The organism is Kitasatospora sp. NPDC059408 (assembly GCF_042751525.1).
In the GTDB taxonomy this organism is placed as follows: domain Bacteria; phylum Actinomycetota; class Actinomycetes; order Streptomycetales; family Streptomycetaceae; genus Kitasatospora.
In genome coordinates this window covers 14,770-66,686 of sequence record NZ_JBHYWI010000040.1, presented here as the reverse complement: position 1 = coordinate 66,686, position 51,917 = coordinate 14,770, and the positions used below count along the sequence as shown (strand labels likewise).

Here is a 51,917-nt window from a genome sequence, read left to right as displayed (position 1 = left end):
GGGTTGGCGGCGGGGGGGGGGGGGGGGGGGTGGGACCCCCCCCCCCACAACCCGGCGGGGGGGGGCTCCAAATCCCCCCCCCCCCCCCCCCCGGGGGGGGCCGGGGCCGCCCGCCGGCCCCCACCTCGGCGCACGCGCGCTCGTTCAGTGCGACAGCGACTGCTCCACGCAGTCCATCACCCGCTCCAGGTCCGGCAGGTAGACGTCCTCCAGGCGGGACGGCGGGTACGGGGTGTCGAAGCCGGTCACCCGCAGTGCGGGCGCCTGGAGGGAGTAGAAGCACGCCTCGGTGATGCGGCAGGCGAGCTCGGCGGCCACGCCCAGCTGGCCGGGCGCCTCGTGGACGGTGACCAGCCGCCCGGTCCGCACCACCGAGTCCCGGACGGTGGGCACGTCCAGCGGCGAGAGCGAGCGCAGGTCGACCACCTCCAGGCTGCGGCCCTCCGCGGCGGCGGCCCCGGCGGCCTCCAGGCAGAGCCGGACCGTCGGCCCGTACCCCACGAGGGTGAGGTCGGTGCCCGGGCGGACCACCTCGGCCGAGTGGAGCGGCAGCGGCGCGCCGGCCGCCGGGTCGACCTCGCCCTTGTCCCAGTAGCGGCGCTTGGGCTCGAAGAAGATCACCGGGTCGTCGCAGGCCACCGCCTGCTGGATCATCCAGTACGCGTCGGCGGGCCGGGCGCAGGTGACCACCCGCAGCCCCGCGGTGTGGGCGAAGTACGCCTCCGGCGACTCGCTGTGGTGCTCCACCGCGCCGATCCCGCCGCCGAACGGGATCCGCACGACGACCGGCATGGCCACCCGGCCGCCGGTGCGGGCGCGGAGCTTGGCGAGCTGGGCCACGATCTGGTCGTACGCGGGATAGACGAAGCCGTCGAACTGGATCTCGCAGACCGGCCGGTAGCCGCGGAAGGCGAGGCCGATGGCGGTGCCGACGATCCCCGACTCGGCGAGCGGGGTGTCGATCACGCGGTCGCCGCCGAAGTCCTTGTGCAGCCCGTCGGTGATCCGGAAGACGCCGCCGAGGCGGCCGACGTCCTCGCCGAGCAGGACCACCCTGCGGTCGGCCTCCATGGCCTTGCGGAGGCCGGCGTTGAGGGCCTTGGCGAGGGTCAGCTCCATGTGCGGGTCCCTTCCGGTCCGTCCGTGAACTGGTCGAGGAACTCGGTGAGGCGGGCGCGCCCGGCGTCGATCAGCGGGTGCGGTCCGGCGTAGACGTGGTCGAACACGGCCGTCGGCCCGGGGTCGGGCAGGGCGCGGCACTCGGTGCGCAGCCGGACGGCCAGCCGGTCGGCCTCCTCGTCGAGGGCGGTGAAGAACGCGGGGTCGGCGAACCGCTCGTGCTCCAGGTAGGCCCGCAGGCGGGTGATCGGGTCCCGTGCGGCCCACTCGGCGACCTCGTCGGGGGAGCGGTAGCGGGTGGCGTCGTCGGAGGTGGTGTGCGGGGCCATCCGGTAGGTGACGGCCTCGATCAGCACCGGTCCCGAGCCGGACCTGGCGTGCTCCAGGGCCGCGTCGGTCACCGCGAGCGTGGCGAGCACGTCGTTGCCGTCCACCCGGACGCCGGGGAAGCCGTATCCGTGGGCGCGCCGGTACAGCGGGACGCGGGTCTGCCGGGAGAGCGGCTCGGAGATCGCCCAGTGGTTGTTCTGGCAGTAGAAGACCACCGGGGCGTCGAACACGGCCGCGTAGGTGAAGGCCTCGTGGACGTCGCCCTGGCTGGTCGCGCCGTCGCCGAAGCAGACCAGCACCGCGCCGTCGGCGCCGTCGAGCCGCAGGCCCATGCCGTAGCCGACGCCGTGCAGGGCGTGGCCGCCCACCACCACCTGGTAGTTGGCCATGCCGGCCCGGTACGGGTCCCAACTGCCGTGGGCGGTGCCGCGCCAGAACCCGAGGAGGTCGATCGGGGGGATGCCCCGGCACCAGGCGACGCCGTGCTCGCGGTAGCTGGAGAACACGAAGTCCTGCGGGCGCAGTGCCCGTCCGGCGCCGATCTGGGCGGCCTCCTGGCCGAGGAGCGAGGCCCACAGGCCGAGTTCGCCCTGGCGCTGGAGGACGGTGGCCTCGGTGTCGATCCGGCGCACCAGCACCATGTCGCGGTAGAGCGCCCGGTACTCCTCGGGGGTGAGGTCGAGCTCGTGGTCGGGGTGGGCGACCCGGCGGCCGGCCGGGTCGAGGAGCTGCACCGGATCGGGGTCGTGGGCGGGGAAGCGGCTGGTGAGCACGTCAGGCCTCCTGGCCGGGGGTGGCGGCGGCGGGGGTGGCGGCGCCGGCGCGGTTGACGGCGCTCACGGCGGCGGCGAGCGAGGCGCGGACGATCCCGGTGGCGATGCCCACGCCCCACACCGTCCGGCCGTGCAGGGCGCACTCCACGTACGCGACGGCGCGGGCGTTGCTGCCGGCGGCGAGCGCGTGTTCGCGGAAGTCGAGCACGTGGAGGTCCACGCCGATCCCGGCGAGCGCGTCGGCGAAGGCGTCGATCGGCCCGTTGCCGGTGCCGTGCAGCCGGTGGATCGCGCCGTCGAGGCGGACGGCCGCGGTGAGCGTGTCGCGGCCGTCGTCGCCGGTGGCGGTGTCGTGGCTGAGCAGGGCCAGCGGTGCGCGCTCGGTGAGGTACTCGGCGCGGAAGAGCCGCCAGATCTCCTCGGGCGCGACCTCGCCGCCGAGGTCGTCGGTGCGGGCCTGGACGGCCTTGGCGAACTCGATCTGAAGGCGGCGCGGCAGGTCGAGCCCGTGCCCGGTCCGCAGCACGTAGGCGACCCCGCCCTTGCCGGACTGGGAGTTGACGCGGATCACGGCGTCGTAGCCGCGCCCGACGTCCCGGGGGTCGACGGGCAGGTAGGGCACGGCCCACGGGACCTCGTCCACCGGCCGGCCGAGCGCCTCGGCCTCGGCGGCCATCGCCTCGAAGCCCTTCTTGATGGCGTCCTGGTGGGAGCCGGAGAAGGAGGTGTAGACGAGGTCGCCCGCGTAGGGGTGGCGCGGGTGCACCTCCAACCGGGTGCAGTGCTCGGCGGTGCGGCGGACCGCGTCGATGTCGGAGAGGTCGACGCCGGGGTCGACGCCCTGGGTGTAGAGGTTCATGGCCAGGGTGACGAGGTCGACGTTGCCGGTGCGCTCGCCCTGGCCGAACAGGCAGCCCTCGACGCGGTCGGCGCCGGCCATGACGGCGAGCTCGGCGGCGGCGACGGCGGTGCCGCGGTCGTTGTGCGGGTGGACGGACAGGCAGATGTGCTGACGCCTCGTCAGGTTCCGGGACATCCACTCGATCCGGTCGGCGTAGTCGTTGGGCGTCGAACGCTCCACTGTCGCAGGGAGGTTGAGGATCAGCTCGCGCCCCTCGTCGGGCTGCCAGACGTCCGCCACCGCCTCGCAGACCTCCAGTGCGAACTCCGGCTCGGTGTCGGTGAAGATCTCCGGGCTGTACTCGTAGCCGAGTTCGGTCGCGTCGCCGAGCAGCTTTCCGGCGTGTTCGAGGACCAGACGGGTGCCCTGCTCGGCGATCGCCCGGCACTGGTCGCGGTCGACGCCGAAGACCACCCGGCGGAAGAGCGGCGCGGTCGCGTTGTAGAGGTGCACGGTCGCGCGCCGGGCGCCGGCCAGCGACTCGACGGTCCGCCCGATGAGGTCGTCCCGCGCCTGGGTGAGCACCGAGACGGTCACGTGGTCGGGGATGGCGTCCTGCTCGATGATCGAGCGGACGAAGTCGAAGTCGGCCTGCCCGGAGGCCGGGAAGCCGACCTCGATCTCCCGGTAGCCCAGCGCGACCAGGAGGTCGAACATCCGGCGCTTGCGGGCCGGTGACATCGGGTCGATCAGCGCCTGGTTGCCGTCGCGCAGATCGGTGGAGAGCCAGCGCGGCGCCCGGGTGATCCGGCGCGAGGGCCAGGTGCGGTCGGGCAGGTCCAGCGGGACGGCGGGCCGGTAGCGGCCGAGCGCGAGGGAGCGGCGGTAGCGGGATTCCATCGGTTCAGGCCCCCCAGGTGACCGCGACCGCGTTGCCCACGAGGGCGACCATGGCCAGCGCCGTCCGCAGGTGGTGCCAGTCCCGCCACAGCGGCCGCGGATCGCGCCAGCCCTCCGGCACGGCACCCGACTCGACCAGCTTGACCTGGCGGTTGATCGGCACGTTGCAGGCCCGGGAGACCACCGCCACGCCGGCCAGCGCGAGGCCGGCCAGAACGGTGAGCACCCGGATCCAGGCCCGGTCGGCCGTGCCGCCCAGCGCGAAGTCGGCCAGCCCCGCGGAGATCACGATGATCGGCATGGTGGGGTCGTAGTGGCGCCCCAGCAGCTTGTGGATCTCCACGTACCGGTCGACGGAGAGCGCCATGGCCGTGGGGATGACACTGATGGCCACGGCGAAGAAGACCCCGGAGACGATGCCGCTGCCCAGCAGGGCCACCAGCCCCAGACCGTGGTTGACCAGGTCGTTCACGTTCGTGCCTCCTCGCGGCTCGCGGGCTCTTGCCGCTCACCTTGGCAAGGCGCGCTCGGGCCGTCCTAGAAGGACCCTGAACGGTCCCGGCCGCTTCAGACGTGCTCGATGCACCGTGGAGGGCCACCGGCGACGATCCCTCCACGGATGGCTGTGCCGAGAGGAGCTGAGTGGTGTGTTGAGGGCGGGAGGCCGGGCCGGGCCGAGGTACGGCCGGATCATCGGGGTCGGCGACTACCGGCCGCGCCGGGTGGTGGACAACCGGGAGGTGTGCGAGGCGATCGACTCGACCGAGGAGTGGATCGAGTCGCGCTCCGGCATCCGGCTGCGCCGCTTCGCCGAACCGGAGGAGACGCTCGCGGTGATGGGCGCGGCGGCGGCCGCGAAGGCGATCGCCGCGGCCGGCGTGGACCCGCGCGACATCGGCCTCGTCATCGCGGCGAGCACGACCAACCTGGTCTCGCTGCCGCCGCTCGCGGTGGACGTCGCGACCCGGGCCGGCGCGGTCGGCGCGGCCGCCTTCGACCTCAACGCGGCCTGCGCCGGCTTCTGCTACGCGATCGAGACCGCCGCGGCGATGATCAGGACCGGCACCGCCGACCACGCCCTGGTGGTCGGCGTGGAGCGGCTGACCGACCTGGTCGACCCGGCGGACCGGCAGATCGCCTTCCTGCTGGCCGACGGGGCCGGCGCGGTCGTGCTCGGCCCGTCCGCCGAACCGGGCGTCGGCCCGGTGGTCTGGGGCGCCGACGGGCGGCAGCTGGACGCCGTCGTGATGAGCGGCTCCTGGGGCGACCGCCTGCGCGACCCGGCCGCGCCGGTGCCGGTCATGCGGATGGACGGCCGCCGGGTCTTCCGCTGGGTGGTGGACGAGATGGTGGCCGTCGCCCGCAGGGCGGTGGCCGAGGCCGGGATCACCTTCGCGGACCTGGCCGCCTTCGTCCCGCACCAGGCGAACATGCGGATCACCGACGTGCTGGTCGGCGAACTCGGGCTGCCCGGCCACGTGGTGGTGGCCGACGACATCGAGACGGCCGGCAACACCAGCTCGGCCTCCATCCCGCTGGCGATCGAGCGGCTGCTCACCACCGGCCGGGTCGAGTCCGGCTCGCTCGCGCTGCTGATCGGCTTCGGGGCCGGACTCACCTTCGCCGCGCAGGTGGTGAGACTGCCGTGACGGAACCCGCGTCCACCGGACCTGCGTCCACCGGACCTGCGTCCACCGGACCTGCGTCCACCGGACCCGCTTCCACCGGACCCGACGTCGCCGAACCGGTCCTCACCGAGTCCGGGCTGCCGGTCAAGCCCTGCTACGGCCCCGGGGACCTGCCCGGCGAGCGCGCCGCCGAGCTGCCGGGCCGGGCTCCGTTCACCCGTGGCACCCGGGCCGGGATGTACCGTGAACGGCCATGGGCGGTACGCCAGTTGGCCGGGTACAGCACCGCGGACCACACCAACCGGCGGCTGCGCATGCTGCTGGACTCCGGGGCCACCGCGGTCAACACCGTCTTCGACTTCCCGACCAACCGCGGCTACGACAGCGACGAGCCGATCGCGCGTGCGGACGCCGGCCAGGGCGGCGTCGCGATCGACGGGGTCGAGGACATGCTCGCCCTGTACGAGGGGATCCCGCTCGACCGGGTGAGCGTCTCGCTGGTGCTCTCGCACCCGGTCGCGGCCGGGGCGGTGCTCGCGTTCTACCTCGCCGCCGCCGAGCGGCGCGGGTACGCCTTCGCCGACCTGCGCGGCACGCTGCAGAACGACTTCATGATGGAGACGGTGGTGCTCACCGCGCCCAGCGTGCTGGAGCCTGCCTTCTCCTTCCGACTGTCCACCGACGTCGTGGAGTTCTGCCTCCGGCAGGTGCCGCGCTGGAACGCGATCAGCTACACCGGCTACAACTACCGCGAGGCCGGCGCCGACGCGGTGCACGAGGTCGCGCTGGTCGTGGCCCACGCCGTCGCGACGGCCGAGGAGATGGTCCGCCGGGGCCACCCCGTGGACTCCTTCGCCGGCCGGCTCACCGCCTTCTTCAGCGCGGACAGCGACTTCTTCGAGGAGGTCGCCAAGTACCGTGCCGCCCGCCGGGTCTACGCCCGGGTCTTCGAGGAGCGGCTGAAGGCGGCGGACCCCCGCAGCCTGATGCTCCGCTACCACGTCCAGACCGCAGGCTCCGCACTGACGGCACGTCAGCCGCTCAACAACATCACCCGGGCCGCGTACCAGGCCCTCGCGGCGGTGCTGGGCGGCGCGCAGTCGCTGCACGTCAGCGCCTACGACGAGGCGCTGTGCATCCCCTCGGAACAGGCGGCGCTCACCGCGCTGCACACGCAGTTGATCCTGCGCCACGAGACGGGCGTCGACCGGACCGCCGATCCGCTGGCGGGCAGCTACTACGTCGAGCACCTGACCGACGAGATCGAGCGCCGGGTGGGCGTCCTCCTGGACCGGATCGACGCGATGGGCGGCCTGGTCGCGGCCGTCGACCAGGGCTGGGTGCACAAGCAGCTGGCCGGCCGGGCGTACGACCGGCAGCTGGAGCTCGACGAGGGCAGCCGGACCGTCGTCGGCGTCAACCGGTTCCGGGACGACGAGGAGCCGCTGCGGATCGAACCGTTCCGGGTGCCGGCCACCATCGAGGCGCAGCGGCGCCGCCTGGCCCGCGTGCGGGCGGCCCGGGACGCGGCGCGGGTGCGCCTGGCGCTGGAGGAGGTGCGCGCGGCGGCCGTCGGCGGCCGCAACACCATGCCGGGCCTGCTCGACGCGGCGCGGGCCGGGGCGACGCTCGGCGAGTGCTGCGAGGTCTTCCGCAGCCTGCACGGCGGCTGGCACCAGCCGCTCATCTGACCGGACTTCGGCTCGACTCAAGAGGAGGAATCGTCGATGGAGCGCATCCGTGTGGTGATGGCCAAACCCGGCCTCGACTCGCATTTCCGCGGCGTCATGGTGGTCAGCCGCCACCTGGTGCAGCACGGGATGGAAGTGGTGTACCTCGGCAACCAGCTGCCGGAGCAGATCGTGCAGGCCGTGCTGGCGGAGGACGCCGACGTGCTCGGGCTGTCCAGCCTCTCCGGGAACCACCTCGCGCTGGTGCCACCGGTGCTGGAGGGGCTGTCCGAGCTGGGCCTGGAGGACGTGCTGGTGCTCCTGGGTGGGATCGTCCCGGCCGAGGACGCCGACGAGCTGCGGGCCCAGGGGGTGGGTGAGGTCTTCGGGCCCGGCACCGACCTGGCCTCGATCGTGCGGGTGATCCGCGAGCACGTCGCGGGCCGTGACGCTGCCTCCGTCGCGGGCCGTGACGCTGCGCTCGCCGTGGGGCGGAGGCCGTAGCGGCCCGGACCGACCCGTGGACGGGAACCGGCCGGCCGGGGCTCCGGCGGAGTGCCCTGGCCGGTCGCCGACCGCCGTCGGCCGATCAGCGCATCAACATGACGTTACGTCAGAAGGTCGGCTGCAAAGTGCTGTTGAGAATGTCCTGCTGGGCGCGCTGCATCGCCAGGCCGGGTTCGAGGCCCAGCTCGTCGCGCAGCCGCCGGCGGTAGGACTGGTACACGTCGAGCGCCTCGCCCTGCCGGGACGAGGAGTGGAGCGCCATCATGAGGCGGCTGTGGAACCACTCGTGCAGCGGGTGGGCCACCACGAGCGTCTTGAGCTCGGAGACCAGCTCGCGGTGCAGGCCGAGCCGCAGGTCCGCGTCTATCCGCATCTCCAGGGCGTTCATCCGTTCCTCCTCCAGGAAGGTCGCGTGGCACTGCAGGACCGGCCCGCACACGACGCCGCCGAAGACCGGCCCCTGCCACAGGTCGAGCGCCTGGTGGAGCACCTCGGACGCCCGCTCCGGCCGGTTCGTCTCCAGCGCGTGCCGGCCCTCGCGCACCAGGGCCTGGAAGCGCACCAGGTCGAGGTGGTCGGGATCGGCGGACAGGACGTAGCCGGAGGGCTCGGTCCGCGTCCGGATGATGCTCTCGCGGTCGCGGCCGTCGCTCCCGAACGACTTGCGGAGCTGGTAGATGTAGGTCTGCAGGGTGGCGGTCGCACTGGTCGGCGGATTGTCCTGCCAGAGTTCCTCGGCCAGCGTTTCGGCCAGCACCAGCTTGTTGGCTCTCAGCAGCAGGGTGGCCAACACCCTTCGGAGTTTCGGGGCACTGGGCGTCCGGTCGATTTCACCGTCCCGGGCGGCGAGGGTCCCGAGTACCGAATAATCCATTGCTCCCCCTGTTTTCATGTGGTGAGGGTTTTGGTTTTCCCGGGAAATCCGGGGACTCCGGGGGAATTCGGGGGAATCCCCTCGGAGCCGGGACCAGGACGCGTTTCAGTTCGGCGCGGTCCGGTCCAGCTGGTGGCCTTCCACCCAGATCCGGGCCGCGGCCCGGAGGGCGGCCTCGCGGTCGGCCCGCCCGTTCCGGGAGCCGTCGCCGCCGGGGCGGGCGGGAAGCAGGCCGACGGCCGCGCTGCGGCCGGCGGTCACGGCGGGGTGGCGCAGCGCGAGCGCGGTCAGGGCCTGGCCGGGGCCGGCCTCGACCAGCAGCAGGCGGTGGTCGGCGAGCAGGCGGTCCAGGGCCGGGCCGAAGAGCACCGGATCCGACATCTGCCGGGCCCAGAAGCGCGGACGGAGCGCCTCGTGGGGGCGGACCGGGGCGGCGGTCGCGGAGGAGTACACCGGCAGCTCGGGCGGCCGCAGGGCGACCGCGGCGAAGGCCGGTTCGAAGAGCTCGGCGGCGGGCACGGCGTGCGGGGTGTGGAAGGGCTGGCGGATCCTCGTCCGGCGGGCCACGAAGCCGGCCAGCCGCAGGTCGCGCTCCAGTGCCGCCAGTGCCGCCGTCGGGGCGCCGAGGGCGGTCTGGCGGGGGCCGTTGACGACCGCGACGCTCACGTCGCCCACGGCGAACGGGGCGAGCTCGCGCGCCGAGGCGGCGACCGTGACCAGCCCGCCGGGGACCACCGGCGCGTACGTGTGGGAGCGGGCGGCCATCAGCCGGGCGCCGTCGCGCGGCCGGAGCACCCCGGCGACGGTCGCGGCCACCAGCTCGCCCACGCTGTGGCCGAGCACGGCCGCGGGCCGCAGGCCCCAGCCGGCCAGCATCCGGGCGAGCGCGTGCCCCACCGCGTACAGCAGCGGCTGGCCGAGCTCCCCCTCGTCGATCCGGCGTTCGGGGTCCTCGGCCAGCCAGGCCTCGCGCAGCATCGGGCCGGTGGGGCCGACGGCGGCGAAGAAGTCGTCCATCGCGGCGCTGAACGCGGCGTCGTGGCCGTAGAGCCCGGCACCCATCCGGGGGTGCTGCGAGCCGTGGCCGGGGAAGAGCAGGCCGACCGGCCGGGGCGGCTGCCGGCGGGTGTCCCGGCGCAGCGCGCGGTCCGTCCGCAGGAGCTCGGCGGCCTCCCGGACGGAGGAGGCCACGAGTGCTCCGCGCACCGCCCGGTGGGCGGGCGGGATGTCGGCGAGGCGCCGGGCCGCGTCGTCGGCGATCCCGTCGATCCTGCCCGGGCCGTCGGGGCCGTCGGGGCTGTCGGGGCCGTCCGGGGCGGCGGCTGCCAGCCGGTCGGCGAGTTCGGTCCGCGCCGTTTCCTCCGCCCGTTCGTCGGCTCCGGCCCAGGCGATGATTCGAGGCTCTGCGAGGTCGGACATCGGTGCTCCTTCGGCGGCCGCTGGGCTCGGCAGCAGACAATTCCACCGCCTGCTCGTGCATGTCCAGTGCTGTGCTGGCCGAATCCAAATGTTCGGCGGATTTTTCCGGATTCGTTTTCCGCGGCCGCGGGCCGCCGGAATTCCTACTCGCGGGTTCGCCCGCGGTTTTGCCCGCGGGTGTCCGTGCGCGGTCAGCGGAGCCGTTCCACGAGCTCTTCCCACAACCGCTTTTCGGCCCGGCTGAGCCGGCCGTCCGGCGGCCGCCGGGCGGTACCGTCCGGCGGCGGGGAGAGGTGCCCGCCCGGGTCGAACGGGCCGTACAGGCCGCCCGTGATGCGCAGGGCCAGGGCGAGCGTGCGGACCGCCGCCGAGGCGAGGCGCCTGGCCCGGCACCCGTCGGCCGGTGGAGACATGGCACTTCCCTTCGACGGCGGCGCGGTGGAGGGGAACGGGTGTCCGGGCGGCCGGCGCGCAACAGTGTCCGGTGCACAACGGCGTACGGCGCACAACGGCGTACGGCGCGCAACGGTGTCCGACGCGCAACGGCGTACGGCACCGCGGACGGGGAGGGTCCGCGGTGCCGGTGGGCGCCCGGTGACGGGCCCTCAGTAGGCGGCCCGGACGGTGTACATATCCCAGGGACGGGAGCGCGCGGCGTCCTGGTACGGGCGCAGCGGCGAGGTCTGGCCCTTGTGGTCGGGCCCCTCGTCCCAGCGCTTGAAGGCCTCGGCGCTCTCCCACTCGCTCATCACGGCGAACGCGCCGTCGTCGATCAGCGAGCGGAGGAGCTCGTTGCCGAGCAGGCCGGGGGTGCCGGCCAGGTCGCCGCTGATCCGGTGGTAGGCCTCCTCGATCGCCGACTCCTGCTCACCGGAGGGGACTTGGCAGAAGAGCATGATCCTCACCCGTCCCGTGGTCGGCGTCCGGCCGGTGGTCACCGCTTCTCCAGGGCGTGCAGGACCGTGGTGGTCCACATGGCGCCGCCGGACCGGAACGGGTGCAGCCGCTTGCGGTGGTCCAGGTGCTGGTCGCTCGACTCGAACTCCCGGAACCTCGGCTCGTCCACCCAGTCGCTGACGATGAAGTAGAGGCCGTCCTCCTCCTCGCTGCGCATCAGCCACTGGCCGAGGTTGGCGGGGTGGTCGGTCACGGTGGACCCGATCTCCAGCCAGGTGCGCTCGAAGTCCTGCTCCAGCTCGGGCTTGATCTCGGCGCGCAGCAGCACCCGGAAGACCTTGGATCGCTCGGCCACGGCTCAGATCCCCCCGTCCACGTGGATGGTCTCGCCGGTCACGTACGCGGAGAGGTCGCTGGACAGGAAGAGCACCGCGCCGGCGATCTCGTCCGGGGTGCCGAGCCGGCCGAGGCCGGTCAGGCCCTGGTAGCGGGACTTGACCCGGGCCACCTCCTCCGGCGGCGCGGTCTCGAACTCCTCGGTCTCGATGACGCCCGGGGCGACCAGGTTGACCCGGATGCCCTTCGGGCCGAGCTCCTTCATCAGCGAGCGGGTCAGGCCGATGAGGCCGGCCTTGGACGCGGTGTAGTGGGCGCGCAGCGGGATGCCGATCACCGCGGCCCGCGAGCCCACGGTGATCACCGAGGAGCCGGCCGACAGCAGCGGCAGCGACTTCTGGATCACCAGGAACGGGGCGGTGAGGTTGGTGTCCAGCACCCGCCGCCACTCCTCCAGCGGCAGTTCGGGGAAGGGGACGTGGCTGATCACGCCGGCGTTGTTGACCACGACGTCCAGCGCGCCGAAGCGCTCCTTCGCGGTGGAGACCAGCCGCTCGACGTCCTCCGGCACGCTCACGTCGGCCTGGACGAGGTGGTGCTCGCCGCCGGTGGCGGCCAGCTCCCCGCGCAGGCTCTCCACGGCCGGGCTCTCGGTGCGGTAGCAGGCGACGGTCCGGGCGCCGGCCCGGGCCAGCGCGAGGACGATGCCGCGGCCGATGCCGCGGCTGCCGCCGGTGACCAGGATCCGCTTGCCGGTCAGATCGATGCTCATGACGCTCGGGTGCCTCATCTCTTGGTGTCGGGTGTGTCGTCGGTACGGGGTGCCGGGGCCGCTCAGGCCGCCCGGCCGGACCGGGCCCGGGGGAGGGGCCGGGCTTCGAGGACCGCCCAGCGGCCGGTGGCGGGCCGGTTGGCGAGGGCGAAGTCCGCGGCGGTCAGCAGGTCCTGCCACTCGCGGAGGGTGCGCTCGCGGCCGCCGAAGCGGAGCATCATGTCGACGTCCAGGAACTTGCCCTGGTCCCACTCGTTGGGACCGGCCACCACGTGGTCGAGGACCAGCAGCCGGCCCTCGGCGCGGTCGCCGAGCGCGTCGCGGACGCCCCGCAGGATGCGCACGGCGTGCTCGTCGTCCCAGTCGTGCAGCACCTGCTTGAGGAGGTAGGCGTCGCAGTCGGCGGGCAGCGGGTGGAAGAAGCTGCCGGGGACGATCGAGACGCGCTCCGCGACCCCGGCCTCGGCCAGGTGGTGTGCGGCGTCCTTGACGACGTGCGGCCGGTCCAGGAGGACCCCGGTGGCGCCGGGCACGGCGTTCAGGACGGCGCTCAGGAAGAAGCCCTGGCCGCCGCCGATGTCGGCGATCCGCGAGAAGCGGGTGAAGTCGTACTGGGAGGTGAACAGGTGCGTGGTGGACCGGCTCATCTGCGTCATCGCGCGGTCGAACAGGGCGCCGGTGCCGACGGGTTCGGTGCCTTCCCCGGCGGCAACGTCGTCCTGGGTGGCGCCGGTGTGCTGGGTGGTGCCGGTGTCCGTGGTGCCGGTGTCCGCGGCGCCGTCCCCGGCGAAGAACGGGCGCCCGAAGACGTGCTCGAACGCCGGGCGGCCCGTGCGCACGGTGTGCAGGATCTCGCCGTACGGGCGGCGCACCGACTCGGAGCCGTTGTAGAGCACCAGGTCGCGCACCCCGAACGGGATGTCGCTGCGCAGGCCGACGGTGAGCTCGTTCTCCGCGAAGCGGCGGTCCTCCTCCTCCGTCACCAGCCCGAAGGCGGCGGCACAGCGCAGCACGCGGTAGAGCGACTCCTCGTGGCTGTCGGTGAGCCCGGCCAGCTCGGCCACCGTCCGCGGGTGGTCGGCCAGCAGGTCGGCGATGCGCAACTCGGCGACCACGTGCAGGACTTCGCTGATCCGCCGGCCGTTGGTGAGCAGGATCAGCCGGACCGGGGCGGGCAGCGACCGCGCGTCGGGCGGGCCGCCGGTCACCGTGTCAACGCTCATGGGGATCCTCTTCGAATCGATCGTGCGTCAGTTGGCGTGCAGGAGCAGGCCGGTGTTCAGGACGAGCACCGCGAGCGCGGCCAGGACCAGCGCGGTACGGACCCGGTTCCAGTTGCTCCACCGGACCCTCGGGTCGATCTCCGTCCAGTTGTCCGGCAGCGCCTGCGGGTCCACGGTGGCGATCCACCGGTTGATCGGGACGTTCTTGGCGAGCGAGACCACCATGGCGCCCACCAGCAGCAGCGCGCAGAGCCCGAAGAGCGCCGCGGTCAGGGCGGTGCCGGTCACGAGCGCGAGTCCGACGTCGCAGATCAGCGCGGCCACCATGCAGGCCGGCATGAACGGATCGAACCGGGTGACCATGAACTGGTGGGTGACGACGTACCGCTCGGTCGGGAGCGACAGCAGCAGCGGGGCGCCGCCCAGCACGGCGATCATCAGCCCGCCCGCGGCGAGCCCGTTGCCCAGCAGGGCGACCGGCAGCAGGATGCGCAGGGCCTCCATCTCAGCCGCGCTGCCAGGTGTAGAACGGCTGGGCCATCGCGTCCTTGGGCTCGGCCCACGCCGGGTCGTACGGCCGCATGTACTCCGCCAGCCGGTCGTGGATCTCCTGGTACAGCGGGTGGCTGCGGGCCTTGTAGAGGTCGGGGGTGATGTCCGCCTGCGACTCGACGAGGTGGAAGTACAGGTCGTGGAAGCGGAACAGGGTGCGCCGGGTGGCGCCGATCAGGTGCGGCAGCTCGGTGGCGTCCGACTCGGCGAAGATCCGGGCGACCTCCGGCGCGTCGGCGGGGTCCATCCGCGCGACGATCAGCGTGCGGTCCGACTTGGGCATGCCTTCTCCATCCGTGGGCCTTCGAGGTGGATCGACGCCCCATCGTGGCGATCGGACCTCCGGGCCGACTGGAGGATCACTGAAGATTCTTGACGGTGAGTCAGCTCGACGGAGTTCGTGACCGGCCGATGCATGCCGTCGCCGGGCCCTCCCAGCGGTCCTCGATCCGGCGTGGACCGCGCGCGGGCATCATGCGGCCCGGACCATCCCAGCAACCCGGAGGCGCGGCCATGGCATTCATCGCGATCGGTTACAAGGTTCGGCTCGGACACGAGGAGGAGATCGCGGAGATCTTCGCCGAGGGGAGCTTCCGCCGGGCCGACTCGGCGGAGTACCGGGACGAGGAGGGGCGGGCGGCCGGCCGCAACGTCTCGACCGGGCTCTTCATCGAGGGCGAACTCATGACCCGCGTGGTCCAGTTCGAGGGGGACCTGCGGCAGATCGGCCGGCACATGGGCGGCCAGCAGGGGGTCAAGGAGGCGGAGCGCAAGCTCGGCCCGTACCTCCAGGTGCCACGTGACACCGAGACCGTGGAGGGCTTCCAGCAGTACTTCCAGAACGCGCTGATGACCTGCGTGTTCCAGGAGTTCCGCGAGGAGCGCTCGGCGCAGCTGGCGGCGTGGACCCAGCGGATCGCGCCGGGAGCCGACGAGGACGAGATCGGCGCCGTCTTCGAGCGGGTGCAGGGCGAGGTGCTGCGCAAGCCGGCCGAGGACGGGGACCCCTTGATCGCCTCGGCGGCCTTCGTCAAGGACGAGCACCTCGTGTGGGCGGTGCAGTACGACGGGGAGTTCGACGCCGTGGTCCGCCGGCTGCACGCGGACGGGCTCGCCCCGCGGACGGAGGGCGCGCTGCGCCCGTTCCTGGCAGGTGCGCGGGACGCGGGTCAGGGGCTCTTCGGCGCCGCGGCCATGCGGCGACTGCAGATGCTCTCGGCGGACGTGCCGCCCGCGGGCTGAGCCGCCGCGGGACGCCTTGGGGCCGGGACGCCGTGGGCCTGGGACACCTGGGGCCCGGGGCGCCGTGGCCCCGGAACGTCCTGGCCCCGGGGCGCCCGTGGCCCCGGAACGACGGTGGTGGTGGACCGGCCGGCTCGGCCCGTCCACCACCACTCCGCTCATCGCCCGGTCACGCCGGAGCCACCAGCGCGGTCACCAGCGCGGCTACGACCGTGGTCGCCATTGCGGGCACCATCGCGGCCACCAGCGCGGTCACCAGCGCGTGCGCCACTCCCTCGGGCCGAACGCCCCGAGGCGTCGCCCGGGATCGTCGGCCGGCCGCCACCGGCGTGACCTGCGCGGCCGGCCGCCGACCAGGATCGCCGCCAGCCCCAGCAGGATCAGCAGCCGCGCCGGCCCGGAGCCCAGCCAGCCGGCGCCGAACAGGAGTCCGCCGGCGGCCCAAAGGCCGATCGAGTACACCAGCGCCCGCGTGCCGTGGCGCTCGCGGAGCCGCAGCGGGCGCCGGGTGCCCCGGGCCGCCCGCATCCGGGCCGGTGGGGCGGCCCCGGCCGGCGTGGAGCGCCGCACCGCCGGGAGGTCGGCCGTGACGTGACGCAGCGCCTCGTGGGTCTCGGCCGCGAAGGTGTCGTCCAGGCGCGTCTCCAACTCGGCCTTGGTCAGCAGGCTCCGGCTGAACTGCTCGCACAACTGGGCTGCCACCGCCTCGCGTTCGGCCTCGGAGATCCAGTCGCGGCGGGATCCGGTCGTCATTGTTCCCTCGCTCTCCGCTCGTTCAGTGGACGGGTTCTGCGTGGATGGGTTCTGCGTGGGCGGGTGTTGCGTGGACGTGCTGTCGGCGCCGTTCCGTCGGGCCCGTGTCGTCAGCGGACGCCGTCGGGCTCGGGTGTGCTCGCCGCGGCGCTGTTGCGGGGGCCGGGGATCCGGGCCGGGCCCGGGCGGCCCGGCCACCACAGCCGTGGGCCGATGTCCAGCGCGAGGGCCGGCACCAGGAGGGTGCGCACCACGAGGGTGTCCAGCAGCACGCCCACCGCGACCAGGACGCCCAGTTGCAGCATGCCGACCGACGGCAGGACCCCGAGTGCCGCGAACGTGGCGGCCAGGACGAGGCCGGCGCTGGTGATGACCCCGCCCGTCACGGCGAGCGCGCGCACCACGCCGCGGGAGTGGCCGATCCGGGCGGTCTCCTCGCGGGCCCTGGTCATCATGAAGATCGTGTAGTCGACCCCCAGCGCGACGAGGAAGAGGAAGCCCATCAGCGGCAGCGACTCGTCCGAGTGCGGGTGCCCGAGGGCGCGGAAGAGCAGGACGGAGGCGCCGAGCGCCGCGCCGAAGGACAGCACCACGCTCGCCAGGAGCAGCACCGGCGCCACCAGGGAGCGCAGGAGCACCATCAGGACGAGCAGGACGACGGCGAGCACCAGCGGCATCACCAGCCGCTCGTCGTGCGTGGTGGTGTCGGCGACGTCCAGGCTCTGGGCCGTGCTGCCGCCGATCAGCGCCCCGGGGTCCGCCGTGTCGTGCACGGCGGTGCGGATGTGCCCGACGGTGGCCTCGGCGGCCTTGCTGCCGGGCGGATCGCTGAGCAGGGCCTGGATGCGCAGCCGGTCGCCGGAGGTCTGGGCGGGCGAGACCGCGGCCACCCCGGGCAGGCCGTGGACGGCGGCCGTCACCTGCTCGGCCCTGGCCGCGGCGGCGTAGATGTCCAGCGGCGCGGAGGAGCCGGCCGGGTAGTGCGCGGCGAGGACGGTCTGGCCGGTCACCGACTCGGGCTTGCCGGTGAAGGCCTCGCTCGGGGAGAGCCCGGAGTGCAGGCCGAGCGCACCGATCGCGCACGCGGCGAGGGCCACCGCGCTGGCCAGCCAGACCGGGCGGGGCCGGCGGGCGACGGCGGCGCCGACCCGGCCCCACGGGCCGGACTCCGGCTCACCCGGGCCCGTCCACACCGGGCGCGGGACGAACGGCCAGAAGAGCCCGCGGCCGAGGATCACCAGCAGCGCGGGCAGCAGCACGGTGATCGACACGAGGGCCACCACGATGCCGATCGCCGCCACCGGGCCGAGCCCGCGGGTCGAGTTCATCCGCGCGGCCAGCAGGCAGAGCAGACCCAGCGTCACGGTGGTCGCGGAGGCGACGACGGCCGGGAGCGTCCGCCGCAGCGCGCTGCGCATGGCCTCGTGCCGGTCCTCGTGGCGGCGCAGCTCCTCGCGGTAGCGGGCGATCAGCAGCAGGGCGTAGTCGGTGCCCGCGCCGAAGACCAGGACGGTCAGGACGCTGGTGCTCTGCCCGGTGACCACCAGGCCGGCGTGCTTGACCAGCAGGTACACCACGGCGTTGGCCAGCGACGAGCTGATGCCCACGGTCAGCAGCGGCACCAGCCAGAGCACCGGGCTGCGGTAGGTGACGATCAGCAGGATCGCCACCACCGCGACCGTGGTGAGCAGCAGCGGGCCGTCGACGCCGCCGAACACGGCGGACTGGTCCGCGGCGGCGCCGGCCGGGCCGGTCACCTGGACGTCGAGCCCGGCCGGGGCGTCGGCGTGGGCGTCGTGCCGGATGGCCTTGACGTCGTCGACGAGCCGGGTGAACCCGTCCGCGCCCTGCATGGTGAGCGGGACGGTGAGCAGCAGGGCCCGGCCGTCCCCGGACGGGGAGAGCGGGGGCGGCGTGCCGCCGTAGCGGGCGAAGGCGGCGCGGTCGCGATCGGCCTTGCCGGTGTCGTCGGCGGTGATGCCGCCGGGGCGGGAGTAGACGATGCTGGCCGGCAGCACGTCGCCGATGCCGAAGTGGTCCCGCCCCGTCTCCAGGGCCTTGGTCGACTCCGCGCCCCTGGGGAGCCACTGGGTGATGTCGTTGCTCTGGGCGCCGATCAGCTGGGCGCCGAGGGGCGCGGCCACGCCGGCGAGCAGCAGCCACAGGACCAGGACCAGCCACTTGGAGCGGGCGCCGGCCGGCAGGAGGGCGAGCTTCTTGAGCAGGGCTGAGCTTTTGAGCAGGGGCATGGCAGGGCTCCTCAGCTGCTCTGCGGGGCGGCGTGGGCGGGGGCGCTGGGGGCCTCGGGCGGCTCCTCGGCGCCCCAGCCGCGCTGTTCGAGCGTGATGTCCTTGAGGAAGACCGCCGCGGCGAGCCCGACGAGGAGGATGAACCCGGCGATCAGGAAGACCGGGCTGAGCGCGTGGGCGTAGGCCTGGGCCAGGCCGTGCCGGACGGTGTCGGGCAGCCGGCGCAGCGCCTCGGGTGAGATGCCGCCGTTGGCGGCGATGCCGTTCGCGGCGCCGTCCGGGACGTACGTCGGGATCTCGTGGGTGAGGCGGCTCGTGAGGACGGTCGCGAAGATCGAGACGCCGAAGGAGGTGCCGAGCATCCGGCTGAAGGTGACGGTGGAGGTGGCGGCGCCCAGGTCCGCGCGGGGCGCGGCGTTCTGCACCGCGACCACGACGACCTGCTGGGACAGGCCCGCCCCGACGCCGAGCAGGAACATGTAGAGCCCGGACAGGAAGCGGCTGGTGTCGGCCGTCATGGTGGACATCAGGAAGGCCGCGACGGCGGAGACCAGCATGCTGGCGGCCGGGTACCACTTGTAGCGGCCGGACTTGGCGACCGCGCCGCCGACGCCGAAGGACGCGAGCATCAGCCCGAACATCATCGGGAGCAGCAGGAGGCCGGAGTTGGTGGCGCCGGCGCCCGCGGAGATCTGCAGGTAGAGCGGGAGGAAGAAGACCAGGCCGAAGCCGGTCAGCCCGCCGACGAAGGCCACGGCGTTGCAGATGTCGAAGGTGGAGTCGCGGAACAGGCCGAGCGGGATGACCGGTTCGGCGGCCGAGCGCTCCACGACGACCCAGCCGACCAGCAGCGCCACGCCGCCCACCGCGAGGCCGACGGTGGTGGGGGAGCCCCAGGCGTAGGTGCTGCCGGCCCAGTTGGTGAGCAGGACGAGGCACACCAGCGCGCCGGAGAGCAGCAGCATCCCGAGGTAGTCGATCCGCGGCCGCTCTTGGCGGCGGGCGCCGCGCAGGTAGAGGGCGACCAGGACGAGGGCGGCCGCGCCGATCGGCAGGTTGACGTAGAACACCCAGCGCCAGGTGACGTGTTCGGCGAAGAAGCCGCCGGCGATCGGCCCGCCGACCGCGGACAGCGCGAAGACGCCGGCCGAGTACCCCTGGTACTTCGCCCGCTCGCGCGGGCCGAAGAGGTCCCCGGTGAGGGCGAACATGGCGGCCATCACGCCGCCCGCGCCGATGCCCTGCAGGACGCGGAAGGCGATCAGCTGGCCCATCGTCTGGGCGGCCCCGCAGGCGGCGGAGCCGGCGAGGAAGACGACGGTGGAGACGACGAAGACCTGCTTGCGGCCCAGCAGGTCGCCGAGCTTGCCGGCCAGCGGCATCACGGCGCTGGAGGCCAGGATGTAGGCCGCGCCGACCCAGGCGATGGAGCTCAGACCGCCGAGGTCGCCGACGATCGTGGGCAGAGCGGTGGCCACGATCGAGGAGTCCAGGGTGGCCATCAGCATCGCGAGGAGCAGGCCGAAGTAGACGATCATCACGTGCCGGTGGGGCATGGCGCCCTCGCCGGGCGCGGGGGAGGAGGTGCTGGTGGTGTCGGGCTCGGTTGACATGGCAACCCCTATGCTTTTAGCAACTATGTGACTCGTGAACATAGATGCCAGAAGAAAGTATGTGCGTTGAGCATAGATCTGCCTTCTGCACGTGTCAACGCGTATATTTGTGCCATGACCAGAGCCGCCGAGACCCCCGCCAGCACCCGTCGCCCGGACACCGCCGCGCCGGACCCGGCCCTGACCGCCATCGAGCGGGCCATGGTCCGGATCCGCCGCAACCAGACCAGGCGGTCCCTGGGCAAGCTGGTGACCGCGCAGCTGGGCCGGGACGTCGACCTGTCGCACAGCGTCGTGGTGGACGCGGTCGAGGAGGAGCCCGACCACCCCGGCCAGGAGGTCACGGTCGGCCTCGTCGCCGAGCGCCTGGCCGTCGACCCCTCGCGGGCGAGCCGCCTGGTGGCGGCGAGCGTGGAGGCCGGCTACGTCCGCCGGGTCGCCTCCCAGGCCGACAGCCGGCGCATCTGCCTGGAGCTGACGGAGGAGGGCCGGGAGCTGGCCGCCCTCTCGCACCGGGTGCGCCAGGAGTACTTCGGCACCATCACGGACGGCTGGACGGTGCAGGAACGTTCCGACTTCGCCCGGCTGCTGACCAAGTTCGCGGGCCTGCCCGAGGCGGAGTGAGCGCGAGGCCGTCGGAGGGGTGACGCGGACGGGCCCGGACGCGGCAGGGGAGCGCGTCCGGGCCCGGGCTTCCGGCGGACGGGGTCAGCCCCCCGTCCGGCCACGGACCTCCTCGATGTGGGAGACCCCGCTGCTGCCGTCGGACCGCCGCCACTCCTCGCGGAGGCGCAGCCGCCCGTCCGGCAGCCGTTCCGGCTTGCTCGTGCACTCCCCGGCGACCACGCCGCCGTCCGAGAGCACCTGGCAGTAGGCGAGCCGCAGCGCGCCGTCGGGGCCGCAGGTGCCGACGAGGCGGCCGGTGAGCACCTTCCCGCCGCGGAACTCGGCCCAGACGAGGTCGCCGAGCTGGTGGTAGTGGCCGACGGGGGACTCCCCGGCGGCCGCGGTCTCCGGCGAGCCGCCCGGGTCCGCCGAGAAGAAGCGGTTGTTGTAGTCGATCCGCGCCCCGGTCACGGCCCTCACGCCCCCGTCGCCGGGGCGATGGCGAACGCCGGGCGGAAGACGTTGTCCGGGTCCAGCCGCCGCTTGAGCGCCGCGAGCCGCTGGTGCCCCCGCTCCCCGTACGTCCGGACGGCCCGCGCGGTGTCCGAACCCTCCGGGTCCGACAGGTAGTTGACGTAACCGTCGCCGGACGTGCCCCAGGGCTCGGCGGCCCGCGCCACCGACCTGGCCCACGCGATCCGCCCGGGGTCGGCGTCGGCCGCCTCCCAGATGGCCATGCCCGTGACGTTGAACCGCGCGGTGCGCCAGCCCACCGCGGACGGCCGCTCGGGCTCCCGCCGCACCGCCCCGCCGAACGCCTCCAGGTAGACGGTGTCGTTGAACTCCCCGCGCCAGCGCCCGGCGTGGAACCGCTCGACCAGCGCGGCGATCAGCTCGTCCGGCAGCCCGTCGGTGCAGCGCGCGCTCCAGTAGTGGCGCAGCCCGTACGGCAGGCGGCCGAGGAACTGCTGCATCGACAGGTACGGGCGCCGCTCGACCTGCCAGTCCAGCACCTCCGGTTCGCGCAACTGCTTGTCGAGCAGCGCGGGGTAGCCGGGGTCGGTGCCGCTGTAGCAGACGCTCAGGACGGCGGCGGGCTCCTGCGCGGGCCCGTACCGCTCCAGCAGCAGGATGCAGACCAGACCGTCGGGGCCTTCGGTGCCGAGCCGCCGGAACAGCTCGACCGCCCGGGTCATCTCGTGCGCCGGGTAGGCGACCGTGCCGCCGTGGACGGTGGTGACCGGGTGCAGCCGGAACACGAACTCGTCGACGACGCCGAAGTTGTGCCCGGCGCCGCGCAGCGCCCAGTCCAGCTCGGGGTCGGTGTCGGCGTCGACGGCCAGGCGGTCGCCGTCCGCCGTGACCAGCGAGTACTCCAGGACGTTGTCGCAGGAGAGCCCGTAGCGGCCCATCAGGTGCCCGATCCCGCCGCCGAGGGTCAGCCCGCCGACGCCGGTGGTGTCGAACGTGCCGCCGGTGACGGCCAGTCCGTGCCGGGAGGCGGCCGCGTCGAACTGGGCCCAGGTCGCGCCGCCCTGCACCCGGGCGGTGCGGCGGTGCGGGTCGATCCGGACCCGGTCCAGCAGCCGCAGGTCGATCACCACGCCGTCGTCCACGCCGGCCGTCCCGGCGATGTTGTGCCCGGCGCCGCGCACCGCGAGCGGCAGGCCGGCCTCGCGGGCGAGCTGCACGACCCGGCGCAGCTCCTCGCGGTCGCAGGGCAGCACGATCAGCCGCGGGCGGCGGTCGTGCATGCCGTTGAAGAGCTGCCGGGTGGCGTCGTAGCGGGGGTGGCGCGGGTCGATCACGCGCTCGGGGCACACGGTTTCGAGGGCCCGCCGCAGCGTGCTGGTCATGACAGCTCCAGGAGGTCGTCGAGGTCGTCGCGGTAGCCCGGCACCCGCAGGTCGCGGGCGGCCCGGCGGCTGGCCGCCAGGGCGCACTTGGCGGCGCCGCCGCTGCCGCCGGTGAAGGTGTGGACGGCCGGGTCGGTGGTGGCGCGCAGCTCCAGCAGGCCCGAGGGGCTGTAGCAGTCGGCGGCCACCACGGTGCGCCGCACCCGGCCCAGCCGCAGGCCGGGCAGCCGCAGGAGGGCGAGCAGTTCGGTCTCCCGGCGCAGGTCGGGGAGGGGACGCAGCGGTTCGGCGTGCTCGTCCCAGCAGTCGGTGGGCACGCCGAGCAGCACGTCGCCGCGGCCGTGCGGGCGCCCGTACAGCCCGGTGGTCCCGTCGACGAAGCACGGCGGGCGGCGGCCGCCGGCCCGGTGGACGGTGTACTGGACGAGCTTGCCGCGCAGCCGGGTGGGCTCGCGGTGGTCCAGGCCGCTCTGGCGCAGCAGCGGCCCGGTCCGCCGTCCGGTGGCCAGGACGGTGAGGTCGCAGGAGAGCGTGCCGCCGGGCAGCCGTACCGAACCGGGGCCGACGGCCAGGGCCGGGCCCGCGACGGTGCGCCCGCCGTGGTCGAGGAGGTCGCGGAGCAGGCCGTGGCGCAGCGCGTCCGGGCTGAGGTAGCCGGCGTGCCGTTCGGCGAGGTAGTGGGCGTCCGGGGGGCCGGTGATCCCGTACCGTTCGGCGGCGCCGGCCGCGGTCAGCTGCTCGGCCGAGCCGGGCAGCCGGTCCTCGACGAGGTCCAGCAGGGCGGTGGGCGGGGGGTCGTCGGTGAGGTACAGCGAGCCGGTCTCGCGGTACTCGGCGAGGGCAGCGAGGGCCGGGTCGGCGCGCAGTTCGGCGAGGCTCTCGGCGGCGAGCCGGCAGGCGGCCGGGTCCGGCTCGAAGCCGCGGACCAGGCCGCCGGAGGCGGCGGTGGCCTCGCCGGGCGGGGTGGCGGCGGTGATCAGGCACACGTCGGTGCCCGGTGCGCCGCGCCGCAGCCGCCAGGCGAGCAGGGTGCCGGCCAGGCCCGCGCCGATGATGCAGATCCGCACGGCCGCCTACCGTTCCGGGGCCGGGCCGCGGCCGGTGAGCGCGTCGAGCAGCCGCCGGGCGCGGGCGTCCAGGGGGTGGGTGTCAGGAGCGCCGGCGGCGAGCGGCAGGAGGCAGCGGGCGGCGAGCGCGGGGTCGAACGTCTCGGGGCGCAGGGCCTGTTCGGCCCGGGCGAGGTCGGCGTCGGCGAGGGGCCCGCCGGGGTCGGGGTGCCGGGGCGGGCGGTGCTCGGCGAAGGCCGCGTAGCCGGCCGCGGTGAAGTTGCTCGGGAAGGGGGCGGGGCGGTCCCAGTTGAGGAAGAGCCGGAGGGTCTCCGGGTCCTCGGTGGTGAGCAGCTCGTGGGCCCAGACGGCGTGGTCGCGGCTGGTGGAGAACTTGAGCCCGTCGAGCCGGTAGAACTCGTTGACCACCAGGCCGGACAGGACGGACCGCCAGGGCGCGCCGGCGGCGACGGCCAGGGCGGGGAAGACGGCGGCGTAGTAGAAGGCGTTGTCGATCCCGAGGAACGGCCACAGACCGCCCAGTCCGCCCCAGGCGGCGCCGAGTTCGGTGAGGCGGCGGGCGTCCGGGTCGAGCCGGCGCCCGATCAGGTCGAGGTAGGACAGGCCCATCTCGACCCAGACGTCGAGCCGGTTGCCGCCGACCAGTTCGATCCCCCAGTCGGTGGGGTAGCTCACCGGGACGTCCGGCAGCCCCTCGTCCAGCAGCCGCGTGAGCAGGGCGCGGACCCGGGCGGGGAGCACCGCGGCGGACCAGATCCGGGTCAGCGCCTCCCGGTGGTCCTCCAGCGCGAGGACGGGCCCCCGGTGGCGCACCGTGCGGGGTGCGCCGCCGCACCGGCACCGCGGGTCGCGCAGCTGCGCGGCGATGGCGAAGCCGCCGCACGCCTCGCAGGTGCCGCCACCCATCGGCTCGCCGCAGGCCGGGCAGCCGCCGCCGACGTAGCCGTGGTGCAGGGTGCGTCCGCAGTCCTCGCAGAGCAGCATCGGCCACTCGGCCTCGGGCAGCAGCCCGGCGGTGACCATTTCGACGCAGAGCCGGGCCACCCGGGCGCGGTGGTTGCGGTCGGTGCGCGGGGTGGTGAAGACGTCGTGCTCGATCCGGGCGGCGGTGAGCGAGGCGCGGATCAGCGCGCCGAACTCGTCGACGAGCTCGTCGGGTTTGCGGCCGAGCTGCTCGGCCCTGGCGACGACGTAGTTCTGGTGGTCGTCGGTGCCGCAGACGGTCAGCACCCGCTCGCCGCGGGCGCGCGCGGCGCGGGCGGCGACGTCGGCCGCGAGGTAGGGGCCGGAGAGGTGGCCCAGGTGCAGCGGGCCGTTCGGGGTCGGGGGCGGGCTGAGCAGCACCACCGGGCGGGCGGTCACGACCGGTCCCCGTCCGCCGCGCCGGGCAGCCAGTAGATGCTGAGGATGGTCAGCGGGTCCGTCTCGGAGCGGTTGTGGATGACGTGCCGCTCCTCGGGGTCGAGCAGCACGGCGGTGCCGGCCGGGGCCGCCGTGGTGCCGGACCCCTCGACCTCGAACTCGGCCCGGCCGGTGACCACCACCGCCAGTTCCGTCTCCGGGTGGCCGTCCCGCGCGCTCGACGAGCCGGGGCCCACCAGGCACCACATCGCGTCGAACGGCAGCCGCGCCGACTCGGCGTACTGCGTCCAGCGCCCGATCCGTATCCCGTACTCCGCGGAGAGCTCCGCCGAGTCGCAACTGAGCCTGCGCACAGTCGTCAACCCCTCATCGTCGTCCGGTGGTTGTTCGCGTGCTCCAGGGTGGTGGCCGGGCCTCGGAGCGGGCTGGGGGCCGGCTGGTGGCGGGCTGACGGACGTCCAGACCGGTTCGATCCCGCCTGGAGGGCGCCCGCCTACCGTGGCGGCCATGGATGTCGGAGTCGTGCCGGTGCCCTGGGCACCGCGTCGGATGGTCGCCCTCGCCCCGGACCGGGTGCGGGGCTGGCGGGTCAAGCGGTACGGCATCTCGGCCACCCGGCCGAGGCCCCCCGCCCACGTGATCGAGGCCGCCCGCCGGGCGGTCGAACGCAGCCTGCCGGACGCCTATCCGGAGGCCTTGAGCTGCGCTTTCAGCGTGCTGCACGAGGACGAGGACGGCTGCTACGTCGTCGTCGCCTGGTGGAGCCCCAACCGGCTGATCCTGCACTCCCGGACGTGGATCTCCGAGTGGGCCGACCCGGCCGACTGGCGGCCGGCCCCCGGTGCGGCCACCGCGTGCATCTGGGAGCTGGTGGCGATGGGGGCGGAGCGGGACGCCTGGGTGCGCCACGTGGTGCGCCCGGACGTCCCCGACCTCGACGGCTACCTGGCGGCCACCGTCAGCGGCGAGTTCTGAGGAGGACGGACATGACCCTCGCCGCCCTCCTCGCCCTCGGCGTGCTGCTGCGGAGGCTGCCCGCGGGCCGCCGGGCGATCGACCGCGCACTGGCCGCGATCGCCCGGCGGCCCGGAGCGGGAGCCCGGCTCAGGAGCGCCCGGCCGGAACGATCCTCGCCACCGCCGCAATGACCTCCGCCCACACGTCGAGCGCGCCCTCCCGCCACGGGTCGGGCGGCTCGACGATGGCGTGGTCGACCCCCAGCTCGGCGAGCCGCTCGAAGCGCTCGACCGCGCCGGCCGGGGAGTAGGCCCCGCCCCCGCCGGTCCGGGTGAGCGCGCCCGCGCCGAGCGTGGTCTTCTCGATCTCGCCGTACGGCCGCCCGGCCTCCTCGCAGCGCTGCCGCAGGACGTCGAACTGCTCGCGGATCACCTCGGTCGGCTTGAGGTGGGCGTTGCGCCGCATCGGGTGCTGCGGCGGCAGCGTGGCCAGCTTGTCCTTGATGAGCTCGGGGTCGGGCAGCTCGTAGACGTTGCAGGCGTCCGCGTACCGGGCGACCAGGCCGAAGGTCTTGCGCCGGCCCTGGCCGCCGATCAGCACCGGCGGGTGGGGCCGCTGCGGCGAGTTGGGCTCGTTGCGCGGCTCCTCCAGCCGGTAGTGCCTGCCGAGGAACGGCTCCTCGCTGCCCGCCCACATGTGCTTGGCGAGCCGCACGGTCTCCTCCAGCCGCTCGAACCGCTCGGCCCGCGGGACCACCGGGATGCCCAGGCCGCGCTGCTCCTCCTCGTACCAGGCGGCGCCGATGCCGAAGTACATCCGGCCGCCGGAGAGCGCGTCGAGGGTGCTGACCGTCTTCACCAGGACACCGGGGTGGCGGTTCACCACGCCGGTGACGAGGGTGCCGAGGCGGATCCGCGAGGTCTGCCCGGCGACGAAGCCCAGCGTGGCGTACGCCTCCGGGCACGGGCCGGCCGGGCCGCGGTTGAGCGGGGTCTGGAAGAAGTGGTCCATCACCCAGAGGCTGTCGAAGCCGACCTCCTCCGCGGTCCGCGCGATCCGCCCGAGCGTACTGCCGATGTTCTCCGGCGAGCCCGGCCAGCCGAAGTTGGTGATGTTGATGCCGAGGCGCACGCGCCACCTCCTTTGGTCAGGACGTCATGGAAGCGATGGGCCAGTCGAGTTGGCGCAGCGCCGCGTCGACGAAGCTCCACTCGTACCGGGTGGCGATCGCGAAGTTCCGCTCCAGCCCGGCGAGTTCCCGGGCCGAGCAGCTGCGCCCCAGGTCGTCGACGAGGGCCAGGAAGCCGTCCAGGACCTCCCGGTAGTCCTCGCCCGGGTGCAGCGCGGAGACCCAGGAGGCGTAGCGGCCGCCGGGGTCGTGGCGCTCGCGCAGGTCGTCGGCGATGCTCAGGTAGAACCAGGAGCAGGGCAGCAGCGCCCCGACCCCCTCGGCCAGCGAACCGGCGCTCGCCGCGCCGAAGAACGACGTGTACGCGTGGGTGGCCGGATCGGCCGGCCGGGTGCGCCAGGAGTCGTCGCCGTCGGCGGCCAGCTCGCCCGCCATCAGGTCGTACCCGAGGGCCATGGCCTGGCGGGCCTCCAGGGTGCCGACCGCCATCCGGGTCAGCACCAGGGCGTGGTCGTGGTCGTGGGCCAGCGCGGCGCAGCGGGCCAGGGCGCGGCCGTACGCCGGGAGCAGGAAGTCGGCGTCCTGCCGGGCGAAGTGCAGCAGCGCCCCGCCCGGCAGGGAGCCGTCGCGCAGGCCGGCGAAGAACGGGTGCTCCCGGACGGCGTCCAGCAGCGGCGCGCCCGCGGCGCCCAGCCGTTCGTGCAGCTTCCCGGTCATCGGAGTTTCGGACATCGGAGTCCGGGCCATCAGTCGAACCACTCGCCCTGCTTCATGCCGAAGAACGCGTTGCCGCGGAGCTTCAGCTTGCCGGTGACGAAGGCCTTCTGGCCGGAGAGCTTGCCGGTGGCCATCAGCAGCATGTCGACGACCTTGACGCCGATGACGACGTCGGCGTCCTCCCGGGTGCCCTTGCCGACGGTGCAGGCGCCGTCGGCGACCACCAGGTGGTACTCCTGGACGCCGCCGGCGGTGGCCACCTCGTACTGGAAGATCCCGCCCTCGCCGCCCGCCTTGGCCGGGTTGAACGTCGAGGTCAGCTGCTCGTACACGGTGTCCAGCGCGGCCGGGACGCCGCCGGGCAGTCCGGCGAGCCTCCCCTCCACCTGGTCCTTGGGCGTGGCGTCCACCAGCGCGACCAGTTCCTTGAACCGGGTCTCCAGCTCGGACATTGTCGAACTCCTCTCGTTTGACATGGGATCGGGTGTTTCAGTCGCGGGCGAGGACGCGGGTGAGCGCGGCGACCAGCCGGTCGCCGTCCGGGTCCGCGCCGGTGCGGCTGCGCCAGGCGACGAAGCCGTCCGGGCGGACCAGCACCGCGCCGTCGTCGCGCACGCCGTGCCGCTCGGCCCACTGCGCGGTCGGCACGTCGAGGTCGAACCCGGCCAGGTAGAAGTCGAGTTCGACGTCGAGCTCGTCGCACGCGCGGAGCACGGAGGCCGCCCAGGTGGCGCCGGAGCGGCCGGCCACCAGGGCGAAGTTCCGCCCGTACAGGTCGAGGGTGGAGGTGCCCGCGCCGGTCGCCAGGTGCGGGGCGCGGGTGCCGGGCTGGGCCGAGAGGCGGCCGGTCTCGACCGCGGGCAGCCCGTCGTCGGCGCCGTCGGCCGGGTCGGGGACGACGGCGCCCGAGCGGTAGCGGTAGCCCAGGATGACGGACCACCAGTCCCACAGCCGCATGCCGTCGACCTCGTCGGACGCCGTGGTGCCGGTGCGCCAGACCATCTGCGCCATGGCCTGCTCCATGGTGAACTCGGAGACCGCGCGGCGCTCGGCGTCGTAGCTCTCCAGCAGCCCGGGGCCGGCCTCGCCCTTGACCACGGCGGCCAGCTTCCAGGCGAGGTTGTGGGCGTCCTGGATGCCGGTGCTGCCGCCGAACGCGCCGGTCGGCGGCACGATCCGGGCGGCGTCGCCGGCCAGCAGGACCCGCCCGTGGACGAACCGCTCGGCGCAGTACGCCCCGATCGCGAACGGCAGCACCTCGGTGCCGTCCGGCAGCTGGGGCACCAGCCGGCCGTCGAGCTCCGGCAGGCCGACCGCCTCCCGGAACAGCTCCAGGCAGCGCTCGGCCGGGTAGTCGGCGACCGTCTCGCCCTTGCGGGGCTCGAAGGGCACGCCGAAGCACCAGCGGTTCTTCCCGTCGTGCGGGAAGATCACCGTGCCCTGCCGCGGGCTGCCCAGGTAGGCGAAGCCGAAGCGGCGGCCCGCGACGACCTCCTCGATGTCGGCCTCGACCACCATGGAGAGGGTGTCGAGCAGCACCCCGGGGCCCTCCACCGGGATGTCCAGCAGGCGCCGCACGGTGCTGCGCTGGCCGTCCGCCGCCACCACGTAGGCGGCCTCCACGGTGTACTCGGCGCCGCCCGCGGCCTCGCGCACCCGCGCCGAGACACCGTCCGGGCGCGGGGTGAGGGCGGTCAGCTCGACGCCGTAGCGCACGTCGGCGCCCAGCTCGCGGGCCCGTTCGCGCAGGATGACCTCCAGCCGGTCCTGGTCGATCGGGCACCACTCGGTCGGGCTGACACCGTCCGCGGAGCCGGTCGCCAGGTCGACGAAGTCGACGTCCCGGTCGGCCAGGGTGCGGGCCATCAGCATCCGCGAGGAGTCGGCGTCGGAGGCCACGATGCCCTCGCCCCGGGCGGCGAAGAGCCGCTCCTCCAGACCGGCCTGACGGAACACCTCCACCGAGCGGGCGTTGATCCCCCGGGCCCGGGGGTGCACCAGTTCCTGCGGATGGCGCTCGACCAGGACCGGGCGCAGCCCGTGCCAGGCCAGGAACACGGCCGCGGTCAGGCCTGCCATCCCGGCGCCCACGATCAGTACGTCGGTCCGGTTGTCGGGCATCTCGTCTACCTCCAGGTGCCGTTGGGCGGGGGAGCGGGGACCGGGCGGTCCGGGGCGGTCCGGGCGGGTCAGGCCCACAGGGTGTGGACCTGCTCGTCGCGGATGCTGAAGACCGACCGGTCCAGCAGGGAGTTGATGATCACGGCGCTGCGCACCGAGAGCAGGCTGAGGTTGGGGTCGACCACGCCGTGGCTGGACTGGGCGCGGTTCTGGGCGAAGATCCGGTTGGTGTCGCCGTGCTTCCAGCGCAGCGAGTAGTCCGCCTCGATGACCGGCTCCTCGCCCGGTGCCAGGTCGAGCAGTTCGGGGTCCAACGGCAGCGGCGCGGGCCGCCGGCCGGTGGCCAGCACGACGTGCCGGGCCGAGTGCTGCTCCTGGCCGCCGCCCAGCCGGCGGCAGCGCAGGACCACCGAGCCCTGCCGCTCGACGGCCCCGACCACGTCCCGGCCGGGCAGCATCATCACCGGGGAGCGTCCCTCGGCCAGCCGGATCTCGTAGTTGACCTGGTACAGCTCCTGCAGCGTGGCCATCGAGACGCCGTCGCTGGTGAGGATCTGGTTCGTCGCGATGCTGTCGCGCACGTGCGCCGGCAGGCTCTGGAAGTGGCGCACGTACGCGGGCCGGTAGAAGTCGTTGGCGGGCGGCGAGTCGTCCATCGGCGCGAACCACGGCCGCCGGCCGATCCAGCGGATCTCCCGCAGCCCGAGCCGCAGCAGCGAGAGCACCGCCTCGGCGCCGGTCTGGCCGCCGCCGATCACCACGGCCGTCTCGTGCGGTCCGGGCCGGCAGCCGGTGAAGTGCCCGGTGAGCTCCTCGGCGAGCAGGACGCCGTGCGGGCCGGGGAGTTCGAAGCAGTCCGGCACGTACGGGCGGGTGCCGAGGCCGAGCACCAGGTGGTCGGCGGTGGCCACCGGGCGGTCGCCGGAGCCCAGGACGAAGACGCCGTCGAAGGAGATCGCGGTGATGTCGACGCCGTAGCGGATGGTGCCCAGCTCACCGCTGGCCCAGGCCAGGTACCGGTCGTACTCCAGCCGGGGGATCGCCTCGAACTGGGCGTTCAGGAAGGCGTAGATCCGCCCGGTGGTGACCAGGTAGTTGAGGAACGAGAAGCGGTTGCGCGGATCGACCAGGGTGACCAGGTCCTTCACCCAGGAGGTCTGCAGCCGGGCCCCCGGGTGCATCAGCTCCGGGTGCCAGGCGTGCGAGCCCCGCCGGTCGAAGAGCGCCACCGCCCCGGGAACGGTGCCCTCGGCGAGGGCGGCGAAGCTCAGGTTGGCCGGGCCCGCGCCGATGCCCGCGACCGCGAAGTGCGGGAGCCCGGCGGGCCGGCTGGTGGAAGTCGACACGGTTGAAGCCTCTTTACGTGAGGGTGCGGTGGCCCTGCGGTACTGCCGGGGACAGCGTTCCGGCTGCCGGTAGAGGAGTCCTCGAAACGCTCTGAGCCCCGGACACGCCCGCCGGACGTTCAGGCGGGCTCGATCCACCCGAGAGGGCGGCTCCCCATGCTGTGTCGCGGCACCGACCGGGGACGTCGCGACCGAGGGGATCCGCATGACTTGCATCGCCGGGTGGGTGGGGCTGGGGCCCGACCCGGACCGGAGGACGGCGGGCGTGGCCGCGATGGCCGCCGCGATGACGCCCGGGGGCCCGCCGGCCCACGGGACCTGGACCGACGGGAACGCCCTGCTGGCGTTCCCCGGCCCACCGGGGGCCCGCCCGGCCGCCCTGGTCGAGGACGGCGAGGTGACGGCCGTGATCGCCTTCGCCGGCACGCTGTACGGGCCCGAGGGCGTGCGCCGGGTGCTGGACGCCCGTGGCCACCGGCCCCGGTCCGGCGGCGACCCGGAGACCGTGCTCCACGCCTACCGGGAGTGGGGCGCCGACTGTCCGGTCCGGCTGGACGGCGCCTTCGCGTTCGCGCTGTGGGACGTCCGCCGCCGCCGGCTCCTGCTGGCCAGGGACCGCCTCGGGGTACGGCCGCTGCACTACGCGCGGCTCGGCGACGAACTGGCCTTCGCCTCGGAGCCGAAGGCCCTGCTGGCCGGGGAGGCGGTCGACCCGGCGACGGACGCGGACAGCCTGCGCGAGCTGTTCACCCAGATCAAGACCCCCGGTCGCAGCGTCTTCCGGGGCGTCGACGAGGTCCGTCCGGGCCACGTCGTGGAACTGGCCGACGGGTGGCTGACCGAGCGCGCCTACTGGCGGCTGCAGAGCCGCCCGCACCCCGACGACCGGGACACCACCGTCGCGACCGTGCGCCTGCTGCTGTCCGACGCGGTGAACCGGATGCTGCCCGAGGAGCCCGCGCCCTGCGTGCTGCTCTCCGGCGGCCTCGACTCGGGCGCGGTGGCCGCGCTGGCCGCCCGTACCTCGGCGGAGCGCGGGGCCAAGCCGCTGCTCACCGCCACCGGCACCTTCCTCGGCCACGCCGAGAACTTCCGCCCCGACCACGTGCGCGCCACCGCGGACGCCCCGTACGCGGCCGAACTGGCCCGCCACCTGGGCTCCGAGCACGTCGACGTGGTGCTCGGCACCGCAGACCTGGCCGACCCGGCCGGCCGCCTGGCGGTGCTGCGCGCCCAGGACCGGCCGACGCCGTTCGCCGAGATGGACGTCGCCGCCCACCTGCTCTTCGCCGCGGTGCGCGAGCGCGCCGGCGTCGTGCTCTCCGGCGAGGCCGCCGACGAGCTGTTCGGCGGCTTCCCGTGGATGCACGACCCGGAGCTGGTGCGCACCGGCCACTTCCCGTGGGTGGCGTACGAGCGCTCGCACGAGCAGTCCAGGGACGGGCTCGGGCTCGGCCTGTTCGACCGCGGGCTGCTGCGCGGCCTGGACCTGGCCGGGTTCGGCGCCGACAGCTACCGCCAGGCGATCGGCGAGGTGCCGCGGCTGGACGGCGAGAACGCGGCCGAGCGGCGCATGCGCGAGCTGTGCCACCTGCACCTGACCCGGTGGCTGCCGCGCCTGCTGGACCGGGACGACCGGTTGAGCCGGGCGGTGGGGCTGGACGCCCGGATGCCGTTCTGCGACCACCGCCTGGTCGAGTACGCCTTCAACGTGCCCTGGCGGATGAAGTCCTTCGACGGGCGCGAGAAGAGCCTGCTGCGGGCGGCCGTCGCCCCGCTGCTGCCGCGGTCGGTCGCCCAGCGGCGCAAGAGCCCGTTCCCGGTCAACCAGGACCCGGCGTACGCGCGGATGCTCCAGCGCGAGCTGGCCGCCGTGCTGCGCGACCCGGCCGCCCCGGTGGCCCCGCTGCTGGACGGCGCGGCGGCCCGCGCGGCGGCCGGCGCCGAATGGCCGGGCGGGTCGGACTGGCTGGCCCGCACCAACATCGAGTTCGCACTCCAGCTCAACACCTGGCTGGCCGAGTACCGCGTACAGCTTGCCGTCTGACGATCCGTCAGTCGGACCACCGGAGAAGGAGAGGCCATGACTTCAACCCCTGCGGGCGAGCCCGGGAAGGTCGCGTTCGCGGACGTCCCGCCGAACCGGCGGCGCGGCGGCGACCTGCGCGTCCTGCTCAGCCCGAGGACGTGCGCGGCCACCGCCGGCTTCCTGGGCGCGGGGTCGCTCATGCCCGGCGAGTTCGTCAGCGAGCACTACCACCCGTACTCCGAGGAGTACTTCTACATCGTCGGCGGCCGGATGACGCTGCTCCTGGAGGGGCGGCCGATCGAGCTGGTGGCGGGGGACTCGTTCATGATCCCCAAGGGGCTGCGGCACCGGATGGACAACCACGGCGACGAGGAGATGTTCGCCGTGTTCTTCCTCGGCCCGCTCGCCCCCAAGCCCGAGCTCGGCCACGTGGACACCGAGGAACTTCCCTCCGCCGGCGGCGAGTTGCCGCAGGTCGGAGCCGTGACCTCATGACCGGGCGCCGCGTCGTGGTGACCGGCATCGGGGTCATCGCACCCAAGGGCGTCGGCACCGTCGCGTTCTGGGACACCCTGACGGCCGGGCGCACCGCCACCCGCCGCATCACCCACTTCGATCCGTCGGACTTCCGCTGCCAGGTCGCCGCCGAGATCGACTTCGACCCGCTGGCCTGCGGCCTGTCCCCGCAGGAGGCCCGCCGTCTGGACCGGGCCGGCCAGCTCGCGCTGATCGCCGCCCGCGAGGCGCTCGCCGACAGCGGCCTGGCCGGCGGCGCGCCCGACGCGGGCCGGGTCGGCGTCTCGCTGGGCAACGCGATCGGCTGCACCGAGCTGATGGAGCGCGAGTACGTGGTGCTCAGCGACGGCGGCAGCAAGTGGCTGGTGGACCCGCAGTACGCCGTCCCGCACCTGTACGACGTCATGGTCCCCAGCTCGATGGCGGCCGAACTCGCCTGGGCCTGCGGCGCGGAGGGCCCGGTGGGCCTGATCTCCACCGGCTGCACCTCGGGCATCGACGCGCTGGGCCACGCCTTCGAGCTGGTCCGCGAGGGCAGCGCGGACGTGATGCTCGCGGCCGGCACCGACGCACCGGTCTCCCCGGTCACGGTCGCCTGCTTCGACACCCTGCGCGCCCAGTCCACCGCCAACGACGACCCCGAGCACGCCTGCCGTCCCTACGACCTCAACCGCAAGGGCCTGATCCTGGGCGAGGGTTCGGCGGTGATGGTATTCGAGGAACTGGAACACGCCCGCAAGCGCGGCGCGTACATCTACTGCGAGGTGGCCGGCTACGCGAGCCGCGCCAACGGCTACCACATGACCGGCCTCAAGCCGGACGGCCGGGAGATGGCCGAGGCGATCCGGGCCGCGCTCGACCAGGCCCGGGTCAACCCGCAGGAGATCGACTACGTCAACGGGCACGGCTCCGGCACCCGGCAGAACGACCGGCACGAGACCGCGGCCTTCAAACGCGCCCTGGGCGCGCACGCCTACCGGGCCCCGGTCAGCTCCATCAAGTCGATGATCGGGCACTCGCTCGGCGCGATCGGCGCCATCGAGGTGGCCGCCTGCTGCCTGGCGATCGAGCACGACGTCGTGCCCCCGACCGCCAACCTGGAGACGCCGGACCCGGAGTGCGACCTGGACTACGTCCCGGTCACCGCCCGGGACCAGCGGACCGACGTCGTGCTGAGCGTCGGCAGCGGTTTCGGCGGGTTCCAGAGCGCGATCGTGCTGGCCGACGAGGGGAGGGTGCTCCGATGACCGCGGAACCGGACAGACGCGCCGTGGTGACCGGCCTGGGCGTCGTCGCGCCGACCGGGATCGGCGTGAAGACGTACTGGGCCAACACCCTCGACGGCCGCAGCGGGCTGGCGCCGATGACCCGGATGGACCCGACCGGCTACCCGATCAAGGTCATCGGCGAGGTGCCGGGCTTCGACCCGTACGCGCTGCTGCCCAGCCGGGTCGTCGTGGAGACCGCGCTGATGACCCAGTTCGGCCTGGTCTGCGCCGAGGAGGCCCTGCTCGACGGCGAGCTGGACCCCAAGGAGCAGCCCGAGTACCAGATGGGCGTCGTCACCGCCAACGCCACCGGCGGCGCCGAGTTCGGCCAGCGGGAGATGCAGAACCTCTACTCCAAGGGGCCCTCGCAGGTCGGCGCCTACATGGCGATCGCCTGGTTCTACGCGGCCAACTCGGGCCAGATCTCGATCCGGCACGGCATGCGCGGGCCGAGCGGCGTCTTCATCACCGACCAGGCCGGCGGGCTGGACTGCGTGGGCCAGGCCCGGCGCACGATCCGGGGCGGCACCACCTTCGTCCTGTCCGGCGGCACGGACTCCTCGTTCTCGCCCTCCGGCCTGGTCGGGCAGATCCCGCCCGGCCTGGTCAGCCGCAGCGCCGACCCCGCGCGGGCCTACCTGCCCTTCGACGCCGCGGCCTCGGGCTACGCGCCCGGGGAGGGCGGGGCGATCCTCCTGGTCGAGGAGGCGGAGTCGGCCCGCGCCCGCGGCGTGCGCCCGTACGGCGAGATCGCCGGCTACGCCAGCGCCTTCGACCCGCACCCGGCCACCGGGCGCGGGCCCAACCTGCGCCGGGCCATCGAGGGGGCGCTCGCCGACGCCCGGTGCGCGCCGGCCGACGTCGACGTGGTCTTCGCCGACGGCTACGGCGTCCCGGCGCTGGACCGGCTGGAGAGCCGGGCGCTCGCCGAGGTGTTCGGCCCCGCCGGGGTGCCGGTCACCGTGCCCAAGACCACCACCGGCCGCCTCTACGCGGCCGGCCCGACGGTCGACCTGGTGGCGGCGCTGCTGGCGGTGCGCCACGGTGTCGTCCCGCCGACCGTGAACGTCACCGCGCCCTCCCCGGACTGCCCGGTCGACCTGATCCTGGGCGACCCCAGGGAGGCGGCGGTGCGCACCGCGCTCGTGATCGCCCGCGGCCACAACGGCTTCAACGCCGCGGTCGTCGTCCGGGCCGTGTGAACAGGCCCTGCGCGAACGGGCCCTGCGCGAACAGGCTTTGCACGAACAGGCTCTGCGCGACCAAGAAGTGCACGAACAGTGCTCAACGGAAACGGAGTTGAAGCGATGGACACCCTGAACCTGGACGGCCTGCGGGACATCATGCGCCAGTGCGTGGGCACCGGCGAGGCCGTCGACCTCGACGGCGACATCCTGCACGCCGACTTCGGCGAGCTCGGCTACGACTCGCTGGCCGTCCTGGAGGTGGTCACCCAGGTCCAGGGCCGGCTCGGCGTCGCCATCCCGGACGAGGTGATCGACGACCTGCGCACCCCCGCGGCCCTGCTGGAGTACGTCAACCGGCAGCGCGCGGAGGCCTGAGCGCGATGACCGAACACGGGCACACCGAGTCGAGCACGGTCGTGGCGGCGCCGTTCGACCTGGTCTGGGAGATGACGAACGACGTGGCCGGCTGGCCGCGGCTGTTCACCGAGTACGCCGACGCGGAGATCCTCGAACAGCGGGGTGACACCGTGCGGTTCAGGCTCACCATGCACCCCGACGAGGCGGGCGTGGCCCGTACCTGGGTCTCCGAGCGCACCAGCGACCTGAGCACCCGCAGTGTGCGGGCCCACCGGGTCGAGACCGGACCCTTCGAGTACATGAAGATCTTCTGGGAGTACCGGGAGACCCCGGACGGCGTCCACATGCGCTGGGTGCAGGACTTCCACGTGCGGGACGAACTCCCCTTCGGGGACAAGGAGATGGCCGAGCACCTGACGGCCAACACGGTCGTCCAGATGCGGGCCGTCAAGGAGCGGATCGAGGCCGCCGCCAGAGCGTGACCCGGGCCTTCAGGCGCCAGCGCCCGCACCGGTACCCGGGCCGGTGCGGGCGCGCAGGCGGCGCAGCATGCGGGCGTCCTGGAAGCCGACCGCGCGGGCGGCCGTCTCGGTGGTCGCGCCGTGGGCGATGAGGTGTTCCGCGCGCTCGACGCGCAGCTCCTGCTGGTAGCGCAGCGGGGTGCGGCCGGTGGCCTCGGTGAAGTGCCGGGTGAGGGTGCGTTCGCTGACGCCGGAGGCGGCGGCGAGGTCGGTGAGGCCGAGCCGGGTGTCGAAGCGGGCGTCGATGAGGTCCTGGGCGCGGTGGACGGCGTCGACGAGGTGGCCGCGGTGCCGCAGCATCGCGCTGGCCTGCCGCTCGTCGCCGTTGCGCCGGGCGTAGACGACCATCTCGCGGGCGATCCGGGCGGCCGCCGCCGGGCCGTTCCGCACGGCCACGAGGTGCAGCGCGAGATCGATGCCGCTGGCGATCCCGGCCGAGGTCACGACCCGGTCGTCGACGACGTAGAGCACGTCGCGCACGACGCTCGCCCGCCGGTAGCGCTGGGCGAGCTCCTCCTGGAGGTCGTGGTGGGTGGTGCACCGCCGGCCGTCCAGCAGCCCGGCGCGGCCGAGCGCGTCGGCGCCGGCGCACACGCTGGCCACCGTCCCGCCGGCGGCGTGGTGCGCGGCCAGCCGCTCCAGCGTGGCCGCGCTCAGCGCGCCGTTCTGCCGCAGCGTGACCGACCGCCAGCCGGGGACCACCAGGAGGTCCCCGGGCGACAGCTCCGGCCACGCGGTGGCGGCCCGCAGCGCGATGCCCTGCGCCGTGGGGACGTCCTCCTGCTCGGCCACGTACGCGCTCGCGTAGCCGAGGCCGTGGTCGGCCGCGGTGGAGAACACCTGGGCGGGCCCGGCGAGGTCCAGCAGGTGTACGTGGGGGACGAGCAGGAAGACGACTCGGGTCACGATCCGGTCAGCTCCTTGACGGTGGTGACGGTGGCGAAGCGGCCGGCCAGAGCGTACTCGGTGCGGGCGATGATGTCGTCCGTCGAGAGGGTGCGCGGGTCGGCGAGGACCTCGGCGAGGCTGCGCCCGGCGGGGGCGTCGCGGTGCTCGATGGGGTGGGTGGCGGTGGCGTCGGTGACGAAGACGACCTCGTAGCCGAGGTCGCCGGCGACCCGGGTGGTGGTCTCGCAGCACTGCTCGGTGCGGATGCCGCTGACGACGACGCCGCCGACGCCGTGCTGGGTGAGCACCTGCTGGAGGTTGGTCGTGGTGAACGCGTTGTGCGAGGTCTTGGTGACGACGGGCTCGCCCTCGGCGGGCGCCAGGCCGTCGATGAGGCGGACGAAGCCGCGGGCCGGGTCGAAGACCGTGCCGGTGCCGGGCTCGGAGTGCAGGACCCAGACGACGAGGTCGCCGCGGCCGCGGGCGTGCTCGACGAGCTCGTTGACCCGCTCGACGATCGCGGGGTTGGACACGGCGGCCCAGTTCTCGCGCTGCCGGAAGGATTCCTGGACGTCGATGACGAGGAGTGCGTTCTTCATGCCTCGATCATGGCGCTCGGCGGGGGCCCGCGCGTAGACACCATCGGGCCCCGATGCGGAACGATCCGGTCATGCGCTACCGGGCTTCCGGGCGGGTCAGGCGCCAGAACAGGTCCTCGCCGGTCTCGGCCGGGGCGACGGGCTCGGCGGGCAGGCGGCGGTGCTCGGTGAAGCCGAGCCGGGCCGGGATCGCGCCGCTGGCCAGGTTGGCCGGGTCGTGGCAGACCTCGACGTACTCGACACCGGGCAGCCGGAACGCCTGCTCGACCAGGGCGCGCGTGGCCTGGGTGGCGATGCCGCGGCCGGTCGCGGCCGGGTGCAGCCAGTAGCCGATCTCGCGGCCCTCGTCGGGGGAGTCCTCGCGCCGGTACAGCGAGCAGGCGCCGACGATGGAGCCGTCCTGCACGATCGCGTAGGTGTGGTTGTCGTTCGCCCACTGCTCCTCGCGGCGGGCCAGGAAGTCGGTGGTGGACTCCAGGCTGTGCCCGGCCACCCACGGCATGAACGGGCGCAGGTGCTCCAGCGACTCCTCGATGACGCGGAAGAGCTCGGGGAGGTCGGCCTGGCCGCGGAAGGTGCGCAGCAGCAGGCCGTCGTTCAGGTCGATCACCGGTTCGGGCAGGCTCATCTCCGGAGGATGCCACGGCCCTCCCGGGCCGCGCACCCCGAATTCGGGCGGGTGCGGTCCGGGAGGGCCGTGGCGAGGGGTGGGACGCGTCAGCCGTGCGTCACGCACTTGTTGGCGCTGTTCGACCACAGGCCCTGGAGGTCGAAGGTGCCGGTGCTCAGCGTCACGTACGCGTCGAGCTGGACGCACGCGTCGCCGATCTCGCCGCCGCCGCCGTTCCAGCCGATGCTGGGCCAGAAGTCGGTGACGGTCTCCGCGTACTCGTGGGTCTCGGTGGACTCGATGCCCGAGAGCAGGCGGCCGTCGGTGAAGGTCGTGCAGGCGCCCGCGCCGTTGTCGGGGATGTACGGCAGGTTGGTGTAGGCGAGCTTGCCGTACGACGTGGAGGTGAAGTCGTGCCAGGCGCAGAAGCCGGAGTTGGGGAAGCCGTCGGGGTGCGTCTTGGTGGGGGAGAGCACGACGTACTGGGCGTTGAGGTTCGGCGCCTGGGTGGTGTTGCCGAAGTGCGCGGCGGCCTTGCCGGCCTCGGCGGCGATCTGCGCGGCCGTCGCGTTGGCCGGCGCGGCGGCGGACTTGTCGAACCAGACCCCGGCCAACGGCGAGGTGGTCGGGTGGTTGACGTGGACGCCCTTGGTGCCGCAGGTCACCGTGCCCTTGGGGACGCCCTCGCAGTACTGGTCGAGGATGGTGCCCCAGGTGTCCTTGGCGCCGTAGAGGCCCTTGAACATGTTCTGCATGTCGGTCGCCACCCCGGCCGGGTCGGACGACCACTGGGTGCCCCAGAAGACCAGGTAGACCTTCGGGGTGGGGGAGACCACGCCCTGGCTCGCGCTGGACCCGACCGACAGGGTGTCGGACGCGGCCGTGACCGCGCGCTGCGAGGCGGCCGCGGCGGGGTCGAGCGGCTTGAGGCCGAAGTGGGCGGCGGCGGTGGCGGGTTGCGCCGCCTGGGCGCCGGTGGCCAGCGAGGTGGTCCCGAAGGCTGCCAGGGCCAGCGCCGCGAGGGTGTGGGCGGCGGCCTTGAAGGTTGTGCGCATGCGTCTGCTCCCGGATGTGAGGGTGTGAGGGCGGGGCGAACTGCCTGCGTGCGGAAGGGTGTTCGGATGGAGCCCCGACACCTCACCAGTTCGGGCGGCGTCCGTCCAGACGTGCGGAAGCGGCGGCGCGAAGGCTTTGCCGTGCCTATGCCAAACTCTCGTGCGGTTCTAGCCGTCGGGCGGGTTTGGACGGCGCCCGGGCGGGCCGCCCGGGCCGGGCGGCCGGTGACGGACGGTCATCACCGGGCGGGGCAGCCGTCGTCCGGCCGTCCGGGGATCGTACGATCAAGCAATGTCTGACATCACGGAAACCACGCCGGGCTGGCTCGCGCCCGAGGAGCTCGAAACGACCCGGGCGCAGATGCCGATCCTGTACGTCGAGGCCGTGCCGGTGCGGGTCGACGAGTCCGGGGAGGTCACCCAGATCGGGCTGCTGCTGCGGATCGGGCCGGACGGGACGGTCAGCCGCACGCTGGTGTCCGGGCGCGTGCTGCACCACGAGCGGATCCGCGACGCGCTGCTGCGGCACCTGGAGAAGGACCTCGGGCCGGTGGCGCTGCCGCGGATCCCGGCCTCGCTGCAGCCCTTCACCGTCGCCGAGTACTTCCCGACGCTCGGCATCACCGAGTTCCACGACCCCCGTCAGCACGCCGTGTCGCTCGCCTACGTCGTGCCCGTCTCCGGCGACTGCCGGCCGCGCCAGGACGCGCTCGACCTGGTCTGGTTCAGCCCGGCGGAGGCCGCCTCGCCGCTGGTGCAGCAGGACATGCCGGGTGGTCAGGGGGTGCTGCTCAAGCGGGCGCTGGCGCACGTCGGCTGCCTGAGCTGACGGCGGAAACGCTTCTTTTAGGGATTGAAGGCTTGTTGCCGGGTTCGTGAGGTCGGCGGAGCCGGCGCATCAGAACCAGACGCGGGGCAGGACCTGCCAGTCGGACTCGACCGGCAGGACCAGCCCGGTCCGCTCCCGGACGTCGGCGGTGCGGTCGGCGCGGGCGTCCAAGGCGGTCAGGGCGCCCGCGTCGGCCTCGGCGTACCGCCGGTGGGTGTCCGGGTCGGCCCAGAGCGTCACGACGAGGTGGTGTTCGCGGTCGCGGAAGACGTCCGGGACGACGCGGGCGACCACGCCCCCGAGCAGGCCGCCGGCCGCGGCCGACCCCAGGCCCCGGGCCGAGCGCAGGGCGTCGAGGAAGTGCTCTTCGCGGCCGGGGTGGAGGCGGCAGTCGTCGACGCGCAGCACGGTGCCGCGCGTCAGGGCCTCGTGCAGGTCGGCGGCCTCCCCCGGGATGTCGAGGACGGTGGGGCCGGCGGCGTTCTCCAGCACCGCGTACCGCTGTTCCGGCGTCGGCTCGTCCTCGGCGGGTTCGCTCATGCGGAAGCGGGCGTAGCCCATCTGGTCGGCGTCGATGACGGCGTTGCGCTCGTCCCTGAAGTCGAGGTACGCGGCCTCGTCGGCCCAGACGTCCAGCACGCACGCGCGGGGGCCGTCCGGCTCCCGGGCACTGACCTGCCCGACCAGCCCCGGGTGGCCCGGGAGCGCCGTCCACTCGCTCCGTCCGCTCCGGTAGCGCTCCAGTGCCTCCGGCCGGACGTGGCAGTCCCTCCACTTGATCCACATGCGGACCATCATCGGCGGTCGCGCCCGGCCGGCGTCAAGCGGCCCGCGCCGGCCGGCTGCCCGAGCCGACGGCTCATCCGAGGCCGGGCAGGACCTGCCAGTCGGCTTCGAGCGGCAGGGCCAGCCCGGTCAGCGCGCGGACGTCCGCGGCGACGCCCGCGCGTGCGCGCAGGGCGGGCACGTCCCGCTCCGCGTAGCGCTGGTGGGCGTCCGCGTCCGTCCACAGCGTCGCGACGAGGTACCGGTCGTCCGCGAGGCGGGTGACGGCGCCGGCGAGCATGCCGCCGGCCGCCGCCATGGCCGGGTTCCAGACGCGTCGCTGGGCGTCGAGGAAGTGCTCGGCGCGGCCCGGGTGGAGGTGGCAGTCGGCGACGCGCAGGGCGGCGGCGCGGGCGAGCGCGTCGTCCAGGCCGGCGGCCTCCCCCGGGATGTCGAGGACGGAGGCGCCGGTCGTCACCGAGGTCACCTGCCAGCTCCCCGGCTCGGGTCCTTCCCCGTCGCGACGCCCGGACCGCTCGGCGGACGCCGCCGTGACGATCTCGTCGTGGCGCACCGCCATGAAGGCGGTGTAGGCCTCCTCGTCGGCCCAGACGCCGAGCACGTGCGCCCGCTCGCCGCCGGCCTCCCAGCCCCCGACCTGCCCGACCAGCCCCGGCTGGTCCGCGATGGCCGCCCATTCGCGCTGCGCGTCCGCGAAGGCTTCCCGTCCGCCGGGCAGCACGCGGCAGTTGATCCACTTGATCCACATGGGGCCATCATCGGCGGTCGGGCCGGACCGGTGCCAGCCTCCGGGGTCCCGGGCCGACACGGAATCACGGTCCGTAGAAAGGACGTTGACAGAGCGTCCGGAAACGGGTTCAGTGCGTCCTCGGCAATCTGCGTGAGGAGTGGACGTGAGTGCGGTCGGTGCGGGGCCGGAGGCGCCGCGGCAGCAGCCGGTGGCGATGGCGTACGAACAGGTCGGGTTCAACGGGGCGTTCGCGGCCGCGCTGACCCGCGTGGTGGGCTCGATGCCCGCGCTGTACGTGACGCTGGCGATCGTCGGCGGATGGATGGCGCTCGCGACCTGGGGGCCGCTGCACACGCTCGACCCGTACCCGTTCGCGTTCCTGCTGTTCCTCGACAACGTCGTCCAACTGGTGCTCTGCCTGGTGATCCTGGTCGGCCAGCGGGTGCTCGGGATGGCGGCGGACCGGCGGGCGGTGCAGACCTACGAGAGCGCCGAGGCGATCTTCGAGCGGGTCGCCGACCTCCAGGCGCACCTGGACCGGCACGACCTCGCGCTCGGGCGCGGCGTCAGCCTGCTGGAGACCAGCCGCCACCCGTGGATCGAGCGCCACCGCGTGCAGCACCCGCCGCAGGCGATCGACCAGGCGACCACGGTCAACGGGCGGATCGCCGCGTGGCTGACCGGACGGCTGGGCAGCATGTGGGCGTTCTACGTCGCCGCGGGCACGCAGGTGGTGTGGATCGGGATGGCCGAGTCCGGCCTCCAGACCTTCGACCCGTACCCGTTCGCGTTCATGAGCTTCCTGTCCACCCTCGCCCAGCTGGTCTTCATGATCGTCATCATGGTCGGACAGGACGTCATCGGCCGGGCCGGCGACCGCCGCGCCGAGCAGACGCTGCTGGACGCCGAGGCCGTCCTGCACGAGTGCCGCCGGATGAAGGCGCGCCTGGAGGCGCAGGACCGCGTCATCGACAGCCTCGCCGACTACACCAGCGCCCAGGTCACCAAGCACCTGGCGCGGGCCATCCACCAGAGCCGCCTGGAGGCCGCCGTCGAGGACGGCCGGGCGCCCGGCAGCGGGCCGGGGCTGCTGCCCTGGGACGAACTGCCGGAGGAGCTCCGGCAGGCCAACCGCCGCCAGGCGCGTCGGCTCGGCGACCGGCTGGCCGCCGTCGGTTGCCTGATGGTGCCGACCTCCGAGCAGCCGCCGGGCGCCGACGGCCCGCCGCCCGTCGACTTCACCGAGGAGGAGGCGGAGGTCCTCGCCCGGCTGGAGCACGAGCACGGGCTGAGCGCGCCCGCCGTCCTCGGCCCGGGCGCGCTGCCGGGCCAGCGGGACGGCCGGGACGCCGAGCAGGTGCCGTGGGCGGAGCTGTCCCCGAACGCCCGCGCGCGGACGGTCGCTTCGGTGCGCCGCCTGCCCGCCGTGCTCGCCGACGTCGGCTTCCAGGTGCTGCGCACCGGCCACGGCGCCGACGGGCCGGGCGAGCCGGACTTCACGCCCGAGGAGTGGGCGACGCTGGGCCGGTCCCTGATGGCCTCCGGCGTGCTGGTGGCGCTCGCCGAGGGCGTCGCCGACGCGGAGGAGATCATCGCGCTGGTCAAGCTGCTGCGCGAGGCCGGCGTGACCCACCCGCGCCGCTTCGTGCGGGAGCTGGCCGCGTCGTCGACCTTCGACACCGGGCTCCAGCCCGCGACGCGCTACGCCGACTACGAGCGGCCCGCGCTGGCGGTGATCCGCGAGGCGACGCGGATCGTCGCGAGGGTCGCCCCCGACGAGGTCGACGGGTTCCGGGAGTTCCTGCTGGAGATCGCCACGGTCGTCGCCGACGCCAACAACGAGGGCGGCTTCTTCGGCCTCGGCGCCCGGCCCCGGGTGCCCACCGAGCTGCGGGCGATGGAGGCCGTGCGCACGGCCACCGAACTCGACCGGCCCGAACCGGCGGTGTCGCTGGTGCGGCGGAAGCGGAAGTCGTAGGGCCTGTCTCAGCGCAGCGTCGGGACCTTGACCTGGTTGAACGCGTAGTAGACGGCCAGCAGTCCGTGGACGGCGAGGGCCGCGGGTGCGGACAGGAACGCCAGGCCGACGGTGAGCGGGTAGACGACCATGCCCACCTCGAACCGCCACCGGGCGGCCCGGGCCGCCGCGATGTCGACCCGCGCGTCGAAGCAGTGGCCGGTGCGCGTCGCGTGGTTCCAGAACAGCGAGAACAGCACGGCGTGCCCGACCATCACCCCGCCGTACACCGCCGCGGCGACGTTCGCGGCCGAGCCGTTGCGCAGGTTCTGCGCGACCAGCGCGGTCGGGAACGGCAGCGCCGAGACCAGCATGAGCAGGAGCAGGTTGACGAACACCAGCGTGCGGTCCACCCGGGCCAGGTGCACGAACAGCGTGTGGTGGTTGACCCAGATGACCCCGATCACCAGGAAGCTCACCGCGTACGCGAAGTAGGACGGCCACTGCGCGCCGAGCGCCCGCCACAGCTCGGCCGCGCCGTGGCCCTGCGGGACCTTGATCTCCAGGATCAGCAGCGTGATCGCGATCGCGAACACCCCGTCGCTGAACGCCTCGACCCGGCCCGTGTCCGTCGTCGCCACCGGCCGCGCCGGCTCCACCGTCTCCACCGGGCGAGGATCCCAGCCGGGCGCGGGCACCCGGCGGCGCAACGCCGTGGCGCCCGGCGCGATGCGGCGGCCTGATTTACCAGCTCTCCATACTTTTCCGGTGGCGGTGGTCACGGTGAGTCACATCTGATAGAGATCGCACACCCGACCACGGTGCGTGCGCCTGACCGCCCCCGCACCACAGGAGGACGAGCCATGCACCTGGAGATCACCCCGATCGACGCGTTGCGCCGTGCGGCCGCCCGCCCCCTCGGCGGCCCCGCCCTGCACTACGAGGAATCCGCGGTCGGCTACCCGGAACTGCTGGACCGCGCGGGCCGCCTCGCCGAGGTGCTCGCCGCGGGCGGGGTGACGGCCGGGCGGCGGGTCGCCTACCTGGGGCTCAACAGCCCGACGCTGCTCACCACCTACCTGGCCTGCGGCTGGCTGGGCGCCGCCTTCGTCCCGGTGGACCACCGGCTCGGCGCGGCGGAGACCAGGGAGGTGCTGCGCGGCTGCGGGGCGCACACCGTCGTCGCCGAGCCGGGGCGCGCGCCACTGGTCGGCCCTGCGCCGGGTACGCGCCTGCTGCTCATCGACGACGACCCTGCCGCGCCCCTGACGGACACGCCCGGTCCGCACTGGACGCCGCTCGCCGCCGCGCTCGCCGCCGCCACGCAGCCGCCGCGCGAACCGGCGTCCCTGGACGCCGACGACCTGGCCGTCCTGCTCCACACCGCGGGCACCACGGGCCGCCCGAAGGCCGTCAGGATCACTCACGGCAACCTCTGGTGGAGCGGTGCCAACGTCGACGCGGCGATGGTCACGCGCGAGGAGGACGTCAACCTGGTCGTCACCCCGCTGTCCCACGTCGGCGGGCTCGCCTGCTTCACCCTGCGCAGCCTCGGCCACGGCGGCACCACCGTCGTCCGGCGCCGCTTCGACCCGGAGCGGACCCTGCGCGACCTCGTCGAGCTGAGGGTCAACACGTTCTTCGCCGCCCCCTCGATGTACGCGGCGCTCGCCCGCCTGCCCGGGTTCGCCGCCGCCGACCTGTCCGCGCTGCGCTGCGCCGTCGTGGCGGGCGCCCCGGTGCCCGCGCGGCTGGTCCTCGACTACGCGGCGCGCGGGGTGATGCTGCAACAGGCGTGGGGGCTCACGGAGACGGCGGCCTTCGCCTCCTACCTGCCGCCGGAGCTCACCGTCGCGAAGGCGGGCTCGGCGGGCCGGCCGATGCCGTTCACCCGGCTGCGGATCGTCGACCCGGACTCGGGCGCGGACGTGTCCGGGCCGGACGAGCCCGGCGAGGTGTGGGTGAGCGGGAAGCACGTCTCGCCGGGCTACTGGCGCGGCGAGGAGGCCCTGCGGGACGACGACGGCTGGTTCCGCACCGGGGACCTCGGCCGGCTGGACGCCGACGGCTGCCTGTACCTGGTCGACCGGCTGGCGAACGCGCTCGTCCGGGACGGCGGGACGGTCCACCCGGCCGAGGTCGAGCGCGCGCTCACCGGCTGCCCCGGCCTGCGGGAGCTCGCCGCCGTCGGCGTGCCGCACGACGGGCGGGGCGCGGCCGTCGCCCTGGTGGCCGTCGCGGAGCCGGGGAGCGCCCCGACGCTCGACGCGGTGCGGGAGTTCGGCGCCGGGCGCCTCGCACCGCACGCGCTCCCGGTCCGCCTGCACCTCGTCGACGCGATCCCGCGCAACGGCGCCGGGACGGCGGACCCGACCGCCCTGCGGTTGCTGCTGGCGGCCGCGCCCCGGACCGTCCCGCGGCGGGCGGCTCGGGACGGCCTCCTGGAGCAGGTGCCGCAAGAGCCCCGGGTGGAAGGCGAGTCGGCCGGCTTCGCCCCGCTCGTGGTGTCCGCGCGGACGCCGGTGGCGCTGGCGGCGCAGGCCGGGCGGCTGGCCGATGCGCTGGACGGCGGCGTGCGCCCGCAGGACGCGGCGCTCTCGCTCCTCGCGGGGCGGGCCCTGTTCGAGCACCGGGCCGTCGTGGCGGCGGCCGACTCGGACGCCGTCCGCGCGGCCCTGCGGGCGCTGGCCGAGGGCGGCGCGGCGCCCGGTCTCGTCGCCGGTGCCGCGCCACCGGGCCGCCGGGACGACGGCGTGGTCTTCGTCTTCCCCGGCCAGGGCAGCCAATGGGCGGGCATGGGAAGGGAGTTGTGGCACGACGAGCCGGTGTTCGCGGAGCGGATGGCGCAGTGCGGGCGGGCGCTGGCCCCGCACGTGGACTGGTCGCTCGTGGACGTCGTACACGGTGTCGGCGGCGCACCGCCGGTGGAGCGCGTGGACATCGCCCAGCCGGTGACGTTCGCGGTGATGGTCTCGCTCGCGGCCCTGTGGGAGGCGTACGGGGTCCGCCCCGCGGCCGTGTTGGGCCACTCGCAGGGCGAGATCGCGGCGGCCTGCGTCGCGGGCGCGCTGTCCCTGGAGGACGCCGCCCGGACGGTCGCGCTGCGCAGCCGCGCCATCGGCGACCGGCTGGCCGGCCGGGGCGGCATGGTGTCCGTGCCGCTGCCCGAGGGCCGGGTGCGGGACTGGATCCGCGCGTGCGGGGACGGCGTCGAGGTCGGCGCGGTCAACGGGCCGGAGCGCACGGTGGTGGGCGGGGAGAGCTCGGCGCTCGGCGCCTTCCACGCCGAGCTGGTGGGGCGCGGCATCGACGTGCGGATGGTCCCGGTCGACTACGCGTCGCACACCGCGCAGGTGGTCGGGGTCGAGCGCGACATCGCCGACCTCCTGGGCGATGTGAGGGCGTTGACGCCGACGGTGCCGTGGTTCTCGACCGTCGACGGGGCGTGGGTGGCCGGCCCGGTCGACGCCGGGTACTGGTACCGCAACCTGCGCGAACCGGTGCTGCTCGACCCGGCCGTGCGGGCGCTGGCGGCCCAGGGGTTCACCGGCTTCGTGGAGGTCAGCGCGCACCCGGTGATGACGACGGCGATCGGGGCGACGCTGGCCGACGCGGGCGTGGCCGCCGGAGCGTCCGTGGTGTGCGGCACGCTGGCGCGCGGCGAGGGCGGCCGGGAGCGGTTCGCCCGCTCGCTCGCGGAGGCGTTCGTCCGGGGCGCCCCGGTGGACTGGACGCCGATGCTCCCGCCCGGCGCGCGCCGGGTCGACCTGCCGACGTACCCGTTCCGGCGGCGCCAGCGGTGCCGGCCGGCGGAGTCCGTCGAGTAGCGTGCCCGCCGGGCTTCACTCTCGTGGGGCTTCACTCTCGCGGGGCTTCACCCTCGCCGGGCTTCACTTGTGTGGGCAGGGCCTCGTCGTGGCGCCCGTCCGGCCGTCGACCAGCCGCAGGTGGTCGTGCTCGCCGCAGTCGTCGAGCAGGAGCACCCGGTCGCCGAGCGGGACGGGCGGTGTGGCCCGCGAGCCGCGCCGCCAGAGCACCCGGCCGCCCCGGACGGCGACGACGGCCCACGCCGCGCGGTGGATCAGCAGCGCGTAGAGGCATCCGGGTGCCGGGACGAGGTGGGCGTAGAAGTTCCGGCGCTCGCGCCGCGGGACCTTCAGCGGCCAGCGGAGCCCCGTGAGCCACCGGTCCCCGCCGAGGCCGCCGAGCCGGGCCGAGACGATCCGCTCCCCGCGGATCGCGGCCGGGTCGTCGTGCGTCCCGTCCAGCCGGACGGTCGTGTAGAGCCTGCCGGCTACCTCGACGACCTGCGGGTCCGAGAGGCGCAGGGGTCGCCGCGGGGAGAAGAAGGTCCGTACCCGTCCCTCTCCGATCGATCCGGTCTCTCCGGTCTCTCCGAGTGGCCGGAGGTGTGCCACCCGGCGGTCGTCGACCCGGGCCCAGGCCGCCGAGGGCACTTCGCCGTCCGTCCCGGCGCCGCGCCAGCGGGTGGAGGGGTACCCCGTGGTGAGGGAGCCGAGTGCGGTGCCGGTGGCGGGGTCGAACCACTGCACGGTGTCCCTGCGCGGGTGCGCGGTGAAGACGACCGGCGCGGGCAGGTGCTCGGCGGCGACGAGGTGCAGGCGGGCCGGGTAGCGGTTCATGGTGGTGCGCCACAGCTGTTTGCCGCTGCGGGCGTCGTAGGCGCGGGTGTAGTGGCGCCGTTGGGTCCCGACGGTGACGATCACCCGGCCCTGCGTCAGCAGGACGCTCCCGAAGTCCACGTAGTCGTGCCGCCACAGGCGGCGGCCGTCCGCGAGGTCGACGGCGGTGACGTGGCGCGGCGCGTCGGGGTGGCTCTGCCAGAGGACGAGCGTGCGGCCGTCCGCGAGGTAGCCGGAGAGCGGGGCGGCGTCCCGGATCCAGGCGAGCGCGCCGTCGGTGCGGCGGAGGCAGGTGAGGCCGATCGGATCGGTGCCGTGCGGGCTCGGATTGCGGCTCGGCACGACGACGTGCTGCCCGGCCGTGGTGAAGGCCGTCGCGAGCCGGAACCCGGTCCCGCCGAGCGGGTGCGGGCTCCGCCAGAGCATCCCGCCGTCGCGGGCGTCGAACGCGGTCATCCGCCCGTCGAACGGGACGAGCACCTGCCCGTCGGCGACGGCGATCGGGCCGAGGCTGTCCTTGGGCGCGGTGACGGTCCACAGCCCTGACGCCGCGTCGTGGTCGACGGACAGCGGGACGGCATCGTTGATCATCGGCTTTCCCCCGAAACGCCTCGAACCCGACGAAGAACCTGACGAAGAACCTGACGGTCAAGTATCGGCCCGGTCGTCCACCCAGTCGTCGGTGCCCCCCAGCCGTGCGGTCAGTTCGAGCCCGGGGTCGTCGGATTCGGCGGCCCAGCGGTCGTGGGTCGCGTCCAGCAGCGGCCCGAGCCGGGCGTGCCAGGAGGGCCGGTAGCGGACGGTGAAGACCGGTTCGCCGGGCTGCTCGACGGTGATCCGGTGGTGCAGCAGGCCGCCGCGGTGCCGGACGGCGGCGTCGGGCCGCACGACCACCTGCCGGTCGCCGACGGTGAGCACCCGGCGGCCGTCGTCGGCCGTGCGGAGCTCGGCGCGCAGGCGGCCGAGCCGGCCGGACCATTCGGGTGCGGGCACGGCTCAGCCGCCGTTGTAGTCGGTGGCCGCGAGGACGGTGAGGCGGGTGCGGTCGGGGGAGAGGGTCGCGAGGCCGAGGTCCCACAGGTCGCAGTTGAACCAGTCCGTCCAGGCCCGGAAGCCGTACCAGGCGCAGGCGGCGACCCGCCGTTCGACCTCGGCGGGCGTCGCGTCGCCGGGGGCGCCTGCCAGGGCGGCCAGGGACCGCCAGGCGGCGAGCCGGCCGTGCGCGCCGTACCACCACTCGTCCTCGCGGCCGCCGCCGGTGGACGCCGCGGCGAAGAGCTGGCGCCACGCCTCGGCGGGGGTGGTCGCGACGACGGCGAGGTTCCTGGCGCCGGTCAGGCCGTCGAGGCAGTCCAGCGGGAGCGAGGCCAGCATCGGGTGGAGGGCGTCGGCGTCGACGGGGGCGTCGGTGACGTGGATCCCGGCCTCGACCCGGCCGTTGTGGCGCCCGTCCCAGCGGTCGACGGCGGTGGTCAGGGCGAAGTCGAGGTCGTTGGCGCGCACCGCCGGGACGGGCGCGGGGTCGTTCGGCAGCTCGCGCCCCTCGGGCAGGCCGTACCCGATGCCGCCCCCTCCGCCGCCCAGCCAGTAGCGGGTCAGCTGCGGCGTGCCCTCCAGCGGGGAGAGCGACCAGGGCAGCCAGGCGAGCGGATGGCTCTGCCAGAACGGTGAGTTCGCCGCCCACTCGACGGCCTCCGGCGGGGGCGTGGAGCGGCGGAGCACCAACTCGTGGACGAGGCAGGCCCGCAGCTCGTCGGGGGTGTCCCCGTACGCGGCCTCGCCCGGAGCGAAGAGCTGGGCGAGGTCGCGCGGGGACTGGTTGGCGGCGAGCACGGCGGCGGCCCTGCGCTCGGGCCGCTTGGTGGGCGACAGGTCGGCGAAGCCCAGCCGAAGGGCGTGGGCGATGGCGTCGCGCCGGTGGGTGGTGGCGAGCCTCCACAGGAGCAGGGAGAAGAGGTAGTGGTGCTCGGTGCCCTTCGCGCGCGCGCCGTAGCGCGCGTGGACCGCCGCGGTGAGCTCCGCGACGAAGTCCGCGTCGCCGCGCCGGAGGTGTTCGTCGGCGAGGTCGAGGACGCCCCCGATGATGACGCTGCCGGCGAGGCCGTCGACCAGCCGTTCGATCGTGTTCCGCACGCGGGCGAGCGTACCGCCCTGGTGGGAGTGGTCAGATGGGGGCCCGGCCCAGGTGCGCGGTCCCCACCTTCTTGGCCGGTGACCAATGACTGGTTGTCAGTAAGACTGGGTCGGTGACCAAGAAGCAAGCCCCGGACCGCGCCCTCACCCGGCTCCCGTCGGGGCCGGCGCCGATGATCCGGTCGAGGCCGGGCTCGAAGCGCTCGTCGAAGTCGTCGAAGTCGTCGAAGTCGCCGGAGGGGTGCTGAGATGCGGGTCGAGATCGTCGCCGTCCTGGACGGCGGCCGGGTCGACTTCCGCTGCGCCCTCGGCGGGGCTCAAGCCCTGTGGGCCGGGCCGCCGTCGCCCGGTCCCGGCCAACTCTTCGACGTGGAACTGGACGTGGAAGAGCCGATCGCCGCGTGGGCGAGAGCCACCACCGGACCGGGAGCGATCACCGGAACCCCGGCGGGCGGGGCCGTGCTCACCGGGACCGTCCTCGGGACGGGAGACGCGGACGACCCCGTCGTCGACCTCCGGCTCGGCGACGACATCGTCCTGCTGGAGCCGCCGGCGGACGGCTGGGACGTGCGGCCCGGCGAGGTCGTGGCGGCACGGGTCACGTCGCTCCGGCTGTACCCGTACGAGCTGTAGCCCGCGGGCCTGCGGCTGATGCGTTGAGTCCCGCGGCCCGGGGGGACGTATGGGTCAGTGGCGGGGCGGGTGCGGCGGGGAAGCGGGAAGGTGAGTCCGGTGATCAGCTCGGAGACGGTGGAGTTCCGCGTCGGGGACCGGGTGTGGGTGTACCGGGACTCGGAGTTCGGTGCGGTCGAGGGGGCCGTGGTCGTGGACGTCCGGCCGGACGGGCGGCTGCGGGTGGAGTTTACCGACGGGCACCGCACCGCTCTCCGGTACGGGCACGTCGAGCTGCGGGCGCCCGCCCGCGGGGGGAGGCCCCCGCCCCGGCCGGT

Annotated in this window: 54 protein-coding genes; 18 read left to right on the top strand and 36 right to left on the bottom strand. The window is 74.3% G+C overall.

The genetic code is table 11. The features are described from left to right. Window positions 1–144: 144 nt before the first annotated feature. The 4 genes from ACFXDE_RS25415 to ACFXDE_RS25400 are packed head-to-tail and all read right to left on the bottom strand — an operon-like array spanning window position 145 to window position 4,435. Window positions 145–1,119: an alpha-ketoacid dehydrogenase subunit beta gene (locus tag ACFXDE_RS25415; protein ID WP_380445930.1), complete on the bottom strand. Its 975-nt coding sequence runs from the start codon at window positions 1,117–1,119 to the stop codon at window positions 145–147. Continuing rightward, window positions 1,110–2,222: a pyruvate dehydrogenase (acetyl-transferring) E1 component subunit alpha gene (gene pdhA, locus ACFXDE_RS25410; protein ID WP_380497060.1), complete on the bottom strand. Its 1,113-nt coding sequence runs from the start codon at window positions 2,220–2,222 to the stop codon at window positions 1,110–1,112. Before pdhA ends, ACFXDE_RS25415 begins: the two co-directional genes overlap by 10 nt. Window position 2,223: 1 nt before the next feature. Further along, window positions 2,224–3,963, bottom strand: a complete 1,740-nt coding sequence (leuA, locus tag ACFXDE_RS25405; RefSeq protein WP_380497059.1) for a 2-isopropylmalate synthase — start codon at window positions 3,961–3,963, stop codon at window positions 2,224–2,226. Window positions 3,964–3,967: 4 nt separating this feature from the next. Continuing rightward, window positions 3,968–4,435: an anthrone oxygenase family protein gene (locus ACFXDE_RS25400; protein WP_380445933.1), complete on the bottom strand. Its 468-nt coding sequence runs from the start codon at window positions 4,433–4,435 to the stop codon at window positions 3,968–3,970. Window positions 4,436–4,610: 175 nt separating this feature from the next. Here ACFXDE_RS25400 and ACFXDE_RS25395 point away from each other — a divergent pair, with 175 nt between their 5' ends. From ACFXDE_RS25395 to ACFXDE_RS25385, 3 genes are read left to right on the top strand one after another with little or no spacing between them, the layout of a single operon-like run. Next, complete coding sequence (locus tag ACFXDE_RS25395) at window positions 4,611–5,612, top strand: beta-ketoacyl-ACP synthase 3 (RefSeq protein WP_380445934.1); 1,002 nt, start codon at window positions 4,611–4,613, stop codon at window positions 5,610–5,612. Beyond that, a complete protein-coding gene (locus ACFXDE_RS25390; RefSeq protein ID WP_380497058.1) occupies window positions 5,609–7,282 on the top strand; it encodes a methylmalonyl-CoA mutase in 1,674 nt (557 codons plus the stop codon). The genes ACFXDE_RS25395 and ACFXDE_RS25390 overlap by 4 nt, the downstream gene beginning before the upstream one ends. 36 nt (window positions 7,283–7,318) lie before the next feature. Next, complete coding sequence (locus ACFXDE_RS25385; protein ID WP_380497057.1) at window positions 7,319–7,765, top strand: cobalamin B12-binding domain-containing protein; 447 nt, start codon at window positions 7,319–7,321, stop codon at window positions 7,763–7,765. A gap of 109 nt (window positions 7,766–7,874) precedes the next feature. Here the strand turns inward: ACFXDE_RS25385 and ACFXDE_RS25380 are convergent, their stop codons facing one another. From ACFXDE_RS25380 to ACFXDE_RS25340, 9 genes are all read right to left on the bottom strand, one after another. After that, window positions 7,875–8,642, bottom strand: a complete 768-nt coding sequence (locus ACFXDE_RS25380) for a BTAD domain-containing putative transcriptional regulator (protein WP_380497056.1) — start codon at window positions 8,640–8,642, stop codon at window positions 7,875–7,877. A gap of 105 nt (window positions 8,643–8,747) precedes the next feature. Further along, window positions 8,748–10,061 (bottom strand): acyltransferase domain-containing protein, encoded by a 1,314-nt coding sequence (locus ACFXDE_RS25375; protein ID WP_380497055.1) that lies wholly within the window; start codon window positions 10,059–10,061, stop codon window positions 8,748–8,750. Window positions 10,062–10,252: 191 nt separating this feature from the next. Next, window positions 10,253–10,474: a hypothetical protein gene (locus tag ACFXDE_RS25370; protein ID WP_380497054.1), complete on the bottom strand. Its 222-nt coding sequence runs from the start codon at window positions 10,472–10,474 to the stop codon at window positions 10,253–10,255. A gap of 192 nt (window positions 10,475–10,666) precedes the next feature. Further along, window positions 10,667–10,957: an antibiotic biosynthesis monooxygenase family protein gene (locus ACFXDE_RS25365; protein WP_380497053.1), complete on the bottom strand. Its 291-nt coding sequence runs from the start codon at window positions 10,955–10,957 to the stop codon at window positions 10,667–10,669. Between the two features lie 38 nt (window positions 10,958–10,995). Further along, window positions 10,996–11,313: an antibiotic biosynthesis monooxygenase family protein gene (locus ACFXDE_RS25360; RefSeq protein ID WP_380445941.1), complete on the bottom strand. Its 318-nt coding sequence runs from the start codon at window positions 11,311–11,313 to the stop codon at window positions 10,996–10,998. A 3-nt stretch (window positions 11,314–11,316) separates the two neighbouring features. After that, window positions 11,317–12,066: an SDR family NAD(P)-dependent oxidoreductase gene (locus ACFXDE_RS25355; protein ID WP_380497052.1), complete on the bottom strand. Its 750-nt coding sequence runs from the start codon at window positions 12,064–12,066 to the stop codon at window positions 11,317–11,319. A gap of 62 nt (window positions 12,067–12,128) precedes the next feature. Next, window positions 12,129–13,289, bottom strand: a complete 1,161-nt coding sequence (locus tag ACFXDE_RS25350) for a methyltransferase (protein ID WP_380497051.1) — start codon at window positions 13,287–13,289, stop codon at window positions 12,129–12,131. A 27-nt stretch (window positions 13,290–13,316) separates the two neighbouring features. Next, window positions 13,317–13,793, bottom strand: a complete 477-nt coding sequence (locus tag ACFXDE_RS25345; RefSeq protein ID WP_380497050.1) for an anthrone oxygenase family protein — start codon at window positions 13,791–13,793, stop codon at window positions 13,317–13,319. Window position 13,794: 1 nt separating this feature from the next. Further along, window positions 13,795–14,124 (bottom strand): TcmI family type II polyketide cyclase, encoded by a 330-nt coding sequence (locus ACFXDE_RS25340; protein ID WP_380445945.1) that lies wholly within the window; start codon window positions 14,122–14,124, stop codon window positions 13,795–13,797. A gap of 230 nt (window positions 14,125–14,354) precedes the next feature. On the opposite strand from ACFXDE_RS25340, the gene ACFXDE_RS25335 reads away from it, so the two are divergent. Then, window positions 14,355–15,083 carry a SchA/CurD-like domain-containing protein gene (locus tag ACFXDE_RS25335; RefSeq protein ID WP_380497049.1) on the top strand — a complete coding sequence of 243 codons (729 nt, stop codon included), beginning with the start codon at window positions 14,355–14,357 and terminating at the stop codon, window positions 15,081–15,083. Between the two features lie 252 nt (window positions 15,084–15,335). Here ACFXDE_RS25335 and ACFXDE_RS25330 read toward each other — a convergent pair whose 3' ends face one another. From ACFXDE_RS25330 to ACFXDE_RS25320, 3 genes are all read right to left on the bottom strand, one after another. Continuing rightward, complete coding sequence (locus ACFXDE_RS25330) at window positions 15,336–15,836, bottom strand: DUF1707 domain-containing protein (protein WP_380497048.1); 501 nt, start codon at window positions 15,834–15,836, stop codon at window positions 15,336–15,338. A gap of 110 nt (window positions 15,837–15,946) precedes the next feature. Next, complete coding sequence (locus ACFXDE_RS25325) at window positions 15,947–18,085, bottom strand: MMPL family transporter (RefSeq protein WP_380497047.1); 2,139 nt, start codon at window positions 18,083–18,085, stop codon at window positions 15,947–15,949. Between the two features lie 11 nt (window positions 18,086–18,096). Further along, window positions 18,097–19,698, bottom strand: coding sequence for an MDR family MFS transporter (locus tag ACFXDE_RS25320; RefSeq protein ID WP_380497046.1), 1,602 nt, complete (start codon window positions 19,696–19,698; stop codon window positions 18,097–18,099). A gap of 114 nt (window positions 19,699–19,812) precedes the next feature. Between ACFXDE_RS25320 and ACFXDE_RS25315 the strand changes: the two genes are divergently transcribed. Next, window positions 19,813–20,322, top strand: a complete 510-nt coding sequence (locus ACFXDE_RS25315; protein WP_380497045.1) for a MarR family winged helix-turn-helix transcriptional regulator — start codon at window positions 19,813–19,815, stop codon at window positions 20,320–20,322. Between the two features lie 84 nt (window positions 20,323–20,406). On the opposite strand, the gene ACFXDE_RS25310 is transcribed toward ACFXDE_RS25315, so the two are convergent. Genes ACFXDE_RS25310 through ACFXDE_RS25290 form a run of 5 tightly spaced genes read right to left on the bottom strand, consistent with a single transcriptional unit; the run spans window position 20,407 to window position 24,942 of the window. Next, window positions 20,407–20,775: a hypothetical protein gene (locus tag ACFXDE_RS25310; protein WP_380497043.1), complete on the bottom strand. Its 369-nt coding sequence runs from the start codon at window positions 20,773–20,775 to the stop codon at window positions 20,407–20,409. A gap of 5 nt (window positions 20,776–20,780) precedes the next feature. Continuing rightward, on the bottom strand, window positions 20,781–22,160 hold the full coding sequence (locus ACFXDE_RS25305; protein ID WP_380497042.1) for an FAD-binding oxidoreductase: 1,380 nt from the start codon (window positions 22,158–22,160) through the stop codon (window positions 20,781–20,783). Further along, on the bottom strand, window positions 22,157–23,227 hold the full coding sequence (locus ACFXDE_RS25300; protein ID WP_380448983.1) for an NAD(P)/FAD-dependent oxidoreductase: 1,071 nt from the start codon (window positions 23,225–23,227) through the stop codon (window positions 22,157–22,159). Before ACFXDE_RS25300 ends, ACFXDE_RS25305 begins: the two co-directional genes overlap by 4 nt. 6 nt (window positions 23,228–23,233) lie before the next feature. After that, complete coding sequence (locus ACFXDE_RS25295) at window positions 23,234–24,589, bottom strand: class I tRNA ligase family protein (protein WP_380497040.1); 1,356 nt, start codon at window positions 24,587–24,589, stop codon at window positions 23,234–23,236. Then, window positions 24,586–24,942, bottom strand: a complete 357-nt coding sequence (locus ACFXDE_RS25290) for a cupin domain-containing protein (RefSeq protein ID WP_380448987.1) — start codon at window positions 24,940–24,942, stop codon at window positions 24,586–24,588. Before ACFXDE_RS25290 ends, ACFXDE_RS25295 begins: the two co-directional genes overlap by 4 nt. 154 nt (window positions 24,943–25,096) lie before the next feature. Between ACFXDE_RS25290 and ACFXDE_RS25285 the strand changes: the two genes are divergently transcribed. Further along, a complete protein-coding gene (locus ACFXDE_RS25285; protein WP_380497039.1) occupies window positions 25,097–25,564 on the top strand; it encodes a hypothetical protein in 468 nt (155 codons plus the stop codon). Between the two features lie 11 nt (window positions 25,565–25,575). Continuing rightward, a complete protein-coding gene (locus ACFXDE_RS25280) occupies window positions 25,576–25,737 on the top strand; it encodes a hypothetical protein (RefSeq protein ID WP_380497038.1) in 162 nt (53 codons plus the stop codon). On the opposite strand, the gene ACFXDE_RS25275 is transcribed toward ACFXDE_RS25280, so the two are convergent. From ACFXDE_RS25275 to ACFXDE_RS25255, 5 genes are all read right to left on the bottom strand, one after another. Beyond that, window positions 25,694–26,677 (bottom strand): LLM class F420-dependent oxidoreductase, encoded by a 984-nt coding sequence (locus tag ACFXDE_RS25275; protein ID WP_380497036.1) that lies wholly within the window; start codon window positions 26,675–26,677, stop codon window positions 25,694–25,696. The two genes, ACFXDE_RS25280 and ACFXDE_RS25275, sit on opposite strands and share 44 nt — an antisense overlap. Window positions 26,678–26,693: 16 nt before the next feature. Next, on the bottom strand, window positions 26,694–27,392 hold the full coding sequence (locus ACFXDE_RS25270) for a TenA family protein (protein WP_380497035.1): 699 nt from the start codon (window positions 27,390–27,392) through the stop codon (window positions 26,694–26,696). 29 nt (window positions 27,393–27,421) lie between these two features. After that, the gene (locus ACFXDE_RS25265; RefSeq protein WP_380497034.1) at window positions 27,422–27,844 is read right to left on the bottom strand and encodes an SCP2 sterol-binding domain-containing protein; all 423 of its coding nucleotides are present in this window, start codon (window positions 27,842–27,844) and stop codon (window positions 27,422–27,424) included. Window positions 27,845–27,881: 37 nt separating this feature from the next. Beyond that, window positions 27,882–29,513 (bottom strand): FAD-dependent oxidoreductase, encoded by a 1,632-nt coding sequence (locus tag ACFXDE_RS25260; protein WP_380497033.1) that lies wholly within the window; start codon window positions 29,511–29,513, stop codon window positions 27,882–27,884. A 68-nt stretch (window positions 29,514–29,581) separates the two neighbouring features. Next, entirely contained in the window at window positions 29,582–30,859 is a 1,278-nt protein-coding gene (locus tag ACFXDE_RS25255; protein WP_380497032.1) for a lysine N(6)-hydroxylase/L-ornithine N(5)-oxygenase family protein, read from the bottom strand. Between the two features lie 205 nt (window positions 30,860–31,064). Between ACFXDE_RS25255 and asnB the strand changes: the two genes are divergently transcribed. From asnB to ACFXDE_RS25225, 6 genes are all read left to right on the top strand, one after another. Next, window positions 31,065–32,906: an asparagine synthase (glutamine-hydrolyzing) gene (asnB, locus tag ACFXDE_RS25250; protein WP_380497031.1), complete on the top strand. Its 1,842-nt coding sequence runs from the start codon at window positions 31,065–31,067 to the stop codon at window positions 32,904–32,906. A gap of 36 nt (window positions 32,907–32,942) precedes the next feature. Continuing rightward, complete coding sequence (locus tag ACFXDE_RS25245; RefSeq protein WP_380497030.1) at window positions 32,943–33,383, top strand: cupin domain-containing protein; 441 nt, start codon at window positions 32,943–32,945, stop codon at window positions 33,381–33,383. Next, entirely contained in the window at window positions 33,380–34,651 is a 1,272-nt protein-coding gene (locus tag ACFXDE_RS25240; RefSeq protein ID WP_380497029.1) for a beta-ketoacyl-[acyl-carrier-protein] synthase family protein, read from the top strand. Before ACFXDE_RS25245 ends, ACFXDE_RS25240 begins: the two co-directional genes overlap by 4 nt. Beyond that, window positions 34,648–35,874, top strand: coding sequence for a ketosynthase chain-length factor (locus ACFXDE_RS25235; RefSeq protein WP_380497028.1), 1,227 nt, complete (start codon window positions 34,648–34,650; stop codon window positions 35,872–35,874). Before ACFXDE_RS25240 ends, ACFXDE_RS25235 begins: the two co-directional genes overlap by 4 nt. 105 nt (window positions 35,875–35,979) lie before the next feature. Continuing rightward, complete coding sequence (locus ACFXDE_RS25230; protein ID WP_380444028.1) at window positions 35,980–36,234, top strand: acyl carrier protein; 255 nt, start codon at window positions 35,980–35,982, stop codon at window positions 36,232–36,234. 5 nt (window positions 36,235–36,239) lie between these two features. Further along, entirely contained in the window at window positions 36,240–36,698 is a 459-nt protein-coding gene (locus ACFXDE_RS25225; RefSeq protein WP_380444030.1) for an SRPBCC family protein, read from the top strand. Window positions 36,699–36,707: 9 nt separating this feature from the next. Here the strand turns inward: ACFXDE_RS25225 and ACFXDE_RS25220 are convergent, their stop codons facing one another. The 4 genes from ACFXDE_RS25220 to ACFXDE_RS25205 all read right to left on the bottom strand — a co-directional run bounded on the left by ACFXDE_RS25220 (window position 36,708) and on the right by ACFXDE_RS25205 (window position 39,889). Further along, window positions 36,708–37,643 (bottom strand): GlxA family transcriptional regulator, encoded by a 936-nt coding sequence (locus ACFXDE_RS25220; RefSeq protein WP_380497027.1) that lies wholly within the window; start codon window positions 37,641–37,643, stop codon window positions 36,708–36,710. Continuing rightward, window positions 37,640–38,224, bottom strand: coding sequence for a cysteine hydrolase family protein (locus tag ACFXDE_RS25215; protein WP_380497026.1), 585 nt, complete (start codon window positions 38,222–38,224; stop codon window positions 37,640–37,642). The genes ACFXDE_RS25220 and ACFXDE_RS25215 overlap by 4 nt, the downstream gene beginning before the upstream one ends. Before the next feature lie 76 nt (window positions 38,225–38,300). After that, window positions 38,301–38,852, bottom strand: a complete 552-nt coding sequence (locus ACFXDE_RS25210) for a GNAT family N-acetyltransferase (protein ID WP_380497025.1) — start codon at window positions 38,850–38,852, stop codon at window positions 38,301–38,303. A gap of 89 nt (window positions 38,853–38,941) precedes the next feature. After that, entirely contained in the window at window positions 38,942–39,889 is a 948-nt protein-coding gene (locus ACFXDE_RS25205; protein ID WP_380448034.1) for a hypothetical protein, read from the bottom strand. A gap of 292 nt (window positions 39,890–40,181) precedes the next feature. On the opposite strand from ACFXDE_RS25205, the gene ACFXDE_RS25200 reads away from it, so the two are divergent. Beyond that, complete coding sequence (locus ACFXDE_RS25200) at window positions 40,182–40,718, top strand: NUDIX hydrolase family protein (protein WP_380448036.1); 537 nt, start codon at window positions 40,182–40,184, stop codon at window positions 40,716–40,718. Window positions 40,719–40,787: 69 nt separating this feature from the next. Here ACFXDE_RS25200 and ACFXDE_RS25195 read toward each other — a convergent pair whose 3' ends face one another. Then, window positions 40,788–41,504, bottom strand: coding sequence for a DUF4937 domain-containing protein (locus ACFXDE_RS25195; protein ID WP_380497024.1), 717 nt, complete (start codon window positions 41,502–41,504; stop codon window positions 40,788–40,790). A 73-nt stretch (window positions 41,505–41,577) separates the two neighbouring features. After that, on the bottom strand, window positions 41,578–42,252 hold the full coding sequence (locus ACFXDE_RS25190) for a DUF4937 domain-containing protein (protein WP_380497023.1): 675 nt from the start codon (window positions 42,250–42,252) through the stop codon (window positions 41,578–41,580). 145 nt (window positions 42,253–42,397) lie between these two features. Between ACFXDE_RS25190 and ACFXDE_RS25185 the strand changes: the two genes are divergently transcribed. Then, a complete protein-coding gene (locus ACFXDE_RS25185) occupies window positions 42,398–44,212 on the top strand; it encodes a DUF1003 domain-containing protein (protein WP_380497021.1) in 1,815 nt (604 codons plus the stop codon). Window positions 44,213–44,220: 8 nt separating this feature from the next. On the opposite strand, the gene ACFXDE_RS25180 is transcribed toward ACFXDE_RS25185, so the two are convergent. Beyond that, the gene (locus tag ACFXDE_RS25180) at window positions 44,221–44,859 is read right to left on the bottom strand and encodes a TMEM175 family protein (protein WP_380497019.1); all 639 of its coding nucleotides are present in this window, start codon (window positions 44,857–44,859) and stop codon (window positions 44,221–44,223) included. 195 nt (window positions 44,860–45,054) lie between these two features. On the opposite strand from ACFXDE_RS25180, the gene ACFXDE_RS25175 reads away from it, so the two are divergent. Next, on the top strand, window positions 45,055–48,018 hold the full coding sequence (locus ACFXDE_RS25175) for an acyltransferase domain-containing protein (protein ID WP_380497018.1): 2,964 nt from the start codon (window positions 45,055–45,057) through the stop codon (window positions 48,016–48,018). A gap of 63 nt (window positions 48,019–48,081) precedes the next feature. On the opposite strand, the gene ACFXDE_RS25170 is transcribed toward ACFXDE_RS25175, so the two are convergent. The 3 genes from ACFXDE_RS25170 to ACFXDE_RS25160 are packed head-to-tail and all read right to left on the bottom strand — an operon-like array spanning window position 48,082 to window position 50,967. Next, on the bottom strand, window positions 48,082–49,425 hold the full coding sequence (locus ACFXDE_RS25170) for a PQQ-binding-like beta-propeller repeat protein (RefSeq protein WP_380497017.1): 1,344 nt from the start codon (window positions 49,423–49,425) through the stop codon (window positions 48,082–48,084). A gap of 57 nt (window positions 49,426–49,482) precedes the next feature. Further along, complete coding sequence (locus tag ACFXDE_RS25165; protein ID WP_380497016.1) at window positions 49,483–49,827, bottom strand: hypothetical protein; 345 nt, start codon at window positions 49,825–49,827, stop codon at window positions 49,483–49,485. 3 nt (window positions 49,828–49,830) lie between these two features. Continuing rightward, complete coding sequence (locus ACFXDE_RS25160; RefSeq protein WP_380497015.1) at window positions 49,831–50,967, bottom strand: DUF6183 family protein; 1,137 nt, start codon at window positions 50,965–50,967, stop codon at window positions 49,831–49,833. 249 nt (window positions 50,968–51,216) lie between these two features. Here ACFXDE_RS25160 and ACFXDE_RS25155 point away from each other — a divergent pair, with 249 nt between their 5' ends. Beyond that, window positions 51,217–51,600: a hypothetical protein gene (locus ACFXDE_RS25155; RefSeq protein ID WP_380497014.1), complete on the top strand. Its 384-nt coding sequence runs from the start codon at window positions 51,217–51,219 to the stop codon at window positions 51,598–51,600. Window positions 51,601–51,699: 99 nt separating this feature from the next. Next, a partial coding sequence (locus ACFXDE_RS25150; RefSeq protein ID WP_380497013.1) for a hypothetical protein occupies window positions 51,700–51,917 on the top strand: 218 nt, incomplete at its 3' end.

Coding starts and splice junctions, on each gene's coding strand:
- ACFXDE_RS25415 (WP_380445930.1), bottom strand. CDS start 1,119: ATGGAGCTGACCCTCGCCAAGGCCCTCAACGCCGGCCTCCGCAAGGCC.
- leuA (WP_380497059.1), bottom strand. CDS start 3,963: ATGGAATCCCGCTACCGCCGCTCCCTCGCGCTCGGCCGCTACCGGCCC.
- ACFXDE_RS25385 (WP_380497057.1), top strand. CDS start 7,319: ATGGAGCGCATCCGTGTGGTGATGGCCAAACCCGGCCTCGACTCGCAT.
- ACFXDE_RS25380 (WP_380497056.1), bottom strand. CDS start 8,642: ATGGATTATTCGGTACTCGGGACCCTCGCCGCCCGGGACGGTGAAATC.
- ACFXDE_RS25375 (WP_380497055.1), bottom strand. CDS start 10,061: ATGTCCGACCTCGCAGAGCCTCGAATCATCGCCTGGGCCGGAGCCGAC.
- ACFXDE_RS25370 (WP_380497054.1), bottom strand. CDS start 10,474: ATGTCTCCACCGGCCGACGGGTGCCGGGCCAGGCGCCTCGCCTCGGCG.
- ACFXDE_RS25365 (WP_380497053.1), bottom strand. CDS start 10,957: ATGCTCTTCTGCCAAGTCCCCTCCGGTGAGCAGGAGTCGGCGATCGAG.
- ACFXDE_RS25355 (WP_380497052.1), bottom strand. CDS start 12,066: ATGAGCATCGATCTGACCGGCAAGCGGATCCTGGTCACCGGCGGCAGC.
- ACFXDE_RS25350 (WP_380497051.1), bottom strand. CDS start 13,289: ATGAGCGTTGACACGGTGACCGGCGGCCCGCCCGACGCGCGGTCGCTG.
- ACFXDE_RS25345 (WP_380497050.1), bottom strand. CDS start 13,793: ATGGAGGCCCTGCGCATCCTGCTGCCGGTCGCCCTGCTGGGCAACGGG.
- ACFXDE_RS25340 (WP_380445945.1), bottom strand. CDS start 14,124: ATGCCCAAGTCGGACCGCACGCTGATCGTCGCGCGGATGGACCCCGCC.
- ACFXDE_RS25335 (WP_380497049.1), top strand. CDS start 14,355: ATGGCATTCATCGCGATCGGTTACAAGGTTCGGCTCGGACACGAGGAG.
- ACFXDE_RS25330 (WP_380497048.1), bottom strand. CDS start 15,836: ATGACGACCGGATCCCGCCGCGACTGGATCTCCGAGGCCGAACGCGAG.
- ACFXDE_RS25325 (WP_380497047.1), bottom strand. CDS start 18,085: ATGCCCCTGCTCAAAAGCTCAGCCCTGCTCAAGAAGCTCGCCCTCCTG.
- ACFXDE_RS25320 (WP_380497046.1), bottom strand. CDS start 19,698: ATGTCAACCGAGCCCGACACCACCAGCACCTCCTCCCCCGCGCCCGGC.
- ACFXDE_RS25315 (WP_380497045.1), top strand. CDS start 19,813: ATGACCAGAGCCGCCGAGACCCCCGCCAGCACCCGTCGCCCGGACACC.
- ACFXDE_RS25305 (WP_380497042.1), bottom strand. CDS start 22,160: ATGACCAGCACGCTGCGGCGGGCCCTCGAAACCGTGTGCCCCGAGCGC.
- ACFXDE_RS25285 (WP_380497039.1), top strand. CDS start 25,097: ATGGATGTCGGAGTCGTGCCGGTGCCCTGGGCACCGCGTCGGATGGTC.
- ACFXDE_RS25280 (WP_380497038.1), top strand. CDS start 25,576: ATGACCCTCGCCGCCCTCCTCGCCCTCGGCGTGCTGCTGCGGAGGCTG.
- ACFXDE_RS25270 (WP_380497035.1), bottom strand. CDS start 27,392: ATGACCGGGAAGCTGCACGAACGGCTGGGCGCCGCGGGCGCGCCGCTG.
- ACFXDE_RS25265 (WP_380497034.1), bottom strand. CDS start 27,844: ATGTCCGAGCTGGAGACCCGGTTCAAGGAACTGGTCGCGCTGGTGGAC.
- ACFXDE_RS25260 (WP_380497033.1), bottom strand. CDS start 29,513: ATGCCCGACAACCGGACCGACGTACTGATCGTGGGCGCCGGGATGGCA.
- asnB (WP_380497031.1), top strand. CDS start 31,065: ATGACTTGCATCGCCGGGTGGGTGGGGCTGGGGCCCGACCCGGACCGG.
- ACFXDE_RS25245 (WP_380497030.1), top strand. CDS start 32,943: ATGACTTCAACCCCTGCGGGCGAGCCCGGGAAGGTCGCGTTCGCGGAC.
- ACFXDE_RS25240 (WP_380497029.1), top strand. CDS start 33,380: ATGACCGGGCGCCGCGTCGTGGTGACCGGCATCGGGGTCATCGCACCC.
- ACFXDE_RS25235 (WP_380497028.1), top strand. CDS start 34,648: ATGACCGCGGAACCGGACAGACGCGCCGTGGTGACCGGCCTGGGCGTC.
- ACFXDE_RS25230 (WP_380444028.1), top strand. CDS start 35,980: ATGGACACCCTGAACCTGGACGGCCTGCGGGACATCATGCGCCAGTGC.
- ACFXDE_RS25225 (WP_380444030.1), top strand. CDS start 36,240: ATGACCGAACACGGGCACACCGAGTCGAGCACGGTCGTGGCGGCGCCG.
- ACFXDE_RS25215 (WP_380497026.1), bottom strand. CDS start 38,224: ATGAAGAACGCACTCCTCGTCATCGACGTCCAGGAATCCTTCCGGCAG.
- ACFXDE_RS25210 (WP_380497025.1), bottom strand. CDS start 38,852: ATGAGCCTGCCCGAACCGGTGATCGACCTGAACGACGGCCTGCTGCTG.
- ACFXDE_RS25205 (WP_380448034.1), bottom strand. CDS start 39,889: ATGCGCACAACCTTCAAGGCCGCCGCCCACACCCTCGCGGCGCTGGCC.
- ACFXDE_RS25200 (WP_380448036.1), top strand. CDS start 40,182: ATGTCTGACATCACGGAAACCACGCCGGGCTGGCTCGCGCCCGAGGAG.
- ACFXDE_RS25195 (WP_380497024.1), bottom strand. CDS start 41,504: ATGTGGATCAAGTGGAGGGACTGCCACGTCCGGCCGGAGGCACTGGAG.
- ACFXDE_RS25190 (WP_380497023.1), bottom strand. CDS start 42,252: ATGTGGATCAAGTGGATCAACTGCCGCGTGCTGCCCGGCGGACGGGAA.
- ACFXDE_RS25175 (WP_380497018.1), top strand. CDS start 45,055: ATGCACCTGGAGATCACCCCGATCGACGCGTTGCGCCGTGCGGCCGCC.
- ACFXDE_RS25170 (WP_380497017.1), bottom strand. CDS start 49,425: ATGATCAACGATGCCGTCCCGCTGTCCGTCGACCACGACGCGGCGTCA.
- ACFXDE_RS25155 (WP_380497014.1), top strand. CDS start 51,217: ATGCGGGTCGAGATCGTCGCCGTCCTGGACGGCGGCCGGGTCGACTTC.